Here is a 54,677-nt window from a genome sequence, read left to right on the forward strand (position 1 = left end):
CCGCTACTCCTTCAGCTCCCCATCCCCTCCCAGCCCCAGGTACCGCCGTGTGAAGTCCAGCTCCAGGCGCACCTGCTTGATCCGCTCCCCGACGACCAGCGAGCCGTGGCCGGCGTCGTAGCGGTAGACCTCGTGGGGGTGGTTGCGGGCCTTCAGGCGGTCGACGTAGTTGTCCACCTGGCGGATGGGGCAGCGCGGGTCGTTGACCCCGGCGGAGATGTAGACCGGCGCGCGCACCGCGTCCACGTACGTCAGCGGGGAGGACGCCTCGAAGCGCTCCGGGACCTCCTCCGGCGTGCCGCCGAGCAGCGTGCGGTCCATCGCCTTCAGGGCCTCCATCTCGTCGTGGTACGCCGTGACGTAGTCCGCCACGGGGACCGCCGCCAGGCCCAGCGCCCACGCCTCGGGCTGGGTGCCCAGCCCGAGCAGCGTCAGATAGCCGCCCCACGAGCCGCCGGACAGCACCAGCCGCTCCGGGTCGGCCAGCCCGGAGGAGACGGCCCACTCCCGCACCGCCGCGATGTCCTCCAGCTCGATCAGCCCGACGCGGTGCTTGAGCGCGTCCGTCCACTCGCGGCCGTAGCCCGTCGAGCCGCGGTAGTTCACCCGCACCACGGCGAAGCCGTGGTCCACCCACGCCGCCGGGCCGGACGCGAAAGCATCGCTGTCGTGCCACGTCGGGCCGCCGTGCACCTCGAAAATGGTCGGGAACGGGCCATCGCCGTCCGGCCGCTGCACCAGCGCGTGGACCGTGCCGCCGGGGCCCTCCACCCACGCGTCCGTCACCGGCACCGACCCCGGGGCCTTCATCCCGGGCGGGTCCAGGACGACCTGCCCGCTCGTCGAGCGCACCTCCGGCGGCTGCGCGGCCGACGACCAGAGGAACTCCACCGCGCCGTCCGGCCGCGCCGTCGCCCCGGAGACCGTCCCGGTGGGCGTCTCGACGCGGGTCAGCGTCCGCGTCAGCGGCTCGTAGCGCCACAGCTCGGCGCGCGCCCGGAACTCGTGCTCCACCAGCAGCGCCGCGCCGTCCGGATACCAGTCGGCGCCCACGTCGCCCGGCAGGTCGATCGCCAGGGCGCTCTCCTCGCCCGACAGCGGGTCCCAGATCATCGGCTCCCAGCGCCCGCGCCGCTGGTGGCCCACCAGCAGCCGGGAGTCGCCGTCCACCGGCGCGAAGCCCATCACCGACAGGCCCAGTTCCTCGGTGCCGCCCTTGGTGTCGTCCAGCTCGGCGACGGTCGAACCGTCCGGCCGTACCACCCGGATCGCGGAGTGCATCGCGTCACCGTGCTCGGTGTGCTCGATCGCGATCAGCGATCCGTCGTGCGACAGGGCGCCCACGCCCGCCGACTCGCGGTGCCGGTAGATCTCCACGGGCGGCTGTCCCGGCCGTACGACATGGAGGGTGGTGCCGTCCTCGTCCGTGGACCGGCCGATCACCGCCGTGCCGTCCCGGCCGAGCGCCAGGCCCGCCGGATACGAGGGCTCCAGGCCCGGCGCGGCCGGCTCGTCCGCGCCGCCGCCGAACGGCTGCCGCTTCCAGACGCCGAACTCGTCGCCGTCGGTGTCGGAGAACCACCAGATCCACGCGCCGTCCGGCGTCAGCGTGCCGTCCGTCGTGCCGTTCGGCCGGTCCGTGACCTGCCGCTGCTCGCCGGTCGCCCGGTCCCAGGCGTACAGCTCGAAGGTGCCCGTCGCGTTGGAGACGAACAGCGAGCGGTCCGGGGCGTCCTCGGCCCACTCGGGCAGGCTGACCCGCGGCGCCCGGAAGCGCTTCTCCCAGTCCGGCGCGGCCTCGGGCGAACCGGCCGTCCGCGAGGCGTCCGCCGCCCCGGAACCGTCAGTGTTGGCAGTGGTGGTCTCGTCAGTCATGGCCCCATTCTGCGCAGGGTCGGGAAAAATCCGCTGGCGCGGCCCCCAGCCTGTGGATAACTTCGGCGGATGCTGACACACAAGGGACCCGAGGACTGGCGTGCGGCCAACCGGGCCATGTGGGACGAGCGTGTTCCCCTCCACCTCGCGAGCGACTATTACGACCAGGACGGCTTCCTCCGGAGCCGCGACGTGATCCGCGGCTTCGAGGCGGTGGAGGTCGGCGACGTCACCGGCAGGACGCTCCTGCACCTCCAGTGCCACATCGGCCAGGACACCCTGTCCTGGGTCCACCGCGGCGCCGCCCACGCCGTCGGCCTGGACTTCTCCGAACCCGCTGTCGAGGCCGCCCGCGCGACGGCCGCCGAGCTGGGCATCGGCCCGGACCGCGCCACGTTCCTCGCGGCCGACGTGTACGAGGCTGCCGAGGCCGTAGCCGCCGCCGAGACCGCCCCCGACACCTACGACATCGTCTACACCGGCATCGGCTCGCTGTGCTGGCTCCCGGACATCCGCCGCTGGGCCGAGACGGCCGCCGCGCTCGTCGCCCCCGGCGGCTTCCTCTACCTGGCCGAGTTCCACCCGCTCACCGACGCCCTGGACGACGAGAGCGGCTCGCGCGTCGCGCACGACTACTTCAGCCGGGACGCCTGGGTCGACGAGAGCCCCGGTACGTACACGGACTTCGCGGCCCCCACGGTCCACAACCGCCGCGTCGAATGGCAGCACACCCTCGGCGACGTGGTCTCCGCGCTGGCCGCCGCGGGCCTGCGCCTGGAGTTCCTGCACGAGCACGACATGACGATGTTCCAGCGCTTCGGCTCGCTGTCACGCGGGGACGACGGCTTCTACCGCCTGCCCGCCGGCCGTCCCCGCGTCCCGCTCATGTACTCGCTCAAGGCGACGCGCCCGTAAGAGCCCGCGCCCCGGGGCTCATGCCGCGCCCGGCCGCCTCACGCGAACTTCTGCGGCCGGTGCCACAGCGCGTCGTCCGTGCCGCGGAAGAACAGTTCCAGCCGTCCGTCGCGGTTGGTGCCGATGACCGGGTCGCCGCCGACGTTGCGTACGACCTCGAAGTGGCCGCTCCAGTCCACACCGTTGATCTTCGACTGCTCGGCCGCGTACATGTGGCCGTTGGTGCTGTGGTGGAAGACCACCAGCCGCCCGTCGGCCGCGCGCGCCAGGGCCGGGGTGCCCTGCACGCCGCCGGCCAGGCTGGACGCGGAGGACCAGGAGTCGTACCCGGCCTTCTGCTGGATGTGCCACAGCTGGGTGTCCGTGCCGCGGAAGAACACGTGGATGCGCTGGTCGGCGTCGAGACCGGCCTCGACGCCGCCGCCGATGTTGCGGACCAGCTCGAAGTGCCCGCTCCAGGAGTCGCTGGAGTCGGGAACCTTCTGCTGGTTGTCGTAGAGGTTGCCGTTGGTGCTGTGGTGGAAGACCTCCAGCTTGCCGTCGCCGGCCCGCGCCACCGCCGGGTTGCCCTGCACGCCGCCGGCCAGGCTGGACGGCGCGACCCAGTTCTCGTAGTCGACGCTGTGCTGGTACACGTGCCACAGCTGGGTGTCCGTGCCGCGGAAGAAGACGTCGAAGCGGCCGTCGGCGTTCACGGCGGGGACCGGGTCGCCGCCGATGTTGTGCACGAGGACGTTGTCCGGGCTGAAGCCGACGTTGATGGCGTCCTGCCGTACGTGGTGCAGATGCCCGTCCGCGCCCTTGTAGAAGACGGAGATGCGGCCGTCCATGCCGCGGATGGCGTTGGGCTCGCTGCCCAGCACGCCGCCCAGGTTCTCCCACGAGCTCCAGCCGCCGTCCTGCTTCTGCCAGATCGTCCACAGGGCCTGCTCGCCCTTGCCGCGGGCGAACACCTGGAGGCGGCCGTCGGCGTTGGGCGCCACGGAGGGGTTGCCGACGATCTGTCCGTTCAGGGACGAGACCTCGTCCCAGGCCATGAAGGGCGTGGTGGGGATGTCGACCATGATCGCTCTCCTTCGTACGTACGAGTGGAGCAGGTCGGCGCACAGGCTAGCCACGGGAACCCGGGCCGAGAACGCGCTGCGGTCGATTGACCGGAATCACCCGCAATACCCGGCCAAGAGCGATATCGACGGCCCCGGCCGTACACCCCCGGAGCACCCCCGGCCCGGCTGCCTCAGTCGATCCCCCGCGCCCGCTTGAACCGCGCCAGGCCGTCGGCCAGATCGACCACCGGATCCGGGTAGTCCAGCTCCGTCCGCGCCTTCGCGGGCGTGAGCTTCCACGGCTGGTGGACCGCCCCGCCTTCCAGGCCCGGTACGTCCGCCAGTTCCGGCACCCAGCGCCGTACGTACGCGCCGTCGGCGTCGAAACGCTTCGCCTGGGCCAGCGGGTTCAGGACCCGGTTGGGGCGCGTGTCGGTGCCGGTGCCCGCCGCCCACTGCCAGTTCAGCTGGTTGTTGGCCAGGTCGCCGTCCACCAGGAGCGACAGGAAGTGCGCCGCGCCGAGCCGCCAGTCCAGATACAGCGTCTTCGTCAGGAAGCTCGCGGTCAGCAGCCGCGCGCGGTTGTGCATCCACCCCTCGTGGGCGAGCTGCCGCATCGCCGCGTCCACGATCGGATAGCCGGTGCGCCCCGTACGCCACGCCTCGGCCTCCTGCTCGTCGCGGCGCCAGCGGTCGTGCCGCGCCCGGTAGTCGGCGTGCGCGGCGGCGGGGCGCGCGGCGAGCACCTGGTGGTGGAAGTCCCGCCAGGCCAGCTGCCGTACGAAGGCGTCGCCGCCGGCCCCCTCACCGCCGGCCTTACGGGCCCGTCGGACCAGCTCGACGGCGGACAGCGTGCCGAAGTGCAGATGCGGTGAGAGGCGGGAGGTCGCGTCCCCGGCGAGGTCGTCCTGCCGCTGCGCGTAGCGGTCGAGCGGGCCGCGCAGCCACGCCGTCATCCGGCGGCGGCCCTCGGTCTCGCCGCCCGCCGCCAGCCCCGGTGACACCCCGGACACGTCCCGGCGCCGCGGCACGGGCCGCGAGCCGACCCCGTCGGGGACCCGCAGCCGCCGCGGCGCCCGCAGCACGTCGCGGTGGCGCTCGGCCTGCCAGCGGCGGAAGTACGACGTGAAGACCGCGAAGTGGTCGCGGCCGGCCGGGGTGACCGTGCCCGGCGCGAGGGCGGTGATCACCGCGTCGTGTACGTGCAGCCGCCGCCCGTCGGCCTCCAGCGCGCGCCGCAGCCGCTCCTCCCGGCGGTGTGCGTACGCGCTGACCCCGCCCGCGATGTGCACGTCACGGGCGTCCGCCGTCGCGGCGACCTTGGCGGTCTGCTCGACGACATCTCCCGTACGGATGACGAGCCGGCCGCCGCGGTCCCGCAGCGCCTCGTCCAGATCCGTCAGGCAATCGGCCAGGAAAGCGCGGCGGTTGGGCGCGTCGAATCCCGCGGCCCGTACGCCGTCGTCCACGACGAACAGCGGCACGACGCCGCCTTCACCCCTTGAAGCGGCGTTGAGCACGGGGTTGTCGTGAACCCGCAGGTCGGAGGTGAACAGGGCGATAGCGGGGGCAGCGGGCATGTGGGGTGCTCCGGGCAGAGGGGGTGAGTGGGGGGAAGGAAGGCGAGGGTTAAGGGGCAGGTGCGTGGGCTACGCGCCCCGATTGCCCCGCCCGGTCGTCCGCCACAGGAGCCCTGCGACCGACAACGCGCCCCAGCCCACCGAAACGGCCACCGCCGCACGCCGCCGGGCCCGGTCCGGCAGCGTCACGCCGAGGAGGGCCGCGTCACCGAGGTCCGCCGCGATCCGGACGCAGGCGGCGGTCCGCAGGGCCGGACCCGCCGGTGCCAGGGCCAGGGCCACGCCGCTGACCGCGTCGCGCCAGGCCAGCGGGCGCAGCGCCGTACGGGTCGCCGCGGCCACCCGCCCGTCCGCCTCCGCCAGGCCGGAGGGCTTGGCCAGCAGGGCGGGCCAGGCGGTGACCGCCAGGCCGTACACCGCCGTTGCCGCACCCACCGCGCGCAGCAGTCCCACGTGCATCGTCCGCCTCCTTCGTCGCGGGCTCCGGAGGCGTGCGCGGCACCGCGCCCCACTGCCGCCTCCACCGGTGCGTACCCACTCTTCCGCTTTCGTCCCGTTCCGGCGGCACAACGCGCCCGGCGAGGGACCCGGTCGCGGCACACCGCGCCCGGAGGGGCGAACGGTCAGACGTCCAGCTCCGACTCGATCTGCCGCAGGCGGTCCCGCGCGGTGTCCAGATCCCCGCTGGCCCGGTCCAGCACGAGGTAGACGAAGATGCCCTGGCGGCTGCGGCGGGTGAGCGGCCGGATGAGGTGCAGCTCGTCGTCGAGCGTGATCAGGATGTCCTGGACCCGCTCGGGGCGGTAACCGAGGAGTTCCAGCGTGAACAGCTTGGCCCGCACCACGTCGGTGTCCCCGCGGGCGGCCGCTTCGAGGTCCGGCCCCGCCGGGTCGCCGACCGCGCCGAGGGTCAGCCGGCTGAAGTAGTCGACCACCGAAGCCCCGAGGACGCCCTCCAGCCGTACCAGGTCCCGCAGCGTCTCATCGATGCCTGCCATGGCCACCTGCCCCGGACGCCTGGGCCCGCTCGCACGTCGGGCCGACCGCCGGCCGAACCTGCCGGCACTACGGGAGCGCGGTGTGCAGGCCCCTGACATCATTTTGGCACGGCTGGCCGGAAAGTGACGTCGGATCAGCGGAGGTGCCGGGTGGTGGGGGAGTGGCGGACGGGGCGCGTTCGGCCGTACGCGAGCGCGGGTCGGACGCGCCCGTGTTCCTCAGGCCGCCGTCGCGGCGATGATCTCGTCCGCCGCGCGCTGGCCGCTCGCCACGCAGTCGGCGACGCCCACCCCGTCGTACGCGGCACCGCACAGCCGCAGCCCCGGCAGCCGGGACAGGCCGTTGCGGACCCGCGTCACACGGGCCGGGTGCCCGACCGCGTAATGCGGCAGTCCGCCGATCCACCGCGTCACGTCCGTCGCCACCGGCCGCGCCGCCAGCCCGGTCGCCTCGCCCAGGTCGCGCTGCGCGGCGCCCACCAGGTCGGCGTCGTCCAGGTAGAGGACCTCCTCCTGGCCGTACCGGCCGATGGACGTGCGCAGGACGAAGAGGTCCTTGGCCCGCTCCGACAGCCAGTCCCACTTGCGCGTCAGGAACGTGGACGCCTTGATGGTGTGCCCGTCCCCGGGCGGTACGAGGAAGCCGCACCGGCCGTCGAACGCGGTCAGCCCCGCCAGATCCGAGCGCCGGAACGCCATCGTGACCAGCGCCATCGACGCGTACGCCACCTCCGACAGCTCGGCCGCCGCCAGCGGCGCCTCGGCGGCCAGCAGGGTGGCCGCCGTCCACGCCGGGGTCGCCAGCACGAGGCCGTCGCACAGCAGGGTGCGGGCCGCGGTCCGCACCTCCCAGCCGTACGCGGTGCGGGTCAGCGCGAGGGCCGGGGTACTGCGCAGGATCGCCCCGCCCGCGGCGCGTACGGCGTCGGCCACGGCGCTCGCCAGGGTGCCCGCGCCGCCTTCCAGACCCAGGTAGTCGGGGCCGCCGCGGGACAGGTCGGGGACGGTGTGCGCCGTGCCCGTGCCGCTGCCCGTTCCCGGGCCGGTACGGGCGAACTCGGGCCGGGGGCGCGGGATGAGCGGCCCCGAGCGCGGCCGGTCGGCGATCCGCCGCTGTTCCGCGAGCCGCCGCTCCTCGGCGATCTCCCGTTCCACGGCGCGGCGCCGCTCTTCCGCATTGCGCCGCTTCTCCGCGTTGCGCTGTTCGGCGAGGCGCCGCTGCTGTTCGGCCGTCCGCCGCCGTACCCGCCGTACGCCGGTCAGCAGCGCGCCGTCGCGCCGCGCCGCCTCGAACAGCTGCGGTACCGCGGCCCGCAGGGACACCTCGTACGTGTCGGCCGTCCGGGCCCGGCCGAGAACGTCCCGTCCGCGGCAGCTCGGGATCGGCCGCAGCCCGCCTCGCGTCCACAGCGCGGCGTCCGTCGCGGCCGGGACCCGCAGCCGGTCGCCCAGGCCCACCTCCCGCGCCAGCTCCACCGCTTCCGGCCGGGGCACGCGCAGCGCCTCGGCGCCCAGGTCGACCGGTGTCCCGGCGATCTCGCCCGAACGCAGCTTGCCGCCGAGCCGGCCGGTGGACTCCAGCAGCGTCACGCGCAGGCCCGCGCCGGTGAGCCGGTGCGCGGCGGCGAGGCCCGCGATGCCGCCGCCGATGACGACGACGTGCCGCGCGAGCGCCCGCCCGGTGCCGGAGTGCCCGGCGGGCGCGGTCGTCGGCACGCTCATGACTCGACTCCTTCGTACGCGGTGCTCGCTGTCGTCGGCGCGCCCGGGCCGCCCGTCACGGCGCGCGGCGACGGGCGCAGGATGTCCGAGAGGGGGTCGTGCCGGATGCTGCCGGGCGGCATCCCCGCGGCGGTCAGCCGGGTCACGGTCGCCTCGACCACCGCGGTCGGGCCGCTGACGTACGCCAGGTGCCCGGCCCAGTCGCCGTGCCGCGTCACGGCCTCGGCCACCGCCTCGGCCAGCGCGTCGTAGTCGTCCCCAGCTGCGCCGGTGCCGGGCCGCCGCCCGATCACAGGTGTCACCCGCAGCCAGGGCCGCCGCCGTTCCAGCTCGGACGGCGGGCCCGCGTCGTACAGGTCGGCGAAGCTGTGCGCGCCGAGGAACAGCCGTACGTTCCGGTGCCGTCGGCGCGCCGACAGGTCCTCCAGCAGCGCCTTCACCGGCGCCCAGCCGGTGTCGGCCGCCACCAGGACCAGGTCGCTCGCCAGCTCGTCGTCCAGCGTCATCGACCCGCGCGCGGGGCCGACGCGCAGCGTGTCACCGGCCCGCGTGCGCGCCACCAGCGCCTCGCTCACGCCGCCCGCGCACGACTGCCGTACGTGGAACTCCAGCTCGCCGTCGGGCCGGGGCGCGCAGGCGATCGAGTACTGCCGCCACGCCTGCGGCAGCAGCGGCGACTCCAGGGCCGCGAACTGCCCCGCGCGGTAGGGGTACGGCTCGTTCGTACGCACCCGCAGCACCGCGAGGTCCGGGCGGCGCCGCTCGTGGGCGGTCACCGTGGCCTGCCAGTACGGCGGTTCGGCGAGGGCCTCCTCGGCGCCGCGGACCATCGCCGCGGCGGCGAACCGCAGCATGCGTACCCACGCCTGCTCGACGGCCTCGGCCCAGCGCGGGCCCGCCGTGCGGCGCAGCGCCTCGCACAGCGCCGTCTCGAACGCCTGGAAGTGCACCGGCCGCACCCCGAGCTTGCGGTGGTCGCGGCCCAGCCGCCCGAAGACCTCCGCGATGTCGTCGGGACGGTGCAGGTTCTCGATCAAGTACCAGAAGGCGCGCGCGAGATGGGCGCGCTGGAATTCCATCGACTCCGGGAACAGCGACCGCAGATAGGGCCAGCGCCGGAACATCGTGTCGTAGAGGTGGGTGATCAGTTGGCCGAAGGGGGTCACGAGTTCCAGGTACTCGGTGATGACCCGCTGGTCGGCGGTGCCGTCGTAGGAGGCGGGGTCGAAGTCCGCCGCGCCGTACGGCGAAGACCCGGGGCCGGCGGTGTCCGAGGACCGGCCGATGGCCCGGGGACCGCCGCCCGCCCGGCCGGCCGCGAGCCCCTGCGGGGCGGCCGACTCGCTCTGCGGGGACAGCATGCGCCGCCGCAGCCGCATGGCCTCGTGGCGGGCGAGCAGGGCGTGGTAGTCCTCGTTGACGGTGCTCATGAGCGTACGGCCTGAGCGGAAGCGGAAGCGGAAGCGGAAGCGGAAGCGGGAGCGGAAGCGGGAGCGGAAGCGGGAGCGGGGGTGGGGGCAGGGGAGGGGGAGGCCGGGAGGACCGGAACGGCGCTGAGCGGCCGGGCAGTGCGGGCATACGACGCGAGGCGTGGCATGAACGGACCTCCTGCAAGGGGATGGGGCGCGTCAGTATGGCACTGGGCAAAGGTGACCGAACGGCCCTATTCCCCCAGGACTTCCGGCCCTCGCGGAAGATCGTCCCGCGGGTGTGTGATGCCGTGCGCACCCCTCGTACGCGCCCCTCGCAAGCGACCCCGGCCGACAGATCGAGAGCCGAATGAACCAGCACCCCGGGCCCCTCGGGCCCACCGGACCCGGCACACCGCCCTTGCGCGTGTTCATCCTCGACGACCACGAGGTGGTCCGCCGGGGTGTGCGCGACCTCCTCGACGCCGAGGACGGCATCGAGGTCGTGGGGGAGGCGTCCAGCGGGGCCGAGGCCCTGGCCCGGGTGCCCGCCGTACGGCCGCAGGTGGCGGTGCTCGACGTACGGCTGGGGGAGCGCGGCGAGTCGTCGAACGGCGACCACGAGGGCATCGAGGTCTGCCGCGAACTGCGCGCCCGGATGCCCGACCTGGCCTGCCTGATGCTCACGTCCTTCGACGACGACGAGGCGCTGTTCGACGCCATCATGGCGGGCGCCGCCGGTTACGTCCTCAAGCAGATCAACGGCTCCGACCTGGTGAACGCGGTGCGCACGGTGGCGGCCGGCAAGTCGATGCTGGACCCGCGTACGGCGTCCCGGGTGATGGCGCGGCTGCGAGCCCCGCAGCAGGCCGACACGTCCCCGCAGTCCGAACTGGACCGGCTGGCGCCCCGGGAGCGCGAGATCCTGGAGCTGATCGGCGAGGGCCTGACCAACCGGGAGATCGCCGACCGGCTGTTCCTCGCGGAGAAGACGGTGAAGAACCGCATCTCCACGATCCTCTCCAAGCTGGGCGTCGGACGGCGCGTACAGGCGGCGGTCATCGCCGGGCGCATCCGGGGGCAGCAGGAGCACCAGCGCGGCGGCCGGTAGGGGCCGGAGCGCGCTGACGGCGCGGGGCGGACACGGGTCCGCTCCGCGCCGTTTCCGTACGGCGAAACGTGCCGCCGCCAAGGCCCGTTCCGCACCGCGCCGTTCGGCGCCCCGGGTGGCTGTCCGGGCCCGGGACCCTCGGCCGCCGCTCCGGCCCGCACGGCCCTATGGCGCCGGGCGCGCCGCGGCCGATGCTGATGTGGCCGGGAAGAGCCGGGTCTCTCCCCCGTGCTGAAGGCTCTTCCCGGCCCGTTGAGTTCATGCGCCAGAAATGAAGGACACAGCCCGGTGGACGGTTCGGATACACGCACGCAGACAGACTCCGGGACGCACGGCGGCTCCGGCGCCCCGGACCGGCCCGTCACCGACCCGGGCGACCACGGGAAGGCGGACGGGCACGACGGCGGGGCCGGCTCGGCCGGCCCCGCCACCGATATCCCGCACGCGACCCCGGGCCCGTACCCGATCCGCCGCCGCATCCCGGTGGAGTGGCTGACCACCACCGACCACAAGAAGATCGGGACGCTCTACCTCGTCACCGCCTTCGTGTTCTTCCTGGTGGGCGGCCTGATGGCCCTCCTGATGCGCGCCGAACTCGCCCGGCCCGGCACGCAGATCATGTCCAACGAGCAGTTCAACCAGGCGTTCACGATGCACGGCTCGGTAATGCTGCTGCTGTTCGCCATGCCGCTGTTCACCGGCTTCGCGAACTGGCTGATGCCGCTGCAGATCGGCGCCCCCGACGTCGCCTTCCCGCGGCTGAACATGCTCGCCTACTGGCTGTTCCTGTTCGGCTCGCTGATCGCGGCGGCCGGCTTCCTCACCCCGCAGGGCGCCGCCGACTTCGGCTGGTTCGCGTACGCGCCGCTGTCGGACGCGGTGCACTCGCCGGGCGTCGGCGCCGACATGTGGATCATGGGGGTGGCGTTCTCCGGCTTCGGCTCCATCCTGGGCGCGGTCAACTTCATCACCACCATCATCTGCATGCGCGCCCCCGGCATGACGATGTTCCGGATGCCGATCTTCACCTGGAACGTGCTGCTGACCGCGCTGCTGATCCTGATGGTCTTCCCCGTGCTGGCCGCCGCGCTGTTCGCCCTGGAGATGGACCGCAAGTTCGGCTCGCACATCTTCGACGCCGCCAACGGCGGCGCGCTGCTGTGGCAGCACCTCTTCTGGTTCTTCGGCCACCCCGAGGTCTACGTCCTCGCGCTGCCGTTCTTCGGCATCATCTCCGAGGTCATCCCGGTCTTCTCCCGCAAGCCCATGTTCGGCTACATCGGCCTGATCGCGGCGACGATCTCCATCGCGGGCCTGTCCATCACCGTATGGGCGCACCACATGTACGTGACCGGCGGTGTGCTGCTGCCCTTCTTCGCCTTCATGACGTTCCTGATCGCGGTGCCGACCGGGGTGAAGTTCTTCAACTGGATCGGCACCATGTGGAAGGGGTCGCTGTCCTTCGAGTCCCCGATGCTCTGGGCCACCGGCTTCCTCATCACCTTCGTCTTCGGCGGCCTGACCGGCGTCATCCTGGCCTCCCCGCCGATGGACTTCCACGTCTCCGACACCTATTTCGTCGTCGCGCACTTCCACTACACGCTCTTCGGCACGGTCGTGTACGCGATGTTCGCCGGATTCCACTTCTGGTGGCCGAAGTTCACCGGCAAGATGCTGGACGAACGCCTCGGCAAGCTCACCTTCTGGACGCTCACCGTCGGCTTCAACCTCACCTTCCTCGTGCAGCACTGGCTCGGCGCCGCGGGCATGCCCCGCCGGTACGCCGACTACCTCGCCGCCGACGGCTTCACCACCCTCAACACCCTGTCCACCATCGGCTCGTTCCTGCTCGGCCTGTCCTTCCTGCCCTTCTTCTACAACGTGTGGAAGACCGCCAAGTACGGCAAGAAGGTCGAGACCGACGACCCCTGGGGCTACAGCCGGTCCCTGGAGTGGGCAACCTCCTGCCCGCCGCCCCGGCACAACTTCACCTCGCTGCCCCGCATCCGCAGCGAATCCCCCGCCTTCGACCTCCACCACCCCGAGGTGGCCGCGCTCGAAGCGTCCCGCGGCTGACCCACCGCACCCCCGTCCCCGCCCCCCGTCCCCTCCCGCCGTCCCCCGGAATCAGGAACTCATGTCCCCCGATGTCCTGGCGCTGGGCGCCGCCGTCCTGACCGCTGCGGGCAGCGTCTGGTACCTGCCCGCCCTCCTGGACCTGCGCGCGGGCCCCGACCGCCCGCTGTCCCTGCGTATCGCCGCCGTCTCCTGTCTGATCCTGTGGTCCACCCCGGCCGCGCTGGCCGTCCTCCTCCTGCTGGCCGCCCCCTGGCCCGCGCTGGCGGCCACGGCGGCCACCGGCACCGCGGCCTCGGCCGCCGTCCGTATCGCCGCCGCCTGCCGCCGCTTCCGTGAACAGCGGGAGGAGGACGAACGCTGGGCAGCGCTCCACCTGGGGCACCCGCCGGCCCGGCACCCGGGGCGCTTCCGGGGTGCTTTCCGGGGGCGGCTGATCTAGGAGGGGTCCGGCGGTACGGCTGGGGGCCCGGCGGTACGGCTAGAAGGCCCGGCGATACGGCTAGGAGGGATCCGGCGGTACGGACGCGGGCAGGCCGCTCCGCTCGATCTGCGTCATGACCTCGTTGACGTGGTCGATCATCTCGGCGGTGAGCCCGTGGGCACGCGGCGACGGGGTGGTCACGTCGCCGGTGTGCAGCGAGGTCAGGAACCGCAGCCCTTCCGCGACCTGCGCGGCGATCTCGTCGTGGTCGCGGTCGAAGAAGTGGGCCGGGCTGACGCCGAAGTAGTCCGCCAGCACCTCCAGCTGCCGGAACGTGGGGTTGTCGCGGTGCCCGTTGCGCAGCAGGGAGATGTACGAGTGGGAGATGATCTGCTCCCCGGCCGCCGCGTTGATCGACGCGGCCACCTGCCGGTTGGACGGCGGGCTCCCGTCCGGCCCCTCGGCGCGCTCGAAAAGGCAATTGAGTTTGGCGGCCAAGCTGTCGGCTCCGTCCTCCTGGGCGTGCTGCACGATGCCGGACCCACCCCTTCCTCTTCCTCGCCGATTTTCCCGGAATCACGCGGAATCACGGGGAATTACGCGGAGGTATGCGGGAAATAATGAACGCCGTCGTCCGCCGCTTCCTCGCGGCTCCCTCCGACGGCCTTCGGCCTGCTCCGATCGCGGAGCGTGGGCGACCCGGTACAGGCGGGTCGGAGGGTGGGACATCCTAGTGCGCGACGGTGACCGGAGTAAGACCGACCGGTTCCGGTACGGCGTGCTTCGGCCACCCCGGCAAGTGGTCCGCCGGTACGCCTCTGTGATGCGCAGTCAGGTCCTGTCAGGTGCCTTTCAGCGCTGTTGACTCGCGTGAACGTCCTGGCTACCTTGGGGTCCGCACAGTCTGCCGACCGTTCCGCATCGGGGTGTTGGGGCAGGTGACAGCGGGTGCGGCGCCACTGACCCGGCGCAGCCGCCCGCGGTGGACTTGCCCTGCCGCGCAGCGCGGAAGGAGGCGGACGGAGGTGAATCGCCAACGGTTTTGTACGCCCGGGGTCCGCTGTTCGGCGCTCGGTGCGGTGTTTCGGGGGAATGGCTGCAAACTGACCAGGCGGCCGGGCGTTCCTCCCGTTCATCGCGCATTCGTCGACGCGGTTCCCGTATTCGTGGCGTGACGAAATCCAAAAATCGGGGGAACATTGCAAGCAACATTTCGGGGGAGCGTTTCCGGAGCCGGTCTGCTGTGTCCGGACGACGGTCCGGAAGCACCTTGGGGCCCGGGGCTGCGCGGCGCGCGCTGGGAACCGGGAAACGCCTCCGCCATATCCGAGGGACAGGTGCACGTCTTTTCGGTCCGGGACGAGGCGGCGGACTGCGCGCGAGGCTGCTCCCGGCCGGGTGACGACGGGTTCGCTGCCGCCGCCGACGCCTGCCCGTGCGGCCTGTGGCCGGGGCGGCTGCACGCCCTGGTGGCCTGGCTGCTGGACTGCTCACCGTGCGACGTGCGCTCGACACGCGACGGTTTCGGCAGGTCGCGCCTGTCCGCCGGATCACTGGACCTCACGGTCTGCCGTGACGAGGGCGGACTGCTGATCGCCTGCGCCCGCGGGGCCTCGGTGGCGCTGAGCGTGTCCACCGTGCCGTCTTCACTGGACGCGTGGGCATGGCTGCCCTTCAGCGCCGCCGAGCGGTCCCGTGCCGAGGATGCCCCGGCCGCCCACCGCACGGCGCTGCTCACGCAGTGGTGGACGCGCAAGGAAGCCGCGCTGCGGCTCACCGGCCGCGGCGGGCTGGCGTTCGCCGCCGAGGTGGACGTCCTGGGCGCCGGTCCGGAGGGCGCGGTCGCGGTGCCCGAGACCGGCATCCTGGGCGCCGGTGGCGTCGCGTACGTACAGGACCTGCCCACCGATCCGGACACCGCCGCTTCCGTGGCGTCCTCGCGGCCGGTGAGCGAGGCCGTCGTGTGGCGGGTGCCGAGTCCGGTGCCGGTGGGGCCGTGACGGCCGGGCGCGCGGGCCGGCCGGGTGCCGACCGGTGCCCCCGGCCCGGCGCCCGGCCGCCGTACGCGTCTTTACGGCATCAGGACCACATGCGGGTCGGGCCCGGTGAGGTGCCCGGGGTCGCTCAGCTCGCGCCAGGTCGCCATCGCCAGCCGGTACGCGCCGGCGGTCTCGTACCCGGCGGCCGCGGTGCGGAAGTCGGCCTCGGCGGCCTCCGCGCGTCCGGCGGCGCGCTGGGCGCGGGCCCGGATGAGCACGCAGCGGGCCTGGTCCAGCGTGGGCAGCGCCGGGGAGTCGACGGGAATGGTGCCGGCCCGCTCCAGGGCCCGCTTCGCGTCGGAGGTGCGCAGCGCGTCCAGGGTCTCCAGGGCCGCGAGCCAGCTCAGCGTCTCCGGGGTGGCGAGCAGTGCCGCGGCCTGGCGGACGCGCTCCAGCAGGGCGTCGGCGCCGGGTGCGTCGCAGGCGAGGGCGAGCAGCGTACGGGCGCGGGCCAGGCGGGTGCGCTGCCGTACGTCGTCGGTGGCCGCGAGCAGTTCGTCCGCCTCGGTCAGCAGCTCGTGCGCGGCGTCCGCGCGGCCGTCGAGGTAGCGGGCGCCCGCGGCGGCCCACAGGCCGACCGCGCGAAGGCGCGGGGCGCCGGCGGGCGGGGCCTCGTCCAGCAGCGTGTCGGCGAGGCCCTGCGCGCGGTGCCATTCGCCGCTTTCCACGTACGCCGAGAGCAGTGCCACCTGCGCCTGCACCCGGGCGGGGCGGGCGGCCTCGACGTCCGCCGCGGCGCTCCGGGCGTCCTCGGCGCGGCGCACCGCCTCGGCCAGGCGGCCCTGCCGCCGGTGCAGCTGGGAGAGTTCGGCGGCGACCTGCGAGTGCAGCAGCGGAGCCGCGGTGGTGAGCGGGGCGTCGAGCAGGGAGCGCAGGACGCGCTCGCGGTCGGCGGCGGCGCCGAGGTGGTCGAGGACGGTGGCCAGCTCCCAGCGGGCTTCCCAGCGCACCTCGTCCAGGGCGTTGTCGGCGGCCCGCTCGGCGACGGCCTCCAGCTGGCGGCGGGCGGCGGGCCAGTCACCGGCGGCCTGGCTGGCGCGGGCGGCGACGAGCTGCCCGACCAGTTCCAGGCGGTGGGTGCGCTCGCGGTCCGCGGGCCGGGGCGCGGTCAACTCTTCGAGGGGCATGCCGAGGCGCTCGGCGATGGCCTTGGCCGCTTTGGTGCTGGGGCTGCGGCGGCCGCTTTCCACCAGCGAGACGTAACTGGGGGAGACGCCGTCGCCGGCGAGATCCCCTTGGGACATGCCCTGGGCGCGACGGATCTCCCGGACGCGTTCTCCGAACGCTGGCTGTTCGATCGTCAAGCTGTTCCTCGGCGTTCAGCTCGCTGTTGAGTAAGGGATGCATGGACAAGCTTACGGGCTGTGACCCGCGACTCTACTCGTCCGGAGGGCAGGCGGGGGCGGTTGTCACTGGGTCGTATCCGGCTCTTTACGGGCTCTTGAAGAAGCCGGTTGGTCAATACCCAGTCATGCTAATGTCAATTCGCATGACAAGCCTGGGATTCCGCCGACACCGCCGGTGGGGAATCCATGCCCTGCTCGGCGCCGTGGCGGTCAGCTCGCTCGGCGAGGCGATGATGGTCGTCGCCGTCCCCTGGTTCGTACTGAAGACGACCGGCAGTGTGGCGCAGACCGGCATCGTGGTCGCGCTCGGGGCGGTCACCTCCGGAGTGGTCGGTTTCGCGGCGGGGCCGCTGGTCGACCGCTGGGGTTTCCGGACGATGGCGGTGGTCGCCTACCTGGTCGGCGGCCTCGGCGCGGCCTGCATCCCCCTGCTGTGCGCCCTGGACGCGCTGGACTTCCCCACCCTCGCCCTCCTGGTGGTGGCCGCCAACGCCCTCGACGTCCCCGGCGGCGCGGCGGTCACCGGCCTGGTACCGGAGCTGAGCGAGGCCGCGGGCATGCCGCTGGAGCGCGGCAACGCGCTGCTCACCGGCATCCACCAGGTCGCCCAGCTGTGCGGGCCCCCGCTGGGCGGCGCCGGGGTCGCGCTGCTCGGGACGCAGAGCGTGCTGCTTCTCGACGCCGTCGCCTGCGGACTCGCGGCGCTCGTCATCCTCGTCTGCATCTCCGCCGGCCGACGGGCCGCCGAACGCCGCCCGGCCGGCGCCTACCTCGCCGACCTGCGCTCCGGGCTGCGCACGCTGCGCCGCCACCGCCTGCTGCGCGCCGTCGCCGTATCCGGCACCGCCTTCAACGCCCTGGACAGCGGCCTGGCGGGGGTGGTCCTGGTGACGTACGCGTACCAGCACCTGGGAAGCGCGGCGAGCCTGGGCGTCCTGCTCACCTCTTTCGGCCTGGGCGCGGTGGCGGGCACGGTCGGCTACGCCGTCTTCGGCCACCGGATCAGCGGGCGGTTCCTCTACATCGGCACCGGCTTCGCCGCGGGCCTCCTGATCGCCTCGCTCGTCGCGCTGCCCCCGCTGCCGGTCGGCGCGGCGCTGCTCGCCGTCCTCGGCGCGGTGGCGGCGCCGGTGGGACCGCTGCGTACGGGGGTGCTCCAGCGCAGCGTGCCGCGCGAGCAGTACGGGCGGGTGACGGCCGCGGTGGACACGGTCGGGCTCGCGGCGGTGCCGCTCGGCGCCTCGCTGACCGTCGCCGCCGTCGGCGCCCTCGGCCTGCGCCCCGCGATCGCCTTGATCGCCGGGGTCTATCTGCTGGTGGTGCTCTGCTGCTGGGCCGCTCCGGCGCTGCGGGAGATCGACCGCGACGCCGCCGGTGACCGCGGCCGGACCAGTCCATCACCGACTATGACTGAACTTGACAAACAATGACAGCTGGCTGACGCTGGCCCTCTATGGTCGACGCCCCGAGGAGGGACACATGAGTGAGCGCAGCACCACGCGGCGCGAGCCGAGGCAGCGTGGGTCCGGCGAGCGAAACGAGGTCCGCGCATGACCTCCGCTCCCGTCCTGCCCGCCGCGGCCGCCGTGCCCGAGGGCACCGCGGACGCGCGGCGTCTCGCGGCGCTGCGCGCGGTGCGGGACCTGCTGGCCGACAACCCCGGCGACGTGCACGACCTGCTGTGTGAGATATCCACCCACCGCGCCGCCGGATACGAGATCGAGGCGACCATCGCCACGCTCGACGGCGCGCTCGCCGAGGTGGACGCGTACCGCCCGGCCCGGGTGCCGCGGCTGGCCGTCTTCATGCCCTCCAACGTGATCCTCTACTCGTACGCGCTGTACCTGCTCGTCCCCGCGCTCTACGCCGACCACCTGGTCTTCCGGCCCTCCAGTCAGGTCAAGGACCAGATGGCGCGGCTGCACCGGCTGCTGGCCGAGCACCACCGGCTGCCCATCGAGCTGACCGTCGCCAGCCAGCGGGAGTTCGTCCGCGACCACGTCCTGCCGTCCGATGTCGTGGTGTTCACGGGGGCGTACCACAACGCCGAGCAGATCCGCGCCCAGCTCAACCCGGGGCAGCTCTTCCTGTTCCTCGGCTCCGGCGTCAACCCGTTCGTCGTCGCCCCCGGCGCCGACGTCGGGCGCGCCGTGCGCGACGCCGTGGAGATCCGCGTCCACAACGCCGGCCAGGACTGCCTGGGCCCCGACCTGTTCTGTGTGCACGAGGACCTCCGCGACGCCTTCCTCGACGGGCTCGTCCGCGAACTCAAAAGCCTGCGCTACGGCCCGTACACCGACCCCGAAGCCGACTTCGGGCCGGTCTTCTACGACGGCGCGCTGGAGGAGGCGGTCCAGTTCCTGGCCCGCAACCGCGAGCACATCGCGTACGGCGGCCACGTCGACTTCCGCACCCGGCGCATGGAGCCCACCGTCGTCGTCGGCGACGAGGTAACCCCGCGCACCCAGGTCCCGGAATTCTTCGCGCCGGTCTTCAACGTCGTCGGCTACCGCGACGAGCAGGCCCTCGCCGCCACCCTCACCACCGGCCAGTTCACCGAACGGGCCCTGGGCTCCAGCGTGTACGGCGACGCCCCGGACCTGATCACCGCGCTGCGCCGCCGCACCACCGTCACCCTCGACACCACCCTGCTGTCCATCGACGACGGCAACGCGCCCTTCGGCGGCTTCGGCCGGATGGCCAACTACATCACCGACGGCGAGGAACTGTGGGCGGAGCCCGTCCTGATCTCCAAGGCCGTCGCCGAGCACTACCCGAAGGCCCCCCGGTGAACGAACGAGCGCACACCTACCCGACGGCCTGGCACGCGGTCGCCGACCACCTGCGGCACCTGGGCACCACGGCCGTCTTCGGCCTGCCCGGCGACGACATGGACCTGCTGGCCGCGCTGGAGGAGACCGACACCCGCTTCGTGCTCTGCCGCGACCAGCGCAACGCCGTCTTCATGGCGACCGGTTACGCGCTGGCCGCCGGGCGCCCCGGCATCTGCGCGGTGGGCAAGGGCCCGGCCCTGACCAACACGCTCACCGGCGTGCTGGAGGCCCGGTCCGCCGCCGCGCCGGTCGTCCTGATCGCCGGGGGCACGCCCCTGGACCGGATGGGCACCGGCGCATTCCAGGAGCTGGATCAGCTGTCCGCCGTACGGCCGCTGGTCAAGTGGGCGGTACGGGTCGACCGCGCCGACCGGCTGCCCGCGGCCCTCGACCAGGCCGTGGCCGTCGCCGTCAACGGCACCCCGGGACCGGTGTACGTCGAGATCCCCGAAGACCTCGCGAACGAGCAGGTCACCCGCACCGCCCCCTGGCGCCCGGCCGCGGCCCAGCGCCTCACCCCGGACCCGGACGTACTGGCCGACACGGCCGCCCGTATCGCCGCTGCCCGGCGCCCGCTCCTGCTCGTCGGCGGCGGCGCCCGGCACCGCAACGCGGACCGCGCGCTGGAGGCGTTCGCCGAACTCCTCGGCGCGGGCCTGTTCACCACCGCCTCCGGGCGCGGCACGGTCGCCGAGGACCACCCGCTGTTCTGCGGCGTCTCCGGCCTCTACACCGTCGCGCCGGTCGACCGGCTGTGGCAGGAGGCGGACCTGGTGATCGCGCTCGGCAGCCGCCTGGAGGAGACCGCCACCTTCGGCTGGCCGGACGCGGACCAACTGCCGGTGATCCAGGTCGTCTCCGGCGAGGACGGCCTGGTGACCGCCCGGCCCGGCGCCGGTGTCCTGGGCGATGTGGCGCGCACGGTGGACGCCTGGACCGGCCTGCTGGCCGGACACACCCCCGACGCCGCCTGGGCGGACCGGGTGAGCGAGGTGCGCCGGGCGCTCGCCGCGCGCGCCGACGAGCGGGCCCTCCAGGCCGACCGTACGGCGAAGGAGGGCGGCGGCGTCCCGGTCAGCCGCGTCCTGGCGGCGCTCGGCCGGGCCGTACCCGAAGACCGCGTCCTGGTGCAGGAGAACGGCCTCCAGGACATGTGGTCGTACTTCCACCCGCACTGGACCTGCGGCGCGCGCGGCGGCTCGGTGGTGCCGAGCGAGCAGACCCCGCTGGGCTTCGGCGCGGCCGCCGCGCTGGGCGTGGCCCTGGCCGAGCCGGGCCGCCCCGTCGTCTCGGTAGCCGGTGACGGCGCCTTCAACCTCTTCCGCGCCGAACTGCCCACGCTCGCCGACGCGGGCGCCGGGGTGCTGTACGTCGTGCTCGACAACGGCGGGTACGGCTGGCTCCAGACCAACCTCGACCGGGTGTCCGGCAGCGGCTCGCGCTTCGCGTTCACCGCCGACCGGCCCACCGGCAACGAGGGCCTGGCCGCCGCGTACGGCCTCAAGTACTGGCGCGTTGACAACCCCGACGATCTCGACCGCGTCCTTTCCGCCGCGTGGCAGCACTGCGCGTCGGGAACCGCCGCGGTGGTGGAGGTCGGGGTCCGGCTCGCCGACAGCCCGCCCGGGATGGCCGGACCCGCCGGAGACTTCCCGTTGCGTGAGGACGAATGACCGACTCGCCGAGACCGACCGACTCGTCGAGACCAGCAGAACAGGACGCCACATGCCCGTCGCGCTCTTCTTCCCCGGGCTCATACCCACCCGGTTCGACGCCATCAGCCCCTTCGTGACCACCAACGAACACGCCAAACGGAGATTCGCCGAGGCCGACGAGGTCCTCGGCTACCACCTCGCGGACGCCTACCGCGAGGCGTCGATCTACGAATGGGAAGTGTTCGAGGCCGGGTTCATGGCGCTGACCCTGGCGCTCGCCGACTGGGCCGAGGAGAAGCACGGCACCCGCCCGGCCGCCTGCGGCGGACAGAGTTTCGGTGCATTCATGGCCGCCGTATGGGCCGGCGCACTGACCTACCCGGACGCGCTGCGGCTGATCCGGCGCAGCGTCGCCGTCGAGACGGACTACTTCGACACCCTCGCCGAGCCGCTGGGCTGCCACTTCTTCTACCGGCTGCCGCACGGGAAGGTGCAGCAACTGGTGGCCGAGGTGCACGAGCGCGGCGAGTGGGCCGAGCTGTCGGTGGTACTCGACGAGGAGGTGCACGCCGTCTCCGCGACGATGGGCACCCTGGAACGCTTCGAGCAACGGGTGCGCGAGGAAGGCGGTTTCCCCTTCTACACCATGAACCGAGCCGAGCACTGCTCCGCCGTCGCCGGACTGCGCACCCGCCTGCACGACGAGGCGTACGGGACCGTCGAGTGGCGCACCGCGCACATCCCGGTCGTCTCCGACGTGGACGGGCGGCTGCTCACCGACGCCGAGGAGATCAAGCAGGACCTGCTGGACGGCTGGACGACGCCGGTCCACTGGGCGACGATCCTGCGCGGCCTGCGGACGGCGGAGGTGGACGAGGTGTGGATACCGGGCCCGCGCAACATGTTCGCCCGGATCACCAACAACTCCTTCCCCACCAAGGTGATCACCCCGAAGATGGCGCTCGAAGCGTGAGCGCGCCCACCGACGCCCTCGGCACCCCAGCCGGCCGCCGGGTGCTGTCGGCAGCCATGTTCGCCAGCGCTCCCGCCGAGGTGCTGGACTTCCTGCTGCCGCTGTGGGCCGGTTCGACGCTGAAGGCGGGCGCCTCGGTGGTCGGCGCGCTCGTCGCCGTCGAGGCGGTGCTCTCCCTGGTCGTACGGCCGCTGGCCGGGGAGCTGTCGGACCGCTTCGACCAGCGGCGGGTCGCCGCCGCCGGCGCGTTCCTGTACGCCCTGTCCTTCGCCGGGTACGCCCTCGCCGACAACCTGCCCGTGGCCTTCGTCGCGTCGGGTGTGGGCGGCGCGGGCGGCGCGCTGTTCTGGGTCGGGCTGCGTGCCTGGACCGGCCAGCGGGCCACCAACCACACCAGCGCGTACGGCAAATTGCTGTCGGCCGAAGGCCAGGGGGCCTTCATCGGCTACCTGGTGGCTTTCTCCCTGCTGGAACGCGGCGGCTACCCGCTGCTGTTCTGGCTGGGCTGCGCGGCCTGCGTGTGGGCTACGGCTGCGCTGCTCAAGGGGACGGACAGTCGGGAGAGGGTCCCGGAGGCAGCCGACGACGACGGCACTGACGACGGCGACGACGCGCTACGGGACCGTAAGACCCGCCTGCGGCTCCTTCCCCTGATGGTGGTGTCCGCGGTGACGGCCGCCGCCGAGGCCGGGCTGTGGATGCTCCTGCTGCTGCGTCTGCAAGGCGACCTGGGGCTGACGCCCAACGAGATCGCCATGGTCTTCGCGCCGGGGTTCGTGGTGTTCATCCTGCTGCCCGAGCACACCCACCACCTCACCGACCGGCTCGGCCGCACGCGGACCATGGTCGTCGCGTTCCTGGCGAGCGCGCTGTTCGCGGCCGGGCTCGGCTTCGTGGCCACCCCGGTCGCCGTCGCGGTCCTGTGGGCGGTGGCCGCCGCCTGCTTCGCCGCGCAGATCCCGGTGGAACAGGCCACCGTCGCGGCTGCCGCCGGCAAGCGCGTCGGCCGGGGGATGGGCCTGTACGAGAGCGCGCGGCTGTCCGGCGTCGTCGTCGGGCCCGCGCTGATGGGCGTGGTCTACGACCAGCTGGGCTGGGTCACCGCCTGCTGTGTGGCGGCGGGCGGGGCGGTCGTGGGGGCCGTCGTCGTGCCGTACGCCATCCGCGTACTGAAGCTGCCCGAGAAGGTACGGGCGGCGGCCGTACAGCCCGAGACCGGCGGGACGGCCGCCCCGGCCGCCGTCACCGCCACGACCGATAACCCACACGAGAAAGAGGACCGCACGGACATGGACATGGACAAGCAGGACACCGCGGCGCCGTCGAAGGACGGTGCCCTCTCGCCGAAGGAGCACGCCCGCAAGGAGCGGCGGGACTGGCTCATCCACACGGCGGCGTTCCTGGTGGGGAACGTGATCCTGTGGGCGCTGAAGTCCAACTGGATCGTGTGGCAGTTCACCGCCGACGAGGTGCCCGACGAGCACCGCGGCCCGCTGGTGTGGATCGGCCGCATCTGGCTGACCATCTGGATCATCGACACGATCTGGTCGTGGTCGTACACGATCTGGCCGCGCGAGAAGAAGGCCAAGTCCTCGTAGGGACGGCCCGCGCGGCCCCGTTTCACCGCCGTACGGGCGAAACCGTTCCCCGTACGGCGGTGCCGTGTTTCCGGGCGGGGCTGTTCACGACAGCAGCAGGGGCAGCTCCGCATATCCGCGCAGGGACGTCATACGGTTGCGCGGCGCCCCGCTGCCCGCGTGCGCCATCGTGGGGAAGCGTTCCAGCAGCCGGGGGAAGGCGATGGCGGCCTCCAGGCGGGCCAGCGCTGCGCCCAGGCAGTAGTGCGCGCCCGCGCCGAACGTGAGCGAGCCGCCCGGTGCCCGGTCCGGCCGGAAGGTGTCCGGGTCATCGTGGCGCGAGGGATCGCGGTTGGCGCTGGCGAGCAGGGCCACCACCTGGGTGCCCTGCGCGACGGGCACCCCGCCCAGCTCGGTGTCCCCGCCCGTCCAGCGGGAGGCGATCTGGATGGGCGGGTCGAAGCGCAGCATCTCCTCGACCCAGGCGCCGATCCGCTCCGGCTCGCCGCGCAGCCGCGCGAGCAGATCCGGGTGGTCCAGCAGGACGGCCGTGCCGTTGCCGATGAGGTTGCTGGTGGTCTCGTAGCCGGCGGAGTACAGCAGCACCAGGTTGGCGAGCAGTTCGCGCCGGGTGAGCCGGTCGCCGTCCTCCTCGCGCACCGCGATCAGCGTGCTGACCAGGTCGGCGCGCGGGTCCTCCTGGCGGCGGGCGGCCAGCGCGCCGAGCCGGTCCCACAGCTCCGCGGTGGCCTCGTCCGCGCGCTCCAGCGCCTCCCCGGCGAGGTTCTGCTCGATCGCGGAGGTGACGGCCTGCACGCGCGGTGCGAACCAGGCGCGGTCCTCCTCCGGGATGCCGAGCAGTTCACCGATGACGGTGATGGGCAGCGGCAGCGCGAAATGCGCCATGAGATCCACCGGGGCGCCCCCGGCGGCCCGTTCGGCGAGGCCGTCCAGCAGGCCGTCGACCAGCTTCTCCACCGCGGGACGCAGCCCGGCCACCCGGCGCGGGGTGAAGGCGCGGCCCACCAGGCGGCGCAGCCGCTCGTGGTGCGGCGAGTTCTGGTTGACCATCTCGCCCATCAGGGAGTACACGCTGAGGTGGTCGCGGCCCTCGGGCCAGGTACGGGCGAGGTACGCGTCGTCCTCGACCCGGAAGAGCGGATCGCGCAGCACCCGGTCGCAGTCGGCGTGCCGGCTGACGACGACGGTGCCGTCCGGCAGCCGGGAGACCGGCGCGTGCTCCCGCAGCACCGCGTAGTGCGGGTACGGATCGGGGCAGCCCAGCGGGCTGAACAGCGCGCGCAGGGCCCGGCGTACCGCGGCCGGGTCGCTCATGGTGCCTCCTGGCTCCCGTGTGCGGGTGGGAAGGTGCGCCCCGCCCCTTCGGGGGCAGGGCCGGGGCGCACCGGTCTGGTGCGGGCCGCCGCGGCGCTCAGGCCGTCAGCTGCTTCTCGACGCGCAGCACGATGTCGGAGACCAGGCGCAGCTCCTTCAGCTCCTCCTCGGGGAGGCTGACGCCGAAGCGCTCCTCGACGGCGACGATGACCTCGACCATGGCCAGCGAGTCGACGTCCAGGTCCTCGATGAAGGCCTTGTCCTCGGTCACCTCGGCGGGTTCGACGTCGGCGACCTCGTTGAGGATCTCGGCGAGTCCGGTGATGATCTCTTCACGCGTCATGGTGGTTGCCTCTCTGTGGTGTGGGGTGTGGCTCGGGGGTGCGGTGGGCGCGCGGGCGCCCGGATGGATCAGGAGTTTCGGGGCGCGTCCTCGTCCGCGGCGGCCGGCTTGGGCGTGGAGAGCGCCACGACGTGGTCCGCGAACTCCCGCTCCACGCCGATGAGGCGGAGCTGGCGGTACAGGCTCTCGATGCCGAGCTGCTTCATGGTCACGCCCTGCGGGGCGTCGTCGACCTGGCCGCCCTCCTCGATGTTCAGGGCGATCGGCGCGGCCTGCTCGATGACCTCGCGGATGTCGTCGCCGTAGCCCTCCCGCATCCCGATGCGCAGGGCGTGCAGGCCGAAGCTGACGTGCCGGGACTCGTCGCGGGCCATCGCGGTGAAGCCGGCCTTCACCCCGGCCAGCAGCGGGACGCCGTGCAGCGAGTTGACGATGGCGCGCTGGCCGACCAGGGCGAGCACGCCCTCGGTGATCAGGTGGAAGAGCGCCACGGCGCGCAGCCAGCGCCGGTAGTCCGAGGGGTGTTCCTGGAGTTCGCGGATGACCTCGGTCTCCAGGCGGCTGAGGTCCCGGTGCGGCGGGGTGACCATGTTCCACGCCTGGACGAGCATCCGCTTGGGGTCCGGGTCCAGGCCCAGCAGCTCCTCGCCGAGGCGCAGCATCAGCTGGGTGTGCCGGGTCTCGTCGGCGATCTGGGTGCCGAGGTAGAGGTGGTCGCGCTCCTCGGGGGCGCCGGTGAGGATGGGGCCGAGCAGGTCCAGGCCGGTGTACTCGCCGATGATGAAGGTGGCGATGGACTCCTCGATCGCCTTGCGCGCGGAGCGCGGCAGCCGCTTGTCGAAATCCTCGCGGTCCGGCTCCAGTTCGATGGCCTGGGCGGACCACTGCTGCTTCTCCCAGCGCTCGTAGAGCGCCTGGGGGTGCGGCTGCTGCTCGGTCACGAGATCCGCGTGCCGGAGTACGTCGTCCAGGGGCAGGCGGGGCATCTCGGCGAGCTTGGCGTCATCGAGCAGCAGGGTGCTCCAGCGCGGCATATCAAAACTCCGTGACTAGTGAGTCAAGTTCATGACTTCCCATAAGTCCGGTAGTGAACAGCAATCTCTGTGCGCAGTCAACGCGGGCACTGGGGGTGAGGGTGGTGTGCGCGAAGTCGTGAGTCATGTTTCTTGACTCTCGAGTCGAGAGTGTGTCAATCTTTCGTCGTCGCCAGGACGGGACGACGGCGAGCCGGACGATCGGCCGCCCCCGTCCGCGACACCGGGGCCCCGTGCCCCACCACCGGAACACCCACCACGTACGCCAGCGGAAGGGAGGCGGGACCATGGCACCGACGCAGGACACGGCATCCACACCGGCCCTGACCCGGCCCGCCGCCGCGGAGCGCCGCGTGGTGATCACCGGCTGCGGCACCATCTCCCCGATCGGCCACACCGTCGAGGAGTTCTGGGCCTCGGCCACCGCCGGGCGCAGCGGCATCCGCACCATCAGCCGCTACGACGTGGACACCCTGCCCACCCGGTTCGCCGGCGAGGTCGTGGACTTCGACCCCAAGCCGTACATGCCGAACAAGATGAGCCGGCGCCTGGACCGCTTCGCGCAGTTCGGACTCGCCGCCGCCTTGGAAGCGATGGAGCAGGCCGGTCTGACGATCGGCGAGGAACTGGCCACCCGCACCGCGGTCCTGGTCGGCTCCGGCTACGGTCCCGGCCAGCTGATGCGGACGGCCATCCACGACCTGCGCGACCACGGCCGCCGCCGGATGACGCCCTACCTCGCCTCCGGCGGTTCCCTGGACAGCGCGGCCGGCGAGATCGCCTCCCGCTTCGGGGCCCGCGGCCCGTCCGGCGCCACCGTCACCGCCTGCGCCACCGGCTCGACCTGCGTCGGCGACGCGCTGCGCATGATCCGGCACGGTTACGCGGACATCGCCATCGCGGGCGGCGCCGACGACGCGGTCAACCCGCTCGACCTGGCCGCCGCCGCCAACGCCGGGGCGCTGTCCCGCCGCGCCGACGACCCGCACCTGGCCAGCCGGCCCTTCGACCGGCAGCGCGACGGCTTCGTGATGGGCGCGGGCGCCGGCATCGTCGTCCTGGAGGACGCCGAACACGCGGTGCGCCGCGGCGCCACGATCCTGGCCGAGGTGGCCGGGTACGGCGCCACCACCGACGCCTACCACTCGACCCACCCGCACCCCGAGGGCCTCCCCGCCCGCCAGGCGATGGCCGACGCCCTCGCCGACGCGGGCCTGCGGCCCGAGGACATCGACCACATCTCGGCGCACGGCACCAGCACCCAGCTCAACGACCGCATCGAGAGCGCCGCGATCCGCGCGGTCTTCGGCGACCACGCCCCGCGCGTGCCCATCAGCTCGCTCAAGTCGATGACCGGCCACATGATCGGCGCGGCCGGCGCCGTGGAGCTGATCGCCGCCGTCCAGACGATCCGTACCGGCATCGTGCCGCCGACGGTCAACTGCGACGACCCCGAGGACACCGGACTCGACTACGTCCCGCACCAGGCCCGGGCCCACGCCGTCCGCGCGGTGCTCAGCAACTCGTTCGGCTTCGGCGGACACAACGCCGTGCTCGTCGTCCGCGCCTGGCCCGGCGCGGACGGCACCAGCGACCGCCAGGGCCGACAGGACCAGCAGTCGAAGGAGGAGGGGCGATGACCACCGGACCGCAGCCCGAGGCGTTCTGTCAGGCCGACCCGGTCTTCTACGACATCGCCGGCCGCCACACCGCCGACGACTCCCACGCCTTCGCCCAGACCCACGCTCCCGCCCCCGCGGGCTGGGAGCGCCGCGAGATGGACGTCTGGATCGTCCACACCCCGCTCGGCCACAGCCTGCCGCAGCAGGGCTGGAAGATCCACATCTCCGGCCTGCCGGACAACGCGCGGCACGTCGTGGACACCGCCTGGGACTACTGCACCGAGAACGGCCTGCCGTTCAAGTTCCTGCGCGGCGTGGACGTCCTGACCACCCACAGCCTGAAGTACGCGCCGCGCTCCTCCAGCGGCAAGCTCGTGACGATCTACCCGTCCGACGAAGGACAGCTGCACCGCACCCTCGTGGAGCTGGGGCAGCGCCTGGACGGCACGGCCGGTCCGTACATCCTCACCGACCTGCGGTGGGGCGCCGGTCCGCTGCACGTACGCTACGGCGGCTTCGTCACCCGCTACTGCACCGACGACGACGGCACGGCCGTACCCGCCATCGAACGCCCCGACGGCACGCTGGTCCCCGACCGCCGCCGCCCGGTCTTCGAGGTGCCCGAATGGGTCGAGCTGCCCGGCTTCCTCGCCGAACAGCTCGCCGCCCGCCAGGCGTCCGGCTCCCCGGCGGACTTCCCGTACAAGGTCGAACGCGCCCTGCACTTCTCCAACGGCGGCGGCGTCTACCAGGCCCGTGACACCGAAGGCCGGAAGGTGGTCCTCAAGGAGGCCCGCCCGAACGCCGGACTGGACGGACTCGGCCTGGACGCGGTCGCCCGCCTGGACCGCGAGCGCCGCGCCATGGAACACCTTGCCGGCCTGCCGGGCATCCCGGCCCTGTACGAGCACCGCGTGGTGTGGGAACACCACTTCCTGTCCGTGCAGCACCTGGAGGGCGACACCCTCCAGGGCTGGCTGGCCCGGCACTACCCGCTGACCAAGGCCCGCCCCGAGCCCGCGGCGCTGAGCGCGTACGTGCGCCGGGCGCAGGCCCTGGCCGACCGCATCGAGGCCCTGGTCGCCCGGGTGCACGAGCGCGGCATGGTCTTCGGCGACCTCCACCCGGCGAACATCCTGGTGACCGAGGCGGACGACGCCGACGAGGTCGCGCTGGTCGACTTCGAACTGTGCGTTCCCGTCGCGGAGGCGGACCGGCTCGGCATGGGCCACCCCGGCTTCGCCGGCACCGGCCGCACCGGCTACGGCATCGACCGGCACGCGCTCGCCGCACTGCGGCTGTGGCTGCTCTTCCCGCTCACCGGGCTCAACGAACTGGACCCGGGCCGCGCGGCGGCGTACGTGGACGTGGCCGAGCGCAGGTTCGCCCTCCCGGCCGGCTCCCTGGACGCGCTGCGCCACGAACTCGCCCCCGGCGAGGCGGCCCTGGACCGGGTGCCCCCGGCGCTCCGCGAACCGCTGGGAGTCCGGCTGGACACCTCGCTGCCCAACTGGCCCGCCGCACGAAAGTCGCTGGCCGAGGCGGTCCTGCTGTCCGCCACACCGCAGCGCGCCGACCGGCTCTTCCCCGGCGACGTACGGCAGTTCACGACGGACGGCCTCAACTTCGCCTATGGCGCCGCGGGCGTCCTGTGGGCGCTGGACACCGCCGGCGCGGGCCGCTTCCCCGAGTACGAGCAGTGGCTGCTGGACGCCGTCGAACGCAGCCGGCCGCAGCGGCCCGGCTTCTACGACGGAGCGCACGGCATCGCCCACGTCCTGGCGGGCTTCGGCCACCTGGAGGCCGCCGGGCGCCTGCTCGACGGCTGCCGCACGGCCACCGACGCACTGACCGAGGTGAGCCTCTTCCGCGGCATGGCGGGCGCGGGCCTGAACCTGCTGGACTTCGCCGCCCGCACGGGCAGCGGCGACCACCGCGACCAGGCCCTGGGCCTGGCGGAACGGACAGCCGCCGCCGTCACGGCCGGAACCGCACCGGGCATCGCCGCGGGCCCCGGCCGGGGCAGCCGGGCCGGACTGCTGCGCGGCTGGTCGGGAGCGGCCCTGTTCTTCCTGCGGCTGTACGAGGACACGTCCGACACGGCGTACCTCGACCTGGCCGTACGGGCCCTGCACCTCGACCTCGACCTGTGCGCCACCGGCGAGGACGGTTCGCTCCAGGTGGACGGCGGGTTCCGCCAGCTGCCCTACCTGGAGGTGGGCACCGCGGGTATCGCCCTCGTCGCCGACGAGGTGCTGGCCCACCGCGCCGACGGACGGCTGGCGGAGGCGCTGCCGCTGCTGGTACGCGCCGCGGAGCCGGAGTTCACCATCGAGCCGAACCTGTTCGGCGGGCGGGCCGGTCTGCTGGCCACGCTCTCCGCGCTGCGGGCACGCGACCCGCAGCCGGAACCGGACCTCGGCGTCGAGCGGCACCTGACACGGCTGCACTGGCACGCACTGTCCTACCACGGTCATCTCGCCTTCCCCGGCGACCAGTTGCGCCGGGTATCGATGGACCTGGCCACCGGCGGCCCGGGAATCCTGCTGGCCCTGACCGCGGCCCTGGACGGAAGGCGGGACTTCCTGCCCTTCCTGGCCCCGCGGAACGGCCGGCCCACAACCGGCGCGGACCACCGCGCCCCCTGAGCTTCCGGCCGGCCCCCAGGCCGACCGGAAAAACCCAACACCGAGTAAGTGGAGAGGAGGAAACACCATGTCGATCGTTCTCGACCTGCAGGGCCTTGAGGTCCCCGCCGAGGAGGCCGCGCGCGTCTCCAGCACCGTCAGCAGCCACTGCTGAACGCGCTGAGCGCCAGCTCCGGTGCCCGCCCCGGCGGGCACCGGAGCTCAACCCTTTTCCCGAACCCCCTGAGGAGCCCGGATGAGCGGCCTGCTCGACGGCAAGAGGCTGGTCATCACCGGTGTGATCAGCGAAAGTTCCATCGCCTACGCCGTGGCGCGGCTCGCCCAGGAACAGGGCGCGCGGATCGTGCTCACCGCGTACGGGCGCCCCACGCTCGTCCAGCGGCTGGCCCGCCGCCTTCCCGACGAGCCCCCGGTCGTCGAACTCGACGTCACCGACGCGGAGCAGCTCGCCACCCTCGCCGACCGCGTGAGCGTGCACCTCGACGGCATCGACGGCGTCCTGCACTCCGTCGCCAACGCCCCCGCCACCTGCCTCGACGGCGGCTTCCTCACCGCGCCGTGGACGGACGTGTCCGCGGCCCTGCACACCTCCACGTACTCCCTCACCGCCCTGGCCACCGCCTGCCGCCCCCTGCTGGCGCCCGGCGCCTCCATCGTGGGCCTGGACTTCGACGCCTCGCGCGCTTGGCCCGGCTACGACTGGATGGGCGTGGCCAAGGCGGGACTGGAGGCCTGCTCCCGCTACCTGGCCCGGGACCTCGGCCCCGACGGCATCCGGGTCAACCTCGTCGCGGCGGGCCCGCTGCGCACCCTGGCCGCCCGCGGCATCGGCGGCGACGGCCCGGCCTTCGAGAAGGAGTGGGCGACCCGGGCGCCGCTGGGCTGGAACCCGGCGGACGCCGAGCCGGTGGCCCGCACCTGCCTGGCCCTGCTCTCGGACTGGCTGCCCGCGACCACCGGCGAGATCGTGCACGCCGACGGCGGCCACCACATGATCGGAAGCTGACGTGCACCACCTCGGATCGGCCTTCGGCCCGGACATCACCTTCCTCGGCGTGCCGCGCCTGAACCTCGACGACCCGCCCGCCGACGCGGACGTGATCATCCTCGGGGCGCCCTTCGACGGCGGCACCTCGCACCGGCCCGGCGCCCGCTTCGGCCCGGCCGCCATCCGCCAGGCCTGCTACCTGCCGCACAACGGCGCCCGACGCAGCCTCGCGCTCGGCGTGGACCCGCTGACCGAACTGAAGGTCTACGACGCCGGGGACGTGCCCTGCTACTCCGGCGACATCGAGCAGAGCATCCGCACCGTCGAGGGCGCGGTACGGATGACCGCCGGCCTCGGCGCGATCCCGGTCGTGCTCGGCGGCGACCACACCATCGCGCTGCCCGACATGCGCGCCGTCGCCCGCCACCACGGCTTCGGCCGCATCTCGATGCTCCACTTCGACGCGCACGCCGACACCGGCGAGGTGGAGGACGGCCCGCTCTACGGGCACGGCAAGCCGATGCGCCAGCTCATCGAGTCCGGCGCGGTACGCGGCGACCGCTTCCTCCAGATGGGGCTGCGCGGCTACTGGCCGGGCCCGGAGACGCTGCGGTGGATGGCCGAGCAGGGCATGCGCTCGTACGAGATGAGCGAGATCACCGCCCGCGGCTTCGACACCTGCCTGACCGAGGCGTTCGCCACCGCCGTGGACGACTGCGACGGCGTGTACCTCTCGGTCGACGTGGACGTGGTCGACCCGGGCCAGGCGCCGGGCACCGGCACCCCCGAGCCCGGCGGCCTGACCTCGCGCCAACTGCTGGACGCGGTGCGCCGGGCGGCCTACGAACTGCCGGTCGTCGGCGTCGAGGTGGTCGAGGTGGCACCACCGTACGACCACGCCGACATCACCGCGTACCTGGGCAACCGCATCGTCCTGGAGGCGCTGTCCGGCATCGCCCGCCGCCGGCGCGACGCCAAGGCGGGCACGACGTGGGACCCGGCGGTTCCGCTGCTGCGGCGGGACGGCCTGGGCGGCGGCCGGTGAGTGTCCCGGGGGAGGGGGAGAGCCGCCGGGCCGTCTTCGGCCCGTACGTGGTCGAGCGCGAGAAGATCCGCGAGTTCGCCGCGGCCGTGGGCACCGCCGACCCCGCGCACACGGACCCCGCGGCGGCGCGCGCCCTGGGCCACCCGGACGTGCTCGCCCCGCCGACCTACCTCGCCGTCCTCGCGATCCGCGCCGAGGAGCAACTGCTGCGCGATCTCGGCGCCCCCGCCGACGGCGCGGGCACGATCCACCGCGAGGAGCGCTTCGTGCACCACCGCCCCGCGTACGCCGGGGACGAACTGCTGGTGGCCGTACGGCTGAAGGACGCGTCCCGGCGCGCGGGCCGCGAGGTCGTGGTGCTGGAGAGCGCGTTCCGTACCGCCGACGGGACGCCGGTGAGCACCGTGACCTCCACCCTGCTGCTGCCGGACCGCCGCGGCAATGATGACAAAAGCTGACTCCAACTCATGGGAGCGGATCTCCGCATGACCGAAACGATGGCGCCCCCCGTACCCGCCCCCCGGCTCGTCGGCGCGGCCGAGGACGTCCTTTCGGGGTCGGACCTCACCGGCCGGGTGCTGGCCGCCGCCCGGGTCCTGCGCGGCCGCGGCATATGCCCCGGCGACCGGGTCCTGGTCAAGGGCGACAACTGCGTCGACTACGTCGTCGCGCTGCTCGCCCTGATGCACCTGGACACCTCGCTCGTACCGGTCGACCACCGCCAGTCCGCCGCCGACGGCCGGGCGACCGCCCGCCAGGCCCGCGCCCGCTGGCTGCTCACCGACGGCCCGGCCGACCCCGCCTTCCCCGCCGACCGGGTGCTCGGCTACCCCGGCCTCGGCGCGGACACCGCGCCCCCGGCCGGCGAGGAGGTCGACCTCACCGCCTGGCTCGCCCGCCCGGACGCCGTGGTGCTGTGGTCCTCCGGCACCACCGGCCGCCCCAAAGGCATCGTGAAGTCGGGCCCCGCGGTGCACGACAACACGCTGCGCACCATCCAGGCCATGGGCTACCGCGCGGACGACGTGCTCGCCCCGCTGCTGCCCTTCTCCCACCAGTACGGTCTGTCCGTCGTCCTGCTGTGGTGGCTGGCCCGCTGCACCCTGGTCGTCACCCCGTACCAGCGGCTGGACATCGCCGCCGCCCAGGCCGCCGCGCACGGCGTCACGGCCGTGGACGCCGCCCCGTCCACGTACCACTCCCTGCTCGGCGTCGTCCGCCGCCGCCCGGAGCTGCGCGACGCCCTCGCCGGGGTGCGGATCTGGGGCGTGGGCGGCGCCCCGCTGCCCGCCCCGCTCGCCAAGGCCTTCCCCGCCGCCATGGGCCGCCCGCTGCTGGACGGTTACGGCCTCAGCGAGCTGGGCAACGTCGCACTGGCCACGCCCGAAGCGCCGACCGGCTGCGGCCGTCCGCTGCCCGGCGTACGGATACGGGTGGTCACCACGGACGGCCGGGAGGCCGCGCCCGGCGAACTGGGCGAGATCGAGGTGGACTCACCGGGCCTGATGGAGGGCTACCTGCTGGAGGACGGCACGCTCACACCCGTACGGCACACGACCTGGTACCCGACCGCCGACCTGGGCCGCTTCGACGAGGCGGGCAACCTGCACGTGGTCGGCCGCAACCAGGCGGTGCACCGGCTGGGCTTCACGCTCTACCCGGAAAGCCTGGAGCGCAAGGCGGAGGCCGCCGGGCGGCAGGTGAAGGTACTGGCGGTGGAGGACAGCCGGCGCGGCAGCGCGCTGCACTTCGTGGTGGCGGACCCGGAGGGCGGCGCCCCGGCCGAGTGGCGGCGCCGGCTGGCCACACACCTGGCGGAGTACGAGCAGCCCAACGCGGTCCATGTGGTGGAGAGCTTCCCGCTGTCGGCGAACGGGAAGGTGGATGCGAAGGCGCTGCGGGGGCAGCTGGGACTGACGGGCTGAGGGCGGGGAGCGGGCCGTCGGACGGGACGATGCATCCGGCCCGACGGCCCGTTCCTTCAACTTCCGGCCCTGAGTGAGCCGTTCAGACCGAGCGCAGGATCAACGAGGCGTTGTTCCCGCCGAACCCGAAGCTGTTCACCGCGGCGGTACGGGCCGACGGCAGCCGCAGGGGCGCCGTGGGCAGCACGACCCGGTCCGCGTCCTCGGCGGCCGAAAGCCCGGCGGTCGGCGGGACGATCCCCGTACGCAGCGACAGCGCGGCGGCGGCCAGGGCCGGGGCGCCCGAGATGTGCAGCAGATGGCCGATGGCGCCCTTGTGTGAACTCACGGGAAGAGCGGTGGAGCCGGTTTCGGCGGCGATGGCCTCGATGGCCGCGAGTTCGGCCGCGTCGCCCTGGGCGGTGCCGGTCGCGTGGGCGTGCACATGGTCCAGACGGTCCGCCGCGGCGTCCTCCAGCGCGTGGCGCATGCACGCGCCGATCAGCTCCGCGTCCGACGCGGCAGCCTTGGCCCCGGCCACCCGGCAGGCCGCACCGGCAACCACGAGATCGGCCACATGACCCCGCGACCGGGCGTGCCCGGACGTCTCCAGCACGACGGCGCCCCCGCCCTCACCGAGCGAGATGCCCGCCCGTCCGGTGTCGAACGGCCTGGCGGCATCGCGACCCACGGCCCGTACGACGTCCATGCTGGCGTACTCGTACCGGTTGAGCACCGACGATCCCGCCACCACGGCGAGCGGCGCGACGCCCGCACGCAGGGCCTCGCGGGCGAAGCCGACGGCGAAGACGGCCGAGGCGCAGGCGTGGGAGAGGTGGAGGGCGCGGCCCGGGAGGATGCCGGGGGCGAGGGTGCCGGACGGGTCGGGGCCGAGGAACTCCTGCTCGGCAGCGGGGTCTTCGCCCGTCTCCGGACCCGAACGCGGTGCCTGGCCGACGAGGATCACCAGGGCGTCCCGCGGCACTTCCGGCAGCCCGGCGGCCTCCACGGCCTCCGCGATGGCGGACCGCGCGTAGGCGCTCTTGCGGGGCGTGCCGGCCGTGGGGTCCGGTCCGGGCACCTCGCCCACCGGCTCGCCCCGGTACGACGGCGCCGCGAAGCGCCGCGCCGGACGCAGGGCCGAGCGGCCTTCGAGCAGGCCCCGCCAGTACGGCGCGACGCCCGTACCGAACGGGGTGACCAGCCCGAGGCCGCTGATGACGATGTCGTTCACGGGGACTTTCACGGGCATGTGACGCTCCAGGCGGTGGCGACGGCGAGGCAGTGCACCGGGCGCGGGCCGTCGCTGGGTGAGACGAAGAGGTCCAGGTGGACGGCCGGTCCCGGCATGGCGGCCAGGGGCCAGGGCGGGCGCGGCGCGTCCGCGGCCCGCTCTGGGTCCTGTGTGTCCACCGGCAGTGGCGCGAGGAGGTAGCAGCCCCCGCGGTGCCCGGACGCGGTGGTGTAGGGGCGGACCAGCTCGGAGGCCTCCAGGCCGATCGAGTCCGAGGGCCGCAGCCGCCGCTCGGTGTCATGGCAGCGCCGTACGAAGTGGCGGGCGGCCCAGGAGCTGTACGCGCCGCTCAGGACGTACAGCGGGGCGGTGGCCCGTACGGCTTCCGGCAGGGTCTCGAACGCGGTCCGCAGTGCCCAGGTGACCGCGTCCACCGGCTTGACGTGCGCTTCGGGAGCGGCAGCGAAGTCAGCCGTTGCGAACTGCTCTGCTGCTGCGCCCAGTTGACCGGCATCCGTCGCCGCCAGGCCGGCTCCGTGACGTACGGTGCCCGGCTGTCGGCCGCTGCCGGGCCCGGTGCCCGCCCGGCCCGTCTCTGCTGTCGCCATCCGGCCGCGCCACCCCTCTACCGCCAGTCACGAGTTGTCGAATATGCTGAATCTGTAGTCATATTTTGTCAACAACGTCTCTACGGGGGAGGGCGCCTTGCCGCGCCACATCGGCTTCGTCTCCATCGCCTGGCACGGCCATGTGAACCCGACGCTCGGCCTCGTCGCGGAACTCGTCCGGCGCGGCCACCGGGTCTCGTACGCGGTCACCGAGGCGTTCGCGCCCGCCGTACGGGCCGTGGGCGCCGAACCGGTCGTCTACCGCAACCCGGTGGACGACGCGCTCACCGAGGACGGCCTGGCCATCTCCCCCATGGACTTCCTGCGCGAGGCCAGGGCGACGCTGGACGTACTGGAGAACGTCTGGGCCACCGACCGGCCCGAGGTGATCGCGTACGACGGCATCGCCTGGGCGGGCCGGGTGCTTGCCGCGAAGTGGGGGCTGCCGGCGGCGGAGATGTGGCCCTCGTTCGTCTCCAACGAGCACTTCTCGCTGGAGGCCGAGTTCCTGGCCGACAACCCGCTGCACCCCGGCGTACTGCGCTTCGCCCGGGAACTGACCCGGTTCCTGGCCGCGCACGGCCTGTCCGGCCGCTCGGTCGCCGACTTCCTCGGCCACACCGAGGACCTGCGCCTGGTCTTCCTGCCGCGCGCGTTCCAGTACCACGGCGAGACCTTCGACGACCGGTTCGCCTTCGTCGGCCCGTGCGCCGGCGACCGCGGCTTCCAGGGCAGCTGGCGCCCGGCCGGGGACGGCCGCCCGGTGCTGCTGATCGCCCTCGGCACGGCCTGCTACGACTGGCCCGAGTTCTTCCGGATGTGCGGCGAGGCGGTCGAGCCGCTGCCCTGGCAGGTCGTCATGGCGTACGGGCCGCGCATGGACCGCGCCGCCATCGGACCGCTCCCGGACCACGTCGAAGCACATCCGCACGTCCCCCAGCTCGATGTACTGCGCCACGCCGACGCCTTCGTCACCCACGCCGGCATGGGCTCCACCATGGAGGCACTGCTGCACGGCACTCCCATGGTGGCCGTACCGCAGACCCAGGAACAGACCGCGGTCGCCGAACGCATCGACGCCCTCGGTCTCGGTGTGCGCCTGGACCGTGACCACCTGGACGCGGACACGCTGCGCACCGCCCTGACCCGCGTCATGAGCGACGGCGGAATCCGGGCCCGGGTCGCGCGCATGCGGGACGAGGTGCGCGGGGCCGGGGGAGCGGCCGAGGCAGCCGACCGCATCGAGGCTTTGGTGGCCGGCGCCGGGTCCGCGGCCGCCGCCGTCCGTACGGGCTGACCGGGCCCACCACCACAGCGCCGCTACGACATCACCGTTACGACAGCACCGCGACCACGGTCCTCGTTCAGGACCGGAACGGAGAACTGATGCAGGGCAAACTCGTCCGGCTCGAACGGCCCGCCGACCAGGACTACGAGCTGATGGCGCAGTGGTTCGGCCCCGACTCGGCTGCCGCCGTGATGGCCGCCACCGAAGGGGACGTGGTCACCGCCGAGGACTTCCGCAAGCTCGACCACACCGGCGGCCTGCGCCAGTACGCGGTGCGCGACGGCGAGGACCGGACCGTGGGCGCGGTGCACTACAAGGCGCAGGGGCCGTTCGGCGGCTATGTGCTCGGCGGCGCGATCGGCGAGCCCGAGCTGTGGCGCCGCGGCTTCGGCGCCGAGGCGTTCGACCTGCTCATCGACCACCTCTTCCACGCCCGCAACGCCCACCGGGTCCAGTTCACCACCGCGCTCTACAACAAGAACGTGCTGCGCCTGGTGACCGGCGTCGGCTTCACCCTCGAAGGCATCCTGCGGGAGTACTTCTACCTCGACGGGCGCCACCACGACGGCGCCGTATGGGGCCTGCTGCGGCACGAGTACTACGCGGCGGTCGAGGAACTCAAGCGCACCGACCCGACCTTCGTCCTCCCCGACACCATCCCCGAGGCCGACAAGGCCGAGGCGCGCCGCCTGCTCGCCGAGTACATCACCAGCCCGACCGGCAAGACGTCGGCGGGGCTGCTGCTGGCGGCGGTGGGTGCCGCCGAGCGGAACGCCGAGGGGCGCGCCGAGGAACCCGCCGAGGGGCGCTCCGAGGGGTCCGCCGGGGCGCCCGCCGAGGGGCGCGCCCACCTGTGACCGCCGCATCCGGCAGCGGACCGCGCTGGACGACGGTGGTCCTCTCGCCGCACTTCGACGACGCCGCGCTGTCCGTGGCCGGATACCTCGGCCGCACCACCGGGCCCACCGCCGTGGTCACCGTCCACGGCGGTGCCCCGGCGGCGGACCGGATCTCCTGGTGGGACGCGGGCTGCGGCTTCGCGACACCGGAGGAGGCGTACCGCGTACGCCTGGCCGAGGACGCCCGGGCCTGCGCGCTGCTCGGCGCCGAGCAGGTGACCCTCGCGAACCCGGACAGCCCCTACCGCGACGACGGCGACCTGGCGGGCCTGGCCGACTTCCTGACCGGACTTCCCCCGCAGACCAGAGTGCTGGTCCCGCTGGGCACGAACCAGCCGGACCACACCGCCGTCCGCGACCAGGCCCTCGCGGTGCTGGCCGGACGGCCGGGCCTGGCCCCGTACGTCTACGCGGATCTGCCTTACACCGGTGGCGTACGCAAATGGGGCACCGACGCGGTGGTCGACCGGCTCGCCGGCTCCGACAAGTACGGCGGCGCCTACCGCGACCTGTCCGCCGCGTACGAGCTGCGCGTGGCCCACAACATCCGCCTGGACGAGCGCGAATGGGCGGCGAAGCGGGCGGCAGTCCTGAGCTACACCTCGCAGCTGGCACCGGTGGCGGTCGGCCACGGCCCGTTCCTGCGGCGGCCGGGCCCGCTCCAGGCGGAACTCCTCTGGGAACTGGTCCCCGCCGCTCCCGACAACGAACCGGTTCCCGCCATCCCCGACAACCAAGAAGGGAACCGCCATGCCGGGCAGCCACCCCCGCACATCGATGTCGGCTGAGCACTTCGACAAGGTCTACCGGTCCAAGCCCGACCCGTGGGGCACCCTCCACAAGCCCTACGAACAGGAGAAGTTCGCCGACACCGCATCCCTCCTGCCCACCGGCCGCTTCCGCTCGGCCCTGGAGATCGGCTGCGGCGTTGGCGCCCTCACCCGACTGCTGGCACCCCACTGCGACCACCTGCTGGCCACGGACTGCTCGGCCGCCGCGGTCGAACAGGCCCGGAACAACTGCACCGACCTCCCCCACCTCACCTTCGCCACCCTCCGCGTCCCCGACGAACTGGACGCCAAGAGCCTCCCGACCCGCCTGGCGTCTCCGGTGGACCTGATCGTGATGTCCGAGGTCGGTTACTACCTCTCGCCCGCTGACCTCGACCTGACCGCGGCGCGGGTCGCTGCTCTGCTGCGGCCTGGTGGGTATGTGCTGCTGGCGCATTGGGTCCACGACGAGGCCGGGCCCGAGTCCGAGGCCGTACCGGCTACGGGCGCCGCCACGCCGGAGATCGTGACCGGCCACGGCGTGCACAAGGTCTTCCGCAACCGGGCGGACCTGCGGCCGATCGAGGGCCGGACCGGTCACCGGCACGGCAACTCGTACCGCTTGGACCTGTTCCAACGGATGGTGTGACGGGGCGGCACCGGCGCCTCACGGGCATGTGGGGCGGCTCCGGAGGCGCCCGCCCCACCGCCTGCCCCGCCACCTACTCGATCTCGACGCGTCCGCTGTGCCGCTCCCCGCTGTGCCGCTCCCCGCCGTGCCGTTCCGCGCTGTCGCCGCGGGCCTTGCGGCCGTCCGCACCGTCCCCGCCCCCGGTGGCCCCGGCCCCCTCCCCAGGGGCGCCGAGGTTGCGCCGTACGGAATCCAGGATCGTCAGCCCCTGGCCCACCAGCCCGGCCGCGATCTCCCCGAGGCCGTCCGTACCGTTCAGCACGTTCACGTTCGCACCGGAGAGACCGGCCGACGCCTCCTTGACGATCTGCGGCAGCTGGTCGATCAGCATCCGGTCCAGCGCCACCCGGTCGTACGAGGCCGCCGCCTCCGCCTGGATCTTCATCCGCTCGGCCTCGGCCATGGCGAGCACCCGGATGCGCTCCGCGTCCGCCTCGGCGGGCTTGACGACCTCCGCCACCAGCTGCTGCTGGCGCAACTGCGCCGCCCGCTCGGCCAGTTCGGTCTGCGCGTCCAGCACCTCCTGCTGCGCGTGCGCCTCCGCCAGCGGCCCCGCCTGCGCGGCCTGGGCCTGCGCGCGGTCCACCTCGGCGCTGTACTGCGCCTGTACGACGGCGGTCTGCCGCGCGTACTCGGCCTGCTTGCGCGCCGCCTCCTGCTCCGCCTCCGCCGCGGCCTGCGTCGCCTGCGCCTGGGCGATCTGCGCCTGGCGCTGGATCGCCGCCTTGTGCGGGGCCGACATGGCCTCGATGTAGCCGGTGTCACCGTCGTCGATCGACTGGATCTGCAACGAGTCCACGTGCAGCCCGATCTTCGCCATCTCGGCCTTGGAGGTGTCCAGCACCTCGGTGGCCAGCTTCTGCCGCTCGGTGACGATCTCCTCGACCGTCATCGACCCGATGATGGACCGCAGGTGCCCGGCGAAGATCCGCCCGGTCAGCACCGACATCTGGTCCTGGTCGGACAGGAACCGCTGGCCGGCGTTGACGATGCTCTCCACATCGTTGCCGACCTTGAACGCGATCACGGCACGTACCGTCAGCGCGATGCCCTGCCGCGTCACACAGGTCTCCACGACCTCCGACTCGCACATGGCCAGCGTCAGAAAGCGCGTCTTGCGGAAGACCGGCAGTACGAACTTGCCGTGACCGGTCACGACACGGAACGGCGCACCCCCGAGCCCACGCCTGCCGCCCGATATCAGCATCGCCTCGTTGGGGGCGGGAACGCGGTAACCGAACATCTTTCGTCGTCTCCTCAACCGGCGTCGCCGGCGTCACCGGCCAACGCGTCCAATGGATCGGCCCACTCGATCACATCGACCTGCCGCCCACCCCGCGAGGTGACCACCAGGACGCGCGTCCCGCGCGGCAGCGGGGCGTCCGACCAGGCAAGAAACGTCTCTGTCCCGCCCCTCACCCGCACCAGAACCTCACCGGCCCCGGCCGCACCCCGAGTCCCGAGAACCAACTCCCCAGCACACCCGACCACAGCCTCGTCCGACACCATCGACGGCCGCCCCCTCACCGATCTCCACTCACCTGACCATAGTCCGCCGAGATGTGGCCGCCCATGGGGGCCGGTCTCGGCGGCGAGTTCTTGACTCATCTCTGACTTGAGGATCTTGGATGTGCAATGAGGTGACGTAACGGGCCCTTCCCGCCAGTCACGGCAAAGCCCACGGCCCGGCACACAAAAGAAGCAACCTCACTCGCCGGAGCCGAGCGAGGTGTCGGGGCCGAACTGGCGTACCTCCATGGAAGCCGTGCCGCCCGGTGGACTGCTCAGTACGCCACGGACCCGGACAGGCGTACCGGCGTCGTGACAGCGGACTGCCAAGTGGTACGGCTCGTCGGCGAGATCGAACCACACGGTCCTGCGTCGCCGCTTGATCAGTGTCTCGATGCCCACACGGCCGGTTTCCTCCTCGGGGCGGCGGCTCAGATGGGTAATGACGCCGTAGATCACATGCTCTCGGGTATAGAGCTGCGTCTTCAAGTGCTGGGATACGCGATCCACAATGTCGATCGCCTCGCGATTGAACTCCACCTGAGGCGAGGAACCGGGGGGCGGAGCCGCTACCCGGGACCAGTTGAAGGAGATGTCGAGTGCGGCGACCGATTCGGCATTGACCACCTTCGTCAATGCCTGGCACAGCTCGTACGAGACGCCTTCGCCGACCGAGTCGGCGATTTCACTGAGGGTGGGGTGCCGCTGAGCGCTAGCCATCTCCTCCAGTACGCCCAGAGCACGGGACATGGTAGCGGTGACGCGCCGATCGAAAAGCGTCTCCTCGACCTCGATGTCGATGTGCTCCTGTTGTGGGGCGTACATGTCTTCCGGGGAGCGCGCCTGGCTGATGATGGGCACGATGTAGGAACCGCGGCGCGTTTGGCCCAGCCGGACCTCGCGGGCCTGATCACGGGCCCTGGCCGGGAAGTTGCGGAAGTGCCCCTGCCGGCGGATCGCCGCAGCGGCAGATGCCACGCGCAGCCGCTTGGCGGAGATGAACAGCTCGTACCCCGCTTCAAGCGGGATGGAGCCGTCGCTCAGGGAGGGGTGGGAGGCCCTGATATCGGTGACATCGTGATAGACGGTGGCAATGGCGTCGTGAACGGCGGCGACGTCTCGTAATTCGATACGGGAGAGATCGCGGAGCAGGATGCTGGTCCGCTTCGCGAAATCCGGCGCCCCCGACTTCATCGGCACCAGAACGACTTCCTCGGCCGAACCGGGGAGCCGCCACAGCTCGGCGAGATCACTTCCCGACACCGGTGACCAGCCGGTCACCTTGAGGTAGCTCCGGATCTCTTCCGGTCCGAAGTCGGGATCGATGCGCACCACGTCAGTTCACCCCTCGGCCGGCAGGGTTCGTCATACGACGCGCCGCGTCGAACATCGCGCCCATGGCTTTCACTGTGAGCTGTTGATGCTCGGGTAAGTGGACCGCTGTGGTGACGTTCCCGCTCGCGGCGCCCAGTCCGTGCAGGGATGCCCAGTAGCCGTGGCACGCGAGGACGACGGATTCCGACTGGTGGACAACCCATCGGCCGACGTCGGGAGGCACGATCAATAACGCGAGATGGCCCGGAGCCGAACGGTCCGGGTTGCGGAGCTTGTCGTAAGTCTCGACGTCGAGGTCAAAGCTGAACCCGCCACGGACGACGCGAGGGCTCTGGGTGCACTTGAGCTGGACGTCCACCATCCAAGGGCCCGAGCGGAGGGTGACATCGACGCCGTCCTTGTCCACATTCCAGTCGCAGAGCGTGTAGCCCCCTTGCGTGGCGAGGGCGTGCACATAGGCCCGGCTGACCTGTTCCTTCTGCCAGCTTGTCGCCTCTGCCGCCACAGATGCCCCTCCCCCTTGCGTAGTCGAGAGGATAGGACGGCAGCGGCTGGTGGGGAATGGGGCCTCCCGTGACTCGTGCCGGTCGGCACCGACGATGCCCAAGAGAGCCATGAGTCGCGCCTCCCCCCGTTTCGAATGCGCGCTCCGGTCCCGTCTTGTGTAGCAGTGGCTACTGACAGACCCGACTGACGCGGAAGCCCGGCCGCGGTGGGAAGCGCGGCGTCTGCCGGTGGCGTCGGAAGCGAGCGAGTGGGCGAGCGGGCGGGAGAGCGAGCGGGCGGGCTTCGGCTCGCGAGACCACCTCGTCCCGCTTGTTCGTGACGCGTATCACGTAGGTATGTCGCGGCTTGTTCGTGAGGAACAGATCGAGTTTTCCTCGGACGGGCCCGAAACGAGTCAGGGCCCGATCCGCTGAACGGATCAGGCCCTAACCTGCTACTTCTCAGTCGGGGTGGCGGGATTTGAACCCACGACCTCTTCGTCCCGAACGAAGCGCGCTGCCAAGCTGCGCCACACCCCGAAGCAACGAGCTCTACTTTAGCGGACCGATCCCCGAAGGTGAAATCCGGTTCTCCGGGCGGCGGAGGTGAGGCCTGACCTGGTCGATCGTGACGAGGAGGAGGGCGAGGGCGTAGAAGGCGGAGCCGAAGATGACGGTGTTGAGGGCGATGCCGGCGTAGCCGTGGAGGTCCACGTCGAGGAAGCCGTACGGGTAGCGGCCCTCGGTGCCGGGGTCGAGGAGGGCGCCGCGGATAAGGGCGAAGGGGAGGTAGAGGAAGGGGTAGACCAGCCACTGGGCGGCGTGGCGCCAGCGGAAGCCGCGGGGGGCGGTGAGCAGGAGCCAGTCCAGGGCGGCGCCGATGGGGGAGACCGTGTGCAGGAGGTGGGTGGAGACGGTGCGGACGGCGCCGTGCTCCTCGGTGCCGGTCATGGAGAAGCCGCTGGAGTCGTTGGTGAGGACGAAGTGGTAGACGAGGCCGGTGATGGCTATGTAGAGGAGGACTGCGCCGGTGATGCGTGGGGAGATCGGTGGGCGGGCGGCCCAGGCGCGGTAGGCGGACCAGGCGAAGCAGACGGCCACGGCGATGTTCGTCTGGACCGTGAAGTAGCTGAAGAGGCGGCCCAGGTCCGGGGTGATCGCGATGTCCAGGACGAGGCCGGTCAGGGCGGCCAGGGCGATCAGCAGGCGGAAGACCGCGGCCAGTGGGCGGCGGACCGGGGGCACGACCGCGGAAGCCGGGGTCTGGGCGGAGGCGAAGGCCGCTCCCCGGGCGTAGCGCGAGGAGGCGTGGGAGGTGGCCTGCGAGGGGCGGGAGCGCGGGACGCGGGCGCTGGTGGGGTCGATCATCCCCCCACGCTAGACGGGAGTGGGGCGGGATGGTGAAGGTGTGGTGAATCCGTAGGGGGTGGGGTTGTCCGGCCGTGCGGCCCGGCCATAGAGCCGGGCCGCGGTGTGAGATGCGTCGCGTTGTCCGAGAGCTGTCGCCCGTGGGGTCAGTCGCGCGGCGTGAGGGTCAGCAGGGTTGCCTCGGGCGGGCAGGCGAAGCGGACCGGGGTGTAGCGGTTGGTGCCGCAGCCTGCTGAGACGTGGAGGAAAGAGGTGTTGCCGCCCGCGGTGTGGGTGGAGAGCCCCTTTACCCGGTCGGTGTCGATGTCGCAGTTGGTGACCAGGGCCCCGTAGAAGGGGATGCAGAGCTGGCCGCCGTGGGTGTGGCCGGCCAGGATCAGCGGGTAGCCGTCGGCGGTGAAGGCGTCCAGGGTGCGCAGGTACGGGGCGTGGACGACGGCCAGGGAGAGGTCGGCGTCGGGCTCCGGGCCGCCGGCGACCTGGGCGTACCGGTCGCGCTTGATGTGCGGGTCGTCCAGGCCGGTCAGCGCGATCTCGAAGCCGCCGGCCGAGCCGTCGAGCTTGAGGCGGCCTCGGGTGTTGGAGAGGTTGAGCCACCCGGCCGTGTCGAAGGCGTCGCGCAGGTCTTCCCAGGGGTTGTGGACGGCGCCGACGGCGGGTGGGTTGCCGTTCAGCCCGTGGCGCTTCTGGGCCTTTTCGATCAGGTAGCGGGCGGGGTTGCGCAGCTTCGGTCCGTAGTAGTCGTTGGATCCGAAGACGTACGCACCGGGGAACTCCATGAGCGGGCCGAGCGCGTCCAGGGCCTCCGGGACGCCCTCGGGGTCGGAGAGGTTGTCGCCCGTGTTGATCACGAAGTCGGGCCGCAGTCCGGCCAGCGACTGGAGCCAGCGCTGCTTTTTGCGCTGCCCGCTGACCATGTGGATGTCGGAGACCTGGAGCACGCGCAACGGCCGCATGCCGGAAGGCAGTACGGGCACGGTGACGCGGCGCAGTCTGAAGGAGCGGACTTCGAATCCGGCGGCGTAGGCCAGGCCCGCCGCGCCGACCGCGGCGATGGACAGGGGGACTCCGTAACGAGCGCGCATGGTCCCATCGTGGCAGAGGGAGGAGGGGGGATGTGCATGGGTGCGGGGGCGGTGGCCATGGGGGCAGGGGGCGGCGCCCGTCGTTGCCGGGGGCTGTGAAGACTTTGGCAGGTGCCGGGGCCGTTCCGCTGGGTGGCGGGCCGCGGCAAACCGCCCGCCCGGCCCGCCCGCCCCTTAATGGTGCGGCATCCCCCGCCCCATGCGGGCATACTCGACGTCATGACCACGCTCAAGTCGAAGCTGCAGGACGACCTCACCACGGCCATCAAGGCCCGTGACGAGCTGCGCTCTTCCACCCTCCGTCTCACTCTGACCGCCGTCCAGAAGGAGGAGGTCGCGGGCACCGAGGCGCGCGAGCTCTCGGACGCCGAGGTCGAGAAGATCGTCGCGCGGGAGGCGAAGAAGCGCCGGGAGGCCGCCGAGGCGTTCGACAAGGGTGGGCGCGCTGAGCAGGCGGAGCGGGAGCGCGCGGAGGGCGAGGTGCTCGCCGGGTATCTGCCCAAGCCGCTCTCGGACGAGGAGCTGCAGAGCATCGTCGCCGAGGCCGTCGCGGAGGCGAAGGCGGGCGGCGCCGAGGGGCCGAAGGCGATGGGCGCCGTCATGAAGATCGTGAACCCGAAGATCGCGGGCCGGGCCGAGGGCGGCCGGGTGGCCGCGACGGTCAAGAAGCTGCTCGCGGGCTGAGGAAGCCGGGGGTGGGGGCGGGCGGGGCCGGCCCCCCTGCCCACTGGCGCAGGGCCGCCGCCATACGGGCTGGCTGCACCGCGTATCGGGCCGCCCGTACCGCGTACGAACAGGGGCCTTGCTGCACCGCGTACGGAAAAGGGCCTTGCTGTACCGCGTACGGAAAGGGGCGCTTCCACCCTCAGGTGGAAGCGCCCCTTCGCGCGTCAGGCCCGGCCCGGACTTCGCGTGTCAGGCCCGGCTCTCAGGCCCGGCCCGGACTCAGCCTCCCGTACCGCCGAACAACCCCGGGAACCCGGGAATGTCCCAGCCCCCACCCGGCTTGTCGTCGTGGCCTCCGCCACCCCCGCCACCGCCGGGCCGGTGCGGAGGACGCTGGCGCCCGCCGCCTCCGCCGCCCTTGTTGTCGTCCTTGTTCTTGCCGGAGTCGCCGATCGGGACGGTGGGCAGGGACGGTGCGGGCCGGCCGTCCAGGGCGCCCGACATCGCCTGGCGCCAGATCGGGCCGGGGGTGTCCGCGCCGTACACCTTGTCGTGGAAGGTGCCGCCGATGGTGATGTCGAACATCCGGCGCTTGTGGGCGGGGTCGCCGACCCAGACCGCGCCGGCCATGTTCGGGGTGTAGCCGGTGAACCAGGCGGCGTAGCGGTTGTCGGTGGTGCCGGTCTTGCCCGCGCTGTCCCGGCCCTGGAGGCCGGCCTGCTTGCCGGTGCCGTCCTCGACCACGCCCTTGAGCAGCGCGTTGATCGTCTTGGCGGTGTTCTGCGACATCGCGCGGTGGCAGCTGGTCTTCGGTACGGTCAGCGCCTTGCCGGTCGTGTCGGTGATCGACTCGATGGCGACCGGCGTGCAGGCGACGCCCTCGTTGGCGAAGGTGGCGTACGCGTTGGCCATGGTCAGCGGGGACACCTCGGGGGAGCCGAGCGCGATGGCGGGCTTCTGCTCCACGTCGTCGCCGTTGGCCCGCTGGATGCCCATCTCCTTGGCCATCTTGACCACCGGGCAGATGCCGATGTCGCTGATCAGCTGCACGAAGTAGGTGTTGACCGACTTCGCGGTCGCCTCCTTCATGCTGTACGGACCGACTTCGGAGGTGTTCTCGTTCGAGACCGGGTCGTGGCCCGTCCACTGCCCGGTGCAGGTGGAGATCGGGCTCGGGTACTGCATCTTGTACGGGGACGAGTACGACTGCTCCGGGCTCTTGCCCGCTTCCAGGGCCGCCGCTGCGATCACCGGCTTGAACGTCGAGCCGGGCTGGTAGCCCGCGCCGCCGCCCATCTTCTGGTTGACGGACAGGTTCATCTGGGTCTGATTCTGACCGAAGCCGTACGGCCGTGACTGGCCCATGCCCAGGATCTTTCCGGTGCCGGGCTGGACGATCGTCGCCGCGGCGGCGACCGGGTCGTTGTCGTAGACCCGGCCGGTGACGGCCGACTGGACCGACTTCTGGGTCTGCGGGTCGAGCGTCGTACGGATCGTCAGGCCGCCCTGGTTCCAGCGCTTCCCGCGTTCCTTGCGGGTCTTGCCGAAGGCCGGGTCGTTGAGCAGGACCTCGCGTACGTAGTCACAGAAGAAGCCGGCACCCGAACCTGCCGTGATGCATCCGTTCTTGGGCCGGCTGACCTTGAGTTTGATCGGCTTCTTGGCGGCGGCGTCGGCCTGGGCCTGCGTGACGGCCTTCGTGTCGGCCATCCGCTGGAGCACGGTGTTACGGCGGCGCTGCGCCTCCTTGGGGTCGTTGACCGGGTCGTAGCGGCTCGGCGACTGCACGATGCCCGCCAGCAGCGCGGACTCGTCCAGCGTCAGGTCCTTGGCGCGCTTGCTGAAGTACCGCTGGGAGGCCGCCTCGACGCCGTACGCCTGCTGCCCGAAGAACGTGATGTTCAGGTAGTTCTGGAGGATCTTGCGTTTGCCCAGCTCCTCCTCCACCTGGATCGCGTACTTCAGTTCCTTGACCTTGCGGCCGATGGTCTGCTGAGTGGCCTGGGCGACCTTGTCCGGGTCGTCGCCGGCCTCCTCGACGAAGACGTTCTTCACGTACTGCTGCGTCAGCGTCGAGGCGCCCTCGGAGACCCCGCCGGACTGCGCGTTCTTGTTGAGCGCGCGCAGGATGCCCTTCAGGTCGATCGCGCCGTGCTGGTAGAAACGCGCGTCCTCGATGGCGACGATCGCCTTCTGGATGTACGGCGACATGTCCTTGAGGTCGACCACGGTGCGGTCCCGCGAGTAGACCTTGGCGATCTCGCCGCCCTTCGCGTCGAGGATGGTGGTCCGCTGGCTCAGCGGCGGCGTCTTCAGATTGGCCGGGATCTCGTCGAAACCCTCGACCGATCCCTTGGCCGCGAGGCCCAGCGCGCCGGCGGCGGGGAGGGCCAGGCCCGCCAGCACCGCTCCGGCCAGCACGCTGACACCCAGGAATTTAGCGGCCTGCTGGGTCCTGGTCAGACCCCCGCCGTCGCGCTTCTTACCCATGGGGGCACCCTAAGCCTCGGGTGCGGGGTCCGGCGGGAGCGGGGCTCCGTTCGGGACGTCCGCGTACCGGGCCGCGGCCTGCCGGGCGATCCGTTCCGGACAGCGGTGGGGGCTTTCCGGACAGAGGCGAACGGCCGGTCGGTCCGACTTCGCCAGGTGGCTACGTTCTCAATCGCCGGACAGGGGCGCATCTGTTCGTTTAACCTGATCCCGTCCGGTGCGGCCGACGCGGTACGCCGATTCGTCAACCCCGCCTCCGGTCGTCGAGCGCGCCCCGTACGTCCGCATCTGTCACCGGAAACCCGCGGTGATGCCGGTGAAGTGCCCCATGGTGCCGGGAAGGTGGCCTATGCCCCCGGCTCACTCCGTTGGGTGATCTGCCGCGTACGCATAGTCCGTTCGGGCCATTCAAGATTGGGCCCGAAGGGGGTGTTGCGCCCTGCCTGCCTTCCGTAACGTCCTCAACTGGCAACGGTGAATATGCCGCTTGCCGCCGTGGGGGAGCCTCGATTCGGGAGAGGACGGCGCCAGCATGAGCTGGGTAACCGACTGGAGTACACAGGCAGCCTGCCGCACTACCGATCCGGACGAGCTGTTCGTTCAGGGCGCGGCCCAGAACCGGGCCAAGGCGGTCTGCACCGGATGCCCGGTGCGGACGGAGTGCCTGGCCGACGCCTTGGACAACCGCGTGGAGTTCGGTGTCTGGGGCGGCATGACCGAGCGCGAGCGGAGGGCGCTGCTGCGCCGCCGACCGACCGTCACCTCGTGGCGTCGGCTGCTGGAGACGGCGCGTACGGAATACGAGCGCAGCACGGGCATCCTGCCCGTGGACTGTGACGATGACGAGACGTACGAGAACACCTACGACAACGCGTACGGCAACCGCTACGGCGGTACGTACGACAACTACGCCGCAGTGGGCTAGGCACGGCGCTCGCTCGTCGTAGGCCGGGCGGTCCGGCGGTGTCGGTGCGAGCCGACGCGGTCCGGCGTGCGGTTCGGCGTGCGGTCCGGCGTGCCGTCGGGCAGGACCGGATTCGATGCCCCGTCCGGTATCGGGTTCGGTGGGACCGGTGCGGTGGTCGGTGCGGTGGTCGGTTCATGGCCGACGCGGGCCGATGGTTCGCGTACGTGCGGTGTACGGCCGGTGTGCCGCCGGCGCGCGGGCCGAGGCGGCCGTGGGCGTGAGCGGTGTGGAGGGGCGCGTGTGAGCTGTACGCGTCCCAGGTGCGCCGTTGGCTGCCCCTATGGCTGGCCCGGACAGTAGTACGGATGCGTCGCTGCTCCGGACTTACGAGCGCCCATGGCGCGGGTGCTCGTAACGGTCAGTGATGATCAGTTGTGGTCAGCCATCGATTGGGTTGATGGTCGGCCGTTGATCGGGACGAAGGTCCCCGGTCCTGCTTCCCGGTGCTCCCCGGCTCCTGCTCCCTGAGCCGTCGGGTTCCGGCGCGTGCTCCCTGAGCCGTCGGGATGCGGCGCGGCAGTGCCGGTTCAGTGCAGTGCCGGTTCAGCCTTCCCCATGCCCCGTCTCTTCCGTCCCGTGCTCCTGTTCCTGTGTCCGCTTCCCGTCCCGCTCCTGTACAGCCAGCCGCTCTCCGATCGCCCGCAGGCCCGCCAGGTCGTGGACGTCGCCGGGCAGCGCGGCGATCTCCGCCACCGGGACCTCGGGGTGCAGCGCGGTGAAGCGGTCGCGGGTGCGCCGCTCGCGCGCGAGCACGTGCATGCGTTCGGCGTGCAGCCGCAGCAGGCCGGCGGCGAGGCGGGCCGCCGACGGGGAGTCGTCCGTTGTCGAGGGGTCCGCCGCGGCGGGGGAGAGGCCGTCGGCGGTACGAGAATCAGCCTTCCCCTCCCCTAGATCCACAATGCCGTCCCCGCCAAGATTTTCAGACCGGGCCTCGGACGGCTCCGTGAGGGCCTCCGCGGCGGCCAGCGCCCGCTCCGCGCTGAGCTGCGCGGCGCCGCTGCCGTGCACCCGGTTCAGCACCAGCCCGGCCAGCGGCATCTGCTCGGCGGCCAGCCGCTCGACGAAGTACGCCGCCTCGCGCAGCGCGTCCCGCTCCGGCGCCGCCACGACCAGGAACGCCGTGCCGGGCGCCTGGAGCAGCCGGTACGTCGCGTCCGCGCGCGTACGGAAGCCGCCGAACATGGTGTCCATGGCGGCGGCGAAGGTCTGGACGTCGCGCAGCAGTTGGCCGCCCATGATCTTGCTGAGCGTGCCGGTCATCATCGACATACCGACATTGAGGAACTTCATCCCGGCCCGCCCGCCGGCCTTCGCGGGCGCCATCAGCACCCGGATGAACTTGCCGTCCAGGAAGGACCCCAGGCGCTTGGGCGCGTCCAGGAAGTCGAGCGCGGAGCGGCTGGGTGGGGTGTCCACGATGATCAGGTCCCAGGCGTCGCGGGTGCGCAGCTGGCCCAGCTTCTCCATGGCCATGTACTCCTGCGTGCCCGCGAAACCGGCCGACAGGGACTGGTAGAAGGGGTTCTCCAGGATCGCGCGGGCCCGCTCGGCGTCCGCGTGCGCCTCGACGATCTCGTCGAAGGTGCGCTTCATGTCGAGCATCATGGCGTGCAGCTCGCCGCCGGCCGACTCGTCGACGCCCTTGACCCGGCGGGGCACGTTGTCCAGTTCCGAGATGCCCATGGACTGGGCCAGCCGGCGGGCCGGGTCGATGGTCAGCACGACGGCCTTGCGGCCGCGCTCGGCGGCGCGTACGCCGAGGGCGGCGGCGGTCGTGGTCTTGCCGACGCCGCCGGAGCCGCAGCACACGACGATGCGGGTGCGCGGGTCGTCCAGCAGCGGGTCGACCTCCAGGCGGGCGGCCGGGGAGTCCAGCGCGCCGTGCCCGGGGGCGGGCGGTGCGGTGCGCCGGGACGGTGCCGTGTCGTCGTCCCGGGCGGTTGCGTCCGCGGTCATATGGGCCCCTGTTTCCGCAGGTCCCTCGCCAGCCGGTACAGCCCGGCGAGGTCCACTCCCTCGGGGAGCAGCTCCAACTCGTACGTGGGCAGGCCGAGTCCGGCCAGCTCGGCGTTTTCGGCACGCTCCAGGTCGACGCGCTGGGCGTGCTCGCGGGCCTCTTCGAGGAGCGGGTCGATGAGCCGGTCGGCCCACGCCACACCGGCCGCGCCGCGGCGGCCCCCGCCCAGCCCGGCCCCGGCGAGCGCCTCGGCGATGCCCGTACGGGCGCCGTTGGCGGCGATGTCCACCTCGCCGGTGTCCAGCACCTCGGGCCGGGTCATGTTGATCACCACGCCGCCCACCGGCAGTCCGGCCGCGCGCAGCTCCGCGATGCCGTCCACGGTCTCCTGGACGGGCATTTCCTCCAGCAGCGTCACCAGGTGGACGGCCGTCTCGGGGGACTTCAGGACCCGCATGACGGCTTGCGCCTGGTTGTGGATCGGGCCGATCTTCGCCAGTCCCGCGACCTCGTCGTTGACGTTCAGGAAGCGGGTGATGCGGCCGGTGGGCGGGGCGTCCATGACGACGGCGTCGTACACGTAGCGCCCGCGCTTGTCCTTGCGGCGCACCGCCTCGCACGCCTTGCCGGTCAGCAGGACGTCCCGCAGGCCGGGGGCGATGGTGGTGGCGAAGTCGATCGCGCCGAGCTTCTTCAGGGCGCGGCCGGCGCCGCCGAGCTTGTAGAACATCTGGAGGTAGTCCAGCAGGGCGCGCTCGGCGTCGATGGCCAGCGCATATACGTCTCCTCCTCCTGGTCCCGGCGCCACCGCGATCTTGCGTTCCTCGTACGGAAGCGCTTCGGTCTCGAACACCTGGGCAATGCCCTGCCGGCCCTCGACCTCGACCAGGAGGGTACGGCGACCCTCGGTGGCCAGGGCGAGGGCGAGGGCAGCGGCGACCGTGGTCTTGCCGGTACCGCCCTTGCCGCTGACGACATGGAGCCTGCTCACGCCATGGAGCCTAACCAGTCCGGGTACGGGCTACGCACGGGACTGCCGCCGGGTTGTGCGCCGGGGGCGTACGGGGTGCTCCGCGCGCGGGTCGGGACGCGCGGTGGCCGCCCCCGCCCGCCGCGTCCACGGCCCGCCCGTACAGGCATTACGCTCGGCCCCATGACCAAGTGGGAATACGTGACCGTGCCGCTGCTGGTGCACGCGACCAAGCAGATTCTGGACACCTGGGGCGAGGACGGCTGGGAGCTGGTCCAGGTCGTGCCGGGGCCGAACAACCCCGAGCAGCTGGTGGCCTACCTGAAGCGGGAGAAGCAGGCATGAGCGCGGTGGAGGACAGGCTCGCCGAGCTGGGCCTGAAGCTGCCCCAGGTGGTGCCGCCGCTGGCCGCGTACCAGCCCGCGGTGCGCTCGGGCGCGTACGTCCACACGTCCGGCCAGCTGCCGATGGTGGACGGCGCGCTGCCGGCCGCCGGCAAGGTGGGCGCCGAGGTCGGCCCGGAGCAGGCCAAGGAACTGGCCGCGACCTGCGCGCTGAACGCGCTGGCCGCCGTGAAGTCCGTGATCGGCGACCTCGACAAGATCGTGCGGGTGGTCAAGGTCGTCGGCTTCGTCGCCTCGGCCCCCGGCTTCACCGGCCAGCCCGGCGTCATCAACGGCGCCAGCGAGCTGCTGGGCGAGGTGCTGGGCGACAAGGGCGTGCACGCCCGCTCCGCGGTGGGCGTGGCCGTACTGCCGATCGACGCGCCGGTCGAGGTCGAGATGCAGGTCGAGGTCGCGGACTGAGACCGGGCGGGCGTTCCGCGCCCGTACGCGACCGGAAAACTTCGAAGGCCGGGCGGGCCGGGCAGGTCGGGAAACCGGCCCGCCCGGCCCTTCCGTATTCGGGCCCCCTCGAACATCCACGCGCAAACGCATAGCATCCGGCCATGTCGTCGACCCCCAACGGCCAGTGGTATCCGCCGGAATGGCCGGACCTCATCAGGGCTCTCGCGCAGGGCGAGCTGACCCCGGCGGCGCCCCGCCGGGCCGCGACCGTCCTGCTGCTGCGGGACACCGGCACCGGCGGCCCGGCCGTCCACATGCTGCGCAGACGCGCTTCGATGGCCTTCGCGGGCGGCGCGTACGCCTATCCCGGCGGGTCCGTCGACGCGCGGGACGAACGGCCGGTGGCCTGGGCCGGGCCCTCGCGGGCCGAGTGGGCCGCCCGGCTCGGCTTCGGGGCCGGGGAGGAGGCCGCGGCGCAGGCCGTGGTCTGCGCGGCGGTCCGGGAGACGTTCGAGGAGGCGGGCGTGCTGCTCGCCGGAGCCTCCGCGGAGACCGTGGTCGAGGACACCACGGGGGACGACTGGGAGGCGGACCGCGCGGCGCTGGTCGCCCGTGAGCTGTCCTTCGCCGACTTCCTGGCCCGCCGCGGCCTCGTCCTGCGCAGCGACCTGCTGGGCGCCTGGGCGCGCTGGATCACCCCGGAGTTCGAGCCGCGCCGCTACGACACCTGGTTCTTCGTGGCCGCCCTGCCCACCGGGCAGCGCTGCCGGAACGCCTCCACCGAGGCCGACCGTACGGTGTGGATCCACCCCGCCGACGCGGCCGCCGGTTACGACCGCGGCGAGCTGCTGATGATGCCGCCGACCATTTCGACGCTGCGCAGCCTGGAGCCGTACGGGAGCGCCGCCGAGGCCCTCGCCGCGGCCGGCGGCCGGGACCTGTCGCCCGTCCTCGCGCGGGCCGAGGTCAGGGGCGGCGAGATCGTCCTGAGCTGGCCGGGGCACGACGAGTTCACGAAGCACGTCGGGTCCGCTGAGCACCCGCCCTCCCCGGCCCCGTCCCCGACCC

The 54,677-nt window shown here is 72.6% G+C and carries 49 protein-coding genes and 1 tRNA gene; 26 read left to right on the forward strand and 24 right to left on the reverse strand.

Features of this window, described 5'->3' with window-relative positions:
- Positions 1-3 precede the first annotated feature (3 nt).
- Positions 4-1,875: a prolyl oligopeptidase family serine peptidase gene (locus tag IH45_RS0125595; protein ID WP_030672950.1), complete on the reverse strand. Its 1,872-nt coding sequence runs from the start codon at positions 1,873-1,875 to the stop codon at positions 4-6.
- A 69-nt stretch (positions 1,876-1,944) separates the two neighbouring features.
- On the opposite strand from IH45_RS0125595, the gene IH45_RS0125600 reads away from it, so the two are divergent.
- Positions 1,945-2,790, forward strand: a complete 846-nt coding sequence (locus tag IH45_RS0125600) for a class I SAM-dependent methyltransferase (protein ID WP_030672954.1) — start codon at positions 1,945-1,947, stop codon at positions 2,788-2,790.
- Positions 2,791-2,828: 38 nt separating this feature from the next.
- Here IH45_RS0125600 and IH45_RS0125605 read toward each other — a convergent pair whose 3' ends face one another.
- The 6 genes from IH45_RS0125605 to IH45_RS0125630 all read right to left on the reverse strand — a co-directional run bounded on the left by IH45_RS0125605 (position 2,829) and on the right by IH45_RS0125630 (position 9,566).
- Positions 2,829-3,854, reverse strand: a complete 1,026-nt coding sequence (locus IH45_RS0125605) for a PLL family lectin (protein ID WP_050515181.1) — start codon at positions 3,852-3,854, stop codon at positions 2,829-2,831.
- A gap of 173 nt (positions 3,855-4,027) precedes the next feature.
- Entirely contained in the window at positions 4,028-5,416 is a 1,389-nt protein-coding gene (locus tag IH45_RS0125610) for a cryptochrome/photolyase family protein (RefSeq protein WP_030672959.1), read from the reverse strand.
- 69 nt (positions 5,417-5,485) lie between these two features.
- Positions 5,486-5,875: a hypothetical protein gene (locus IH45_RS0125615; RefSeq protein ID WP_030672961.1), complete on the reverse strand. Its 390-nt coding sequence runs from the start codon at positions 5,873-5,875 to the stop codon at positions 5,486-5,488.
- Between the two features lie 164 nt (positions 5,876-6,039).
- Entirely contained in the window at positions 6,040-6,414 is a 375-nt protein-coding gene (locus IH45_RS0125620) for a hypothetical protein (protein ID WP_030672964.1), read from the reverse strand.
- A gap of 219 nt (positions 6,415-6,633) precedes the next feature.
- Complete coding sequence (locus tag IH45_RS0125625) at positions 6,634-8,136, reverse strand: protoporphyrinogen/coproporphyrinogen oxidase (RefSeq protein WP_030672967.1); 1,503 nt, start codon at positions 8,134-8,136, stop codon at positions 6,634-6,636.
- A complete protein-coding gene (locus IH45_RS0125630) occupies positions 8,133-9,566 on the reverse strand; it encodes a globin domain-containing protein (RefSeq protein ID WP_030672970.1) in 1,434 nt (477 codons plus the stop codon). The genes IH45_RS0125625 and IH45_RS0125630 overlap by 4 nt, the downstream gene beginning before the upstream one ends.
- Before the next feature lie 349 nt (positions 9,567-9,915).
- Between IH45_RS0125630 and IH45_RS0125635 the strand changes: the two genes are divergently transcribed.
- From IH45_RS0125635 to IH45_RS1000000148925, 3 genes are all read left to right on the forward strand, one after another.
- Positions 9,916-10,656 (forward strand): response regulator, encoded by a 741-nt coding sequence (locus tag IH45_RS0125635; protein WP_030672973.1) that lies wholly within the window; start codon positions 9,916-9,918, stop codon positions 10,654-10,656.
- A gap of 288 nt (positions 10,657-10,944) precedes the next feature.
- Positions 10,945-12,732: an aa3-type cytochrome oxidase subunit I gene (gene ctaD / locus IH45_RS0125640; protein ID WP_030672976.1), complete on the forward strand. Its 1,788-nt coding sequence runs from the start codon at positions 10,945-10,947 to the stop codon at positions 12,730-12,732.
- A 61-nt stretch (positions 12,733-12,793) separates the two neighbouring features.
- Entirely contained in the window at positions 12,794-13,174 is a 381-nt protein-coding gene (locus IH45_RS1000000148925; RefSeq protein ID WP_030672979.1) for a hypothetical protein, read from the forward strand.
- Positions 13,175-13,234: 60 nt separating this feature from the next.
- On the opposite strand, the gene IH45_RS0125650 is transcribed toward IH45_RS1000000148925, so the two are convergent.
- Positions 13,235-13,687 (reverse strand): helix-turn-helix domain-containing protein, encoded by a 453-nt coding sequence (locus IH45_RS0125650; RefSeq protein WP_032918357.1) that lies wholly within the window; start codon positions 13,685-13,687, stop codon positions 13,235-13,237.
- Positions 13,688-14,493: 806 nt separating this feature from the next.
- On the opposite strand from IH45_RS0125650, the gene IH45_RS0125655 reads away from it, so the two are divergent.
- Positions 14,494-15,156 (forward strand): 4'-phosphopantetheinyl transferase family protein, encoded by a 663-nt coding sequence (locus IH45_RS0125655; protein WP_030672985.1) that lies wholly within the window; start codon positions 14,494-14,496, stop codon positions 15,154-15,156.
- A gap of 71 nt (positions 15,157-15,227) precedes the next feature.
- Here the strand turns inward: IH45_RS0125655 and IH45_RS0125660 are convergent, their stop codons facing one another.
- Positions 15,228-16,499, reverse strand: coding sequence for a helix-turn-helix transcriptional regulator (locus IH45_RS0125660; protein ID WP_078897781.1), 1,272 nt, complete (start codon positions 16,497-16,499; stop codon positions 15,228-15,230).
- 185 nt (positions 16,500-16,684) lie between these two features.
- Here IH45_RS0125660 and IH45_RS0125665 point away from each other — a divergent pair, with 185 nt between their 5' ends.
- The 5 genes from IH45_RS0125665 to IH45_RS0125685 all read left to right on the forward strand — a co-directional run bounded on the left by IH45_RS0125665 (position 16,685) and on the right by IH45_RS0125685 (position 23,601).
- A complete protein-coding gene (locus IH45_RS0125665; RefSeq protein ID WP_158813267.1) occupies positions 16,685-17,971 on the forward strand; it encodes an MFS transporter in 1,287 nt (428 codons plus the stop codon).
- A 120-nt stretch (positions 17,972-18,091) separates the two neighbouring features.
- Complete coding sequence (locus IH45_RS0125670; protein WP_050515182.1) at positions 18,092-19,333, forward strand: aldehyde dehydrogenase family protein; 1,242 nt, start codon at positions 18,092-18,094, stop codon at positions 19,331-19,333.
- On the forward strand, positions 19,330-21,048 hold the full coding sequence (locus tag IH45_RS0125675) for a thiamine pyrophosphate-binding protein (protein ID WP_030672997.1): 1,719 nt from the start codon (positions 19,330-19,332) through the stop codon (positions 21,046-21,048). The genes IH45_RS0125670 and IH45_RS0125675 overlap by 4 nt, the downstream gene beginning before the upstream one ends.
- On the forward strand, positions 21,035-22,003 hold the full coding sequence (locus IH45_RS0125680) for an ACP S-malonyltransferase (RefSeq protein WP_234440670.1): 969 nt from the start codon (positions 21,035-21,037) through the stop codon (positions 22,001-22,003). The genes IH45_RS0125675 and IH45_RS0125680 overlap by 14 nt, the downstream gene beginning before the upstream one ends.
- Positions 22,000-23,601: an MFS transporter gene (locus IH45_RS0125685; protein WP_199810724.1), complete on the forward strand. Its 1,602-nt coding sequence runs from the start codon at positions 22,000-22,002 to the stop codon at positions 23,599-23,601. The genes IH45_RS0125680 and IH45_RS0125685 overlap by 4 nt, the downstream gene beginning before the upstream one ends.
- 84 nt (positions 23,602-23,685) lie before the next feature.
- Here the strand turns inward: IH45_RS0125685 and IH45_RS0125690 are convergent, their stop codons facing one another.
- The 3 genes from IH45_RS0125690 to IH45_RS0125700 all read right to left on the reverse strand — a co-directional run bounded on the left by IH45_RS0125690 (position 23,686) and on the right by IH45_RS0125700 (position 26,292).
- A complete protein-coding gene (locus IH45_RS0125690; protein ID WP_030673005.1) occupies positions 23,686-24,915 on the reverse strand; it encodes a cytochrome P450 in 1,230 nt (409 codons plus the stop codon).
- 97 nt (positions 24,916-25,012) lie between these two features.
- Positions 25,013-25,258 carry an acyl carrier protein gene (locus IH45_RS0125695; protein ID WP_030673008.1) on the reverse strand — a complete coding sequence of 82 codons (246 nt, stop codon included), beginning with the start codon at positions 25,256-25,258 and terminating at the stop codon, positions 25,013-25,015.
- A gap of 68 nt (positions 25,259-25,326) precedes the next feature.
- A complete protein-coding gene (locus tag IH45_RS0125700; protein WP_030673011.1) occupies positions 25,327-26,292 on the reverse strand; it encodes a ribonucleotide-diphosphate reductase subunit beta in 966 nt (321 codons plus the stop codon).
- Between the two features lie 287 nt (positions 26,293-26,579).
- On the opposite strand from IH45_RS0125700, the gene fabF reads away from it, so the two are divergent.
- From fabF to IH45_RS0125735, 7 genes are all read left to right on the forward strand, one after another.
- Positions 26,580-27,932, forward strand: a complete 1,353-nt coding sequence (fabF, locus tag IH45_RS0125705) for a beta-ketoacyl-ACP synthase II (RefSeq protein WP_050515183.1) — start codon at positions 26,580-26,582, stop codon at positions 27,930-27,932.
- Positions 27,929-30,562, forward strand: coding sequence for a class III lanthionine synthetase LanKC (gene lanKC / locus IH45_RS0125710; protein WP_030673018.1), 2,634 nt, complete (start codon positions 27,929-27,931; stop codon positions 30,560-30,562). Before fabF ends, lanKC begins: the two co-directional genes overlap by 4 nt.
- Before the next feature lie 67 nt (positions 30,563-30,629).
- Positions 30,630-30,716 (forward strand): class III lanthipeptide, encoded by an 87-nt coding sequence (locus IH45_RS1000000151090; RefSeq protein WP_191094851.1) that lies wholly within the window; start codon positions 30,630-30,632, stop codon positions 30,714-30,716.
- An 81-nt stretch (positions 30,717-30,797) separates the two neighbouring features.
- Positions 30,798-31,568, forward strand: coding sequence for an enoyl-ACP reductase FabI (gene fabI / locus IH45_RS0125720; RefSeq protein WP_030673021.1), 771 nt, complete (start codon positions 30,798-30,800; stop codon positions 31,566-31,568).
- Position 31,569: 1 nt separating this feature from the next.
- Entirely contained in the window at positions 31,570-32,595 is a 1,026-nt protein-coding gene (speB, locus tag IH45_RS0125725; protein WP_030673024.1) for an agmatinase, read from the forward strand.
- Positions 32,592-33,053: an FAS1-like dehydratase domain-containing protein gene (locus IH45_RS0125730; RefSeq protein WP_030673026.1), complete on the forward strand. Its 462-nt coding sequence runs from the start codon at positions 32,592-32,594 to the stop codon at positions 33,051-33,053. The genes speB and IH45_RS0125730 overlap by 4 nt, the downstream gene beginning before the upstream one ends.
- Positions 33,054-33,080: 27 nt before the next feature.
- Positions 33,081-34,520, forward strand: coding sequence for a class I adenylate-forming enzyme family protein (locus IH45_RS0125735; protein ID WP_032918360.1), 1,440 nt, complete (start codon positions 33,081-33,083; stop codon positions 34,518-34,520).
- 82 nt (positions 34,521-34,602) lie between these two features.
- Here IH45_RS0125735 and IH45_RS0125740 read toward each other — a convergent pair whose 3' ends face one another.
- Together IH45_RS0125740 and IH45_RS1000000145445 are read right to left on the reverse strand one after the other, a co-directional pair.
- A complete protein-coding gene (locus tag IH45_RS0125740) occupies positions 34,603-35,751 on the reverse strand; it encodes a beta-ketoacyl synthase N-terminal-like domain-containing protein (protein WP_030673032.1) in 1,149 nt (382 codons plus the stop codon).
- Positions 35,742-36,341 (reverse strand): hypothetical protein, encoded by a 600-nt coding sequence (locus tag IH45_RS1000000145445; protein WP_158813268.1) that lies wholly within the window; start codon positions 36,339-36,341, stop codon positions 35,742-35,744. The genes IH45_RS0125740 and IH45_RS1000000145445 overlap by 10 nt, the downstream gene beginning before the upstream one ends.
- A 97-nt stretch (positions 36,342-36,438) precedes the next feature.
- Here IH45_RS1000000145445 and IH45_RS0125750 point away from each other — a divergent pair, with 97 nt between their 5' ends.
- The 4 genes from IH45_RS0125750 (at position 36,439) to IH45_RS0125765 (ending at position 39,947) form a co-directional block, all read left to right on the forward strand.
- A complete protein-coding gene (locus IH45_RS0125750; protein WP_030673038.1) occupies positions 36,439-37,638 on the forward strand; it encodes a macrolide family glycosyltransferase in 1,200 nt (399 codons plus the stop codon).
- Between the two features lie 89 nt (positions 37,639-37,727).
- Entirely contained in the window at positions 37,728-38,486 is a 759-nt protein-coding gene (locus IH45_RS1000000145450) for a GNAT family N-acetyltransferase (protein ID WP_050515185.1), read from the forward strand.
- Positions 38,483-39,316 (forward strand): PIG-L family deacetylase, encoded by an 834-nt coding sequence (locus IH45_RS0125760; protein ID WP_234440671.1) that lies wholly within the window; start codon positions 38,483-38,485, stop codon positions 39,314-39,316. The genes IH45_RS1000000145450 and IH45_RS0125760 overlap by 4 nt, the downstream gene beginning before the upstream one ends.
- Positions 39,279-39,947, forward strand: coding sequence for a class I SAM-dependent DNA methyltransferase (locus IH45_RS0125765; RefSeq protein WP_078897783.1), 669 nt, complete (start codon positions 39,279-39,281; stop codon positions 39,945-39,947). The genes IH45_RS0125760 and IH45_RS0125765 overlap by 38 nt, the downstream gene beginning before the upstream one ends.
- Positions 39,948-40,020: 73 nt before the next feature.
- Here IH45_RS0125765 and IH45_RS0125770 read toward each other — a convergent pair whose 3' ends face one another.
- The 7 genes from IH45_RS0125770 to IH45_RS0125805 form a co-directional block, all read right to left on the reverse strand.
- The gene (locus tag IH45_RS0125770; RefSeq protein WP_032918363.1) at positions 40,021-41,232 is read right to left on the reverse strand and encodes an SPFH domain-containing protein; all 1,212 of its coding nucleotides are present in this window, start codon (positions 41,230-41,232) and stop codon (positions 40,021-40,023) included.
- 14 nt (positions 41,233-41,246) lie between these two features.
- Positions 41,247-41,498 carry a hypothetical protein gene (locus tag IH45_RS0125775; protein ID WP_030673051.1) on the reverse strand — a complete coding sequence of 84 codons (252 nt, stop codon included), beginning with the start codon at positions 41,496-41,498 and terminating at the stop codon, positions 41,247-41,249.
- A gap of 198 nt (positions 41,499-41,696) precedes the next feature.
- Positions 41,697-42,833, reverse strand: coding sequence for a hypothetical protein (locus tag IH45_RS0125780; protein ID WP_030673055.1), 1,137 nt, complete (start codon positions 42,831-42,833; stop codon positions 41,697-41,699).
- Between the two features lies 1 nt (position 42,834).
- Positions 42,835-43,338: a DUF4365 domain-containing protein gene (locus tag IH45_RS0125785; protein WP_030673059.1), complete on the reverse strand. Its 504-nt coding sequence runs from the start codon at positions 43,336-43,338 to the stop codon at positions 42,835-42,837.
- Positions 43,339-43,784: 446 nt separating this feature from the next.
- A tRNA-Pro gene (locus IH45_RS0125795) sits at positions 43,785-43,858 on the reverse strand.
- 12 nt (positions 43,859-43,870) lie between these two features.
- Positions 43,871-44,686, reverse strand: coding sequence for a Pr6Pr family membrane protein (locus IH45_RS0125800; RefSeq protein ID WP_199810725.1), 816 nt, complete (start codon positions 44,684-44,686; stop codon positions 43,871-43,873).
- Positions 44,687-44,832: 146 nt separating this feature from the next.
- The gene (locus IH45_RS0125805) at positions 44,833-45,771 is read right to left on the reverse strand and encodes a metallophosphoesterase (protein WP_030673068.1); all 939 of its coding nucleotides are present in this window, start codon (positions 45,769-45,771) and stop codon (positions 44,833-44,835) included.
- A 219-nt stretch (positions 45,772-45,990) separates the two neighbouring features.
- Here IH45_RS0125805 and IH45_RS0125810 point away from each other — a divergent pair, with 219 nt between their 5' ends.
- Complete coding sequence (locus IH45_RS0125810; RefSeq protein WP_030673071.1) at positions 45,991-46,455, forward strand: GatB/YqeY domain-containing protein; 465 nt, start codon at positions 45,991-45,993, stop codon at positions 46,453-46,455.
- Positions 46,456-46,716: 261 nt separating this feature from the next.
- Here the strand turns inward: IH45_RS0125810 and IH45_RS0125815 are convergent, their stop codons facing one another.
- Positions 46,717-48,927, reverse strand: coding sequence for a transglycosylase domain-containing protein (locus tag IH45_RS0125815; RefSeq protein ID WP_030673074.1), 2,211 nt, complete (start codon positions 48,925-48,927; stop codon positions 46,717-46,719).
- A gap of 532 nt (positions 48,928-49,459) precedes the next feature.
- Between IH45_RS0125815 and IH45_RS0125820 the strand changes: the two genes are divergently transcribed.
- A complete protein-coding gene (locus IH45_RS0125820; RefSeq protein WP_003981539.1) occupies positions 49,460-49,852 on the forward strand; it encodes a WhiB family transcriptional regulator in 393 nt (130 codons plus the stop codon).
- 585 nt (positions 49,853-50,437) lie between these two features.
- On the opposite strand, the gene IH45_RS0125825 is transcribed toward IH45_RS0125820, so the two are convergent.
- Together IH45_RS0125825 and IH45_RS0125830 are read right to left on the reverse strand one after the other, a co-directional pair.
- Positions 50,438-51,850, reverse strand: coding sequence for an ArsA family ATPase (locus IH45_RS0125825; RefSeq protein ID WP_234440672.1), 1,413 nt, complete (start codon positions 51,848-51,850; stop codon positions 50,438-50,440).
- Entirely contained in the window at positions 51,847-52,842 is a 996-nt protein-coding gene (locus IH45_RS0125830; RefSeq protein ID WP_030673082.1) for an ArsA family ATPase, read from the reverse strand. The genes IH45_RS0125825 and IH45_RS0125830 overlap by 4 nt, the downstream gene beginning before the upstream one ends.
- Positions 52,843-53,004: 162 nt before the next feature.
- On the opposite strand from IH45_RS0125830, the gene IH45_RS1000000148085 reads away from it, so the two are divergent.
- The 3 genes from IH45_RS1000000148085 to IH45_RS0125845 form a co-directional block, all read left to right on the forward strand.
- Complete coding sequence (locus tag IH45_RS1000000148085) at positions 53,005-53,166, forward strand: DUF4177 domain-containing protein (RefSeq protein ID WP_003981536.1); 162 nt, start codon at positions 53,005-53,007, stop codon at positions 53,164-53,166.
- Entirely contained in the window at positions 53,163-53,627 is a 465-nt protein-coding gene (locus IH45_RS0125840) for a RidA family protein (protein ID WP_030673087.1), read from the forward strand. Before IH45_RS1000000148085 ends, IH45_RS0125840 begins: the two co-directional genes overlap by 4 nt.
- A gap of 143 nt (positions 53,628-53,770) precedes the next feature.
- Positions 53,771-54,677, forward strand: a 907-nt coding sequence (locus tag IH45_RS0125845; protein WP_030673092.1) for an NUDIX hydrolase, incomplete at its 3' end; no start/stop codon positions are given.

Origin of the sequence: Streptomyces rimosus subsp. rimosus (assembly GCF_000720725.1) — a bacterium.
Taxonomy (GTDB): Bacteria; Actinomycetota; Actinomycetes; order Streptomycetales; family Streptomycetaceae; genus Streptomyces; species Streptomyces rimosus_A.

Excerpts from the sequence above, each read along its gene's own strand:
- IH45_RS0125595 (WP_030672950.1), bottom strand. The coding sequence starts at position 1,875 with ATGACTGACGAGACCACCACTGCCAACACTGACGGTTCCGGGGCGGCG.
- IH45_RS0125600 (WP_030672954.1), top strand. The coding sequence starts at position 1,945 with ATGCTGACACACAAGGGACCCGAGGACTGGCGTGCGGCCAACCGGGCC.
- IH45_RS0125605 (WP_050515181.1), bottom strand. The coding sequence starts at position 3,854 with ATGGTCGACATCCCCACCACGCCCTTCATGGCCTGGGACGAGGTCTCG.
- IH45_RS0125610 (WP_030672959.1), bottom strand. The coding sequence starts at position 5,416 with ATGCCCGCTGCCCCCGCTATCGCCCTGTTCACCTCCGACCTGCGGGTT.
- IH45_RS0125615 (WP_030672961.1), bottom strand. The coding sequence starts at position 5,875 with ATGCACGTGGGACTGCTGCGCGCGGTGGGTGCGGCAACGGCGGTGTAC.
- IH45_RS0125620 (WP_030672964.1), bottom strand. The coding sequence starts at position 6,414 with ATGGCAGGCATCGATGAGACGCTGCGGGACCTGGTACGGCTGGAGGGC.
- IH45_RS0125625 (WP_030672967.1), bottom strand. The coding sequence starts at position 8,136 with ATGAGCGTGCCGACGACCGCGCCCGCCGGGCACTCCGGCACCGGGCGG.
- IH45_RS0125630 (WP_030672970.1), bottom strand. The coding sequence starts at position 9,566 with ATGAGCACCGTCAACGAGGACTACCACGCCCTGCTCGCCCGCCACGAG.
- IH45_RS0125635 (WP_030672973.1), top strand. The coding sequence starts at position 9,916 with ATGAACCAGCACCCCGGGCCCCTCGGGCCCACCGGACCCGGCACACCG.
- IH45_RS1000000148925 (WP_030672979.1), top strand. The coding sequence starts at position 12,794 with ATGTCCCCCGATGTCCTGGCGCTGGGCGCCGCCGTCCTGACCGCTGCG.
- IH45_RS0125665 (WP_158813267.1), top strand. The coding sequence starts at position 16,685 with ATGACAAGCCTGGGATTCCGCCGACACCGCCGGTGGGGAATCCATGCC.
- IH45_RS0125670 (WP_050515182.1), top strand. The coding sequence starts at position 18,092 with ATGACCTCCGCTCCCGTCCTGCCCGCCGCGGCCGCCGTGCCCGAGGGC.
- IH45_RS0125690 (WP_030673005.1), bottom strand. The coding sequence starts at position 24,915 with ATGAGCGACCCGGCCGCGGTACGCCGGGCCCTGCGCGCGCTGTTCAGC.
- IH45_RS0125695 (WP_030673008.1), bottom strand. The coding sequence starts at position 25,258 with ATGACGCGTGAAGAGATCATCACCGGACTCGCCGAGATCCTCAACGAG.
- IH45_RS0125700 (WP_030673011.1), bottom strand. The coding sequence starts at position 26,292 with ATGCCGCGCTGGAGCACCCTGCTGCTCGATGACGCCAAGCTCGCCGAG.
- fabF (WP_050515183.1), top strand. The coding sequence starts at position 26,580 with ATGGCACCGACGCAGGACACGGCATCCACACCGGCCCTGACCCGGCCC.
- lanKC (WP_030673018.1), top strand. The coding sequence starts at position 27,929 with ATGACCACCGGACCGCAGCCCGAGGCGTTCTGTCAGGCCGACCCGGTC.
- IH45_RS1000000151090 (WP_191094851.1), top strand. The coding sequence starts at position 30,630 with ATGTCGATCGTTCTCGACCTGCAGGGCCTTGAGGTCCCCGCCGAGGAG.
- fabI (WP_030673021.1), top strand. The coding sequence starts at position 30,798 with ATGAGCGGCCTGCTCGACGGCAAGAGGCTGGTCATCACCGGTGTGATC.
- IH45_RS0125735 (WP_032918360.1), top strand. The coding sequence starts at position 33,081 with ATGACCGAAACGATGGCGCCCCCCGTACCCGCCCCCCGGCTCGTCGGC.
- IH45_RS0125740 (WP_030673032.1), bottom strand. The coding sequence starts at position 35,751 with ATGCCCGTGAAAGTCCCCGTGAACGACATCGTCATCAGCGGCCTCGGG.
- IH45_RS1000000145445 (WP_158813268.1), bottom strand. The coding sequence starts at position 36,341 with ATGGCGACAGCAGAGACGGGCCGGGCGGGCACCGGGCCCGGCAGCGGC.
- IH45_RS1000000145450 (WP_050515185.1), top strand. The coding sequence starts at position 37,728 with ATGCAGGGCAAACTCGTCCGGCTCGAACGGCCCGCCGACCAGGACTAC.
- IH45_RS0125765 (WP_078897783.1), top strand. The coding sequence starts at position 39,279 with ATGCCGGGCAGCCACCCCCGCACATCGATGTCGGCTGAGCACTTCGAC.
- IH45_RS0125770 (WP_032918363.1), bottom strand. The coding sequence starts at position 41,232 with ATGTTCGGTTACCGCGTTCCCGCCCCCAACGAGGCGATGCTGATATCG.
- IH45_RS0125775 (WP_030673051.1), bottom strand. The coding sequence starts at position 41,498 with ATGGTGTCGGACGAGGCTGTGGTCGGGTGTGCTGGGGAGTTGGTTCTC.
- IH45_RS0125800 (WP_199810725.1), bottom strand. The coding sequence starts at position 44,686 with ATGATCGACCCCACCAGCGCCCGCGTCCCGCGCTCCCGCCCCTCGCAG.
- IH45_RS0125805 (WP_030673068.1), bottom strand. The coding sequence starts at position 45,771 with ATGCGCGCTCGTTACGGAGTCCCCCTGTCCATCGCCGCGGTCGGCGCG.
- IH45_RS0125810 (WP_030673071.1), top strand. The coding sequence starts at position 45,991 with ATGACCACGCTCAAGTCGAAGCTGCAGGACGACCTCACCACGGCCATC.
- IH45_RS0125815 (WP_030673074.1), bottom strand. The coding sequence starts at position 48,927 with ATGGGTAAGAAGCGCGACGGCGGGGGTCTGACCAGGACCCAGCAGGCC.
- IH45_RS0125820 (WP_003981539.1), top strand. The coding sequence starts at position 49,460 with ATGAGCTGGGTAACCGACTGGAGTACACAGGCAGCCTGCCGCACTACC.
- IH45_RS0125825 (WP_234440672.1), bottom strand. The coding sequence starts at position 51,850 with ATGACCGCGGACGCAACCGCCCGGGACGACGACACGGCACCGTCCCGG.
- IH45_RS1000000148085 (WP_003981536.1), top strand. The coding sequence starts at position 53,005 with ATGACCAAGTGGGAATACGTGACCGTGCCGCTGCTGGTGCACGCGACC.
- IH45_RS0125840 (WP_030673087.1), top strand. The coding sequence starts at position 53,163 with ATGAGCGCGGTGGAGGACAGGCTCGCCGAGCTGGGCCTGAAGCTGCCC.